This window comes from Nocardia asiatica NBRC 100129 (genome assembly GCF_000308415.1).
Lineage (GTDB): Bacteria > Actinomycetota > Actinomycetes > Mycobacteriales > Mycobacteriaceae > Nocardia > Nocardia asiatica.
The window spans coordinates 1-57,671 of record NZ_BAFS01000160.1 but is presented as its reverse complement, the minus strand read 5'-3'; the positions used below and the strand labels follow the sequence as shown (position 1 = coordinate 57,671).

Below are 57,671 nucleotides of genomic sequence, written 5' to 3'. Positions count from 1 at the left end.
TGGCGACCTATGCCAGGTCGGGCAGCATTCCGGATCTGACCGCGCCGAACATGGCGATCGGTGGGGCCGCGGCCCCGGGCTTCTTCGGCGCTTACGGCGAATGGATGGGCACGCCCGCGCCGGATTGGTCCGACGTGCGGTGGATCTGCGCGCAGTGGGACGGGCCGGTGCTGCTCAAGGGTGTCATGCGGGTCGACGACGCGCTGCGGGCGGTGGACGCCGGCGTGGCGGCGATCTCGGTGTCCAACCACGGCGGCAACAACCTGGACGGCACCCCGGCCGCGATCCGGGCGCTGCCGGTGCTGGCGGACGCGGTGGGCGCGCAGGTCGAGGTGCTGCTCGACGGCGGTATCCGGCGGGGCAGCGACGTGGTGAAGGCCGTGGCGCTGGGCGCGCGGGCGGTGCTGATCGGGCGCGCCTACCTGTGGGGGCTGGCCGCGAACGGCCAGGCCGGTGTGGAGAACGTGCTGGACATCCTGCGCGGCGGCATCGATTCGGCGCTGCTGGGTCTGCGCAAGACGCGCGTCACCGACCTGGACCGCTCGGACGTGGTGGTGCCCGCCGGATTCGAGCGAGCGCTCGGGGTGCCCGAAGCGGCCGGTGCGCCGAGTGCCCCCGCCGCTCACGCGGCCACACCCGCCTGAGCGGTCAGCTCTCGGCCGCCGCGCGCCGGTGATGCGCGAGCAGAGTGTCGTAGATGTCGGCCAAAGCCGCCAGCTGTTGACGATCGAGGAGGTCGATCATGTGCCTGCGCACGCTCTGCACGTGCGCGGGCGCGGCGTCGGTCAGCACGTCGGCGCCGCGCGGGGTGAGCTTGGCGGCGGTGCGGCGGGCGTCGTCGGGGATCGGCTCGCGTACGACCAGTTCCCGCTTCTCCATCCGGGTGATCTGGTGGGAGAGCCTGCTCTGCGACCACTCCAGCTTGGCCGCGAGGTCGGCGAAGGTGAGCCGGTGGTCGGGCGCTTCGGCCAGGTAGGCCAGCACCGAGTATTCGACGTAGGTGAGGTTGGACTCCCTGGTGGAATCCCGCCCGACCGCCGCGGCGATGAGGTCGCGGGTGCGCACGAAACCCAACCAGGCGCGCATCTCGACGTCATCGAGCCAATGGGGATCGGTCACGATAGCGCTCCAAACTCTGACGTGTCCCAAGATCGTCCCGCGTCGCGACGTGCGGCGCGAACGGTCTGCGCGCAGCCGGGCGCGGACGCCCGGGCGCTTTCTCACCTGACGACAGGTAGCATCACCGGGGTTGAACGTGCAACCTTTCCTGGCCAACTGTCCGAGATAGGGTTGCCTAACCGCGAGGGCGCGGGCGGCGGTGGCTAGGCTCGCTGTGCTCGTGACCAGCCCGGCCGTTCGTGGCGTTCGGGCCCACCCAAAGGAGTGCGACTGGTGACCGCGCCGGACTTCCGCTATTCAGATCTGCTGCCGATCGGCGCCGACGACACCCCTTACCGGCTGCTCACCACCGAGGGCGTCAGCACTTTCGAGCACAACGGGCGCAGGTTCCTGCAGGTCGAGCCCGAGGCGCTGCGGCTGCTGACCGAAACGGCGATGCACGACATCAGTCACTTCCTGCGCCCGGCGCATCTGGGCCAGCTGCGCAAGATCATCGATGACCCGGAATCCAGTGGCAACGATCGTTTCGTCGCGCTCGATCTGCTCAAGAACGTCAACATCTCCGCGGGTGGCATCCTGCCGATGTGCCAGGACACCGGCACCGCGATCGTCATGGGCAAGAAGTCCGAGGGCGTGCTCACCGGAGCCGACGACGCGGAGTGGATCAGCCGGGGCGTGTTCGACGCCTACACCAAGCTGAACCTGCGCTACTCGCAACTGGCCCCCCTCACCATGTGGGAGGAGAAGAACACCGGTTCCAACCTGCCCGCGCAGGTCGAGCTGTACTCCACCGCAGGCGATCCGGCGAACCCGTCCTACAAGTTCCTGTTCATGGCCAAGGGCGGCGGTTCGGCGAACAAGTCGTTCCTCTACCAGGAGACCAAGGCCATCCTGAACCCCACGCGGATGCTGGAGTTCCTGGACGAGAAGATCCGCTCGCTCGGCACCGCGGCCTGCCCGCCGTACCACCTCGCGGTCGTCATCGGCGGCACCAGCGCCGAGTTCGCGTTGAAGACGGCGAAATACGCTTCCGCGCACTACCTGGACAATCTGCCCACCGAGGGATCGTTGTCCGCGCACGCCTTCCGCGACCTGGAACTGGAGGAGGAGGTCTTCGAGTTGACCCAGTCCTTCGGCATCGGCGCGCAGTTCGGCGGCAAGTACTTCTGCCACGACGTGCGCGTCGTCCGCCTGCCCCGGCACGGCGCCAGCTGCCCGGTCGCCATCGCGGTGTCCTGCTCGGCGGACCGGCAGGCGCTGGCCAAGATCACCGCCGAAGGCGTGTTCCTCGAGCAGCTCGAGCGCGAGCCCGCGCAGTACCTGCCCGAGCAGACCGACGCCATCCTCGGTGGCGACGTGGTGCGCGTCGACCTGAACCGGCCGATGGACGAGATCCGCGCCGAATTGTCCAGATACCCGGTGAAGACCAGGCTTTCGCTGACCGGTCCGCTGGTCGTCGCGCGCGACATCGCGCACGCCAAGATCAAGGAACGTCTCGACGCGGGCGAGCCGATGCCGGACTATCTGCGTGACATGGCCGTCTATTACGCGGGTCCGGCCAAGACGCCGGAGGGTTACGCGTCCGGTTCGTTCGGCCCGACCACCGCGGGCCGGATGGACTCCTACGTCGACCAGTTCCAGGCTGCGGGCGGTTCGTTCGTCATGCTCGCCAAAGGCAACCGGTCCGCCCAGGTCACCAAGGCGTGCAAGGAACACGGCGGCTTCTACCTCGGTTCGATCGGCGGCCCTGCCGCCCGGCTGGCGCTGGACTGCATCAAGTCGGTCGAGGTGCTCGAATACCCCGAACTGGGCATGGAAGCCGTGTGGAAGATCGAGGTCGAGGATTTCCCGGCGTTCATCGTCGTCGACGACAAGGGCAACGACTTCTTCGCCGAAACGCAGAAGCCGATCGCACTGCGTGTGCGCACCCGCTCCAAAGAGCGCGTCTGAGCCTCCTCCCCTGACCCGCATGCGGCAGGCTGCGGACATGCCGATGTCCTGCCGATCACCGGGGCTTCGGCGTGGCCGCAGCGGGCACGCTTAGCGGAGTACACCGTTGATTCCGGCACCGATGCAGGTCGAGGAGAGCTATGAGCACGTCCAGACCAGTACCGACGGCGTTGTGTATCACCGAGTCGGCCGCCCTCCGGTTGGCCGACCGCGCTGCCCGGGAGGGCACCAGCTGTACCGCACTGCTCGATCGGCTGATCCACGAGGGCGTCGACCAGCTCGACCACCCCGGGATCGTCTTCCGGGGCCCGCTCGACGATCGCCGCGCCGCGCTCGCGGCGGATCCGGGATCTGGGAAGTCGTTGCGCGCCTGCGTGAATTGGACGGCCCGGTGGAACGCCGGATCGCCGTGCTGGGCGCGAAGGCGGATCTGACCACGAGCAAGATCCGGCTGGCGCTCGCCTACGCCCGAGCGCACGGCGTCGAGATCCTGGGGCGGATCGCGCGCAATAGGCAAGCGGCGGAGTATTTTCGCCGAGACGGTGTGCGGGTGTCCGCCGCGCGAGTGGAATCGAGTGCGCTCGAGGCTCCGCCGTCCGCGTGATACGGCCGGTATGTCCGATGCGGCCGATCTTCACATAGCTGGGGAGGGAATGTGAAATTCCCTACACCTGTGGATAGCTTACTCGATTCGCGGGCGGCTGTCGGCACGAGCCGATAGCCGCCCGCAGTGCGTGTGCGGCAAGGTACTGCTCGGCGCGGCTGCGCCGCAGCACGATTCGGACAGAAGCGCACGGAGCATCGCCACGTGGTCGAGCGGCGCGACCAAACGGCCGAGCCGGACGTACCCGGCCCCGATGAATACCGCTTTGATCGCAAATCGCCCGAAAGCCTCGAAGACAACCGGCAGTTCGGAAGTAGTAGCCGCCGCACCGTCATTGTGATCCACAACACTGGAATAGATTGTGGACAGCTGGTTTTCCATGCGGCACGAAATGTTTGCTGCATCACGACATCTGAGGGCATATCGGGCATACCAGATCGGCATTATCCCAAGCTGTGGAGTTGTCTGTGGAATTCGCTGGATGTTGTCCACATGTGGTGTGCGCGGCATGTGGAGCGAGGATGCGGGTGTGCGGGAGCAGTCGGAACCGCCGACAGCGTCCTCCTCGCCGGGCGGGTGTCTCGGCACGGTTTCGATCGGGGCATATCAGGCATAGGTGATCGCAGGCGATAGCATCGGCGCATGGTGCTCGAGAATGCTGGGCGGAGTCGGATGGTGGCGGCGCTATCGTTGGCGGTCCTGCCCGCGCTGGTCGCGACCGGTGTGCTGGCGGGGGAGGCGCGGGCGGACGCCGTGGTCATCGATCAGCGGGAATCGGTGGGCTCCGCGACGGGGACCGAGGGGCTCGACCCCGCGCTGGCGTTGGCCTACACCCTGGCTGAACGCGAGGCGCGTGCGCAGGGGGTGCCGCTGTCCATCACGTCCGGGTACCGCACGCCCGCCGAGCAGCAGGCGCTGTGGGAGGACGGCGTGGCGACCTACGGTCCGGACGACGCGCGTCGCTGGGTGCTGCCGCCGGAGGAGTCCACCCACGTCTCCGGGCAGGCGATCGACGTCGGTCCGCAGCAGGGTGCGCGCTGGCTCGAGGCCAACGGCCACCGCTGGGGGCTGTGCCGGACGTTCGAAAACGAATGGTGGCATTTCGAATTGGCCACCGCGCCCGGCGTGGAGTGCCCGCCGATGCGGCCCGACGCGAGTGTGCGCTGACCGCACCGGCCGACCGGGTGCGCGCTAGACCATGGGGTCGGGAATCGCGGTGATCAGCCCTCCGTCGACGAGCAGGTCCTGTCCGTTGACATAGGACGCCTCCCCGGATGCGAGGAAGGCGACGGCGTCGGCCACGTTCTCGGCGGTGCCGACGCGCCCCGCCGCCACGGTGGCGCTGATCGCGGCCTGCGCTTCGGCTGAGACGTTCGCGCGGAACGACGGGGTCGCGATGTAACCCGGGCTCACCGAATTGACCCGGATGCGCCGTGGCGCCAACTCGGCGGCGAGGCTGCGCGCCAGGTTGTGCACCGCCGCTTTGGTCGCCGAGTAGAGGGCCGCGCCCGGCACGCCGCGATGCAGTGCCCAGGAGGCGTTCACGACGATCGCCCCGTGATCCGCCACGAGGGGCAGCGTCTTCTGGACGGTGAAGAACACCCCTTTGAAATTGGTGTCCACCACGCGGTCGAACTCGGCTTCGGTGACGGTCTCGGTCGGTTGGAACGCCGCGATGCCCGCGTTCGCGAAAACCACGTCCAGCCGTCCGTGCCGCTGCGCCACGGCCGCGACGAGCGCGTCGAGATCGCTCAGGTCGGCCGCGTCGCCGGCCACCGCGAGCACACGGTCGGCGTGGCCCAGTTCCTCGGCCGCGGCAGCCAGGCGGCTTCGGTCGCGCCCGGTGATGACGACGTGCGCGCCCTCGGTGAGCAACCGTCGCGCGGTGGCCAAGCCCATGCCGCTGGATCCGCCGGTGATCAGTGCGATCTTGCCGTCGAAGCGGTCGCTGCCAGCGCCCACGAAAACCTCCCGATGCGTTCTAATTGTACGAATACTGTCGTACAGTTCGACTATACGTCAACGGTCGCGCTAGCCTGGTTCGCGTGATCGCGGCACATCCGGAGCGAGCGCAGATCCAGTTGACGAATGTGCTCACCGCCTTGGGCAATCCGCTGCGCCTGCGGGTGGTGCGGATTCTGGCCGACGGCGGCGAGCACACCTGCGGCTCGGTGCTGCCGGAGGTGGCCAAATCGAATCTGACCCACCACTGGCGGGTGCTGCGCGACGCCGGAGTCATCTGGCAGCGGCCCTCCGGGCGGGAACTGCTGCTGTCGTTGCGCCGCGACGACCTCGACGCCCGCTTCCCCGGCTTGCTGGACACCTTGCTCGACGCCGCCCGCCGCGAGCCGGCGGACTGAGCCCTGCCGCCGTCTTCCCGTGCGTCGGCGGCTAGGTCACCGGCGTCAGTTCCAGCCCGCCTTCGATCGTGTTCGGTATCCGCCGGCGATCGGGGGAACCGAGTGCCGCGGTCAGATCGGTTCCCTCGTGTTCGGCGAGCAGGTCGCCGCTGTCCCAGACCAGCAGTGTCGCGCTGACCGTGTTCTCCGCCGCCGCGTGCGCCAGGTCGTAGTGCGCGCATGCCGGGACGTGCGGATAGGTGATCCACAGGTCGTAGCCGGTCATGAACAGGTCGAGGTCGAATTGCACGCTCAGCCCGAGCAATTCGCTGCGGCCGTTGTCGTCCACGCCCGCGAACGCCTCATCCAGGGCCAGCAGGCGCGGGGCCTGCGGGTCGGCCGAATCCAGCATGACGTGAGCCGCGGCGAACAGCGGCAGGTGCAGCGACACCGACTGCTCGCCACCCGAGAGCGCGCTGTGCCTGGCGACGGTGAGTTTGTCCTCGCTGCCGTCGGCGGAGATCAAGGTGAACGAGAACACCCGCCAGGTGCGGTAATCCAAGGTGGCCGCGAGAATCTCGGGGTAGGAGCGCTCCGGGTGCGCGGCGCGCGCGGCCCGGATCTCGGCGGCGAAGTGCGCCCGGATCGCGGCCAGATCCTCCGCGGTCAGCGCCGAGGCATCCCGGTCGAGCAGCTTGCACATCGCACGCGCCGCGTCCGACAGGCTGTCGGCGAGCACCCAGTGCACGCCGATGGTGTTGCCGGAGGACATGCGCCGTTGCTTCATCTCCGCGCCCATCCTGGCGATGAGATCGCGGGCGTCGCCGGTGCGTTCGTGGATCTGCTGGGCAAGGCCGGTCAGCAGGGCGTCTTCCAGGATGCGCCGTTCGGCGTCGGTGAGAAGCAGTTCCTGGTCGCGGCGCGCGGCGTCGATGCGGGTGGCGAAGTCGGCCAGCGCGGAGACGCCGTGCTCGTCGTGCACCTGGACGACGGTGAGGCCGTCGGCGGCGTCCCATTGCAGCCGGTAATCGCGGCCGGATCCGGAGAGCGCGGCGTCGAATTCCTGTAGCGCACCGGTCACCGCGGTGCGCGTGGACTTGCGCGTCGCCTCGCTCGCGCGCACCGCCGACGTGGCCGCGGCGAGGCTGTCGAACAGCGCGGCCACTTCGTCCGGCAGCACCCGCGGTGGCGCGTCGGGGCCCGCGGCCGAGATCCGGTACAGCAGTTGCTCGGGTGTCGACCAGGCGGCGTCGCTGGTGGGCCAGCGTCCTTCGGCGGGCGCGCCGAGCAGCGTGAGCAGATCCGGCTGTGCGTACGGGGCAAGCGCTCGAACCTCCGCCAGCACCTCGGTGAGCGCGGTGGCGAGGGACTCGTGCGCGGTGCGGTAGGCGGCCTCGGCGTCACCGACCGCTTCGATGGCCGCGTTGGCGGCCTTGCGCGCGGCTTTCTGCTCGGCCTTGGTCGCGTCGATCCGCTGCCGGGCCCGCGCCAATTCGCGATCGATGTCGGCCGCGCCCGCGCCGAGCGCCTCGCTCAGGGTTTCGAGCTTGCGCACCTGTTCCTCGTAGCCGGACCGCGCGGCCTCCGCCTCTTCCGCGAATGCCTCGGCCAGGTCGGCGGCTTCGGTCAAACGGTCCTCGGCTTCGCGTTCCCGCTCTCGCTCCCGATCGTGGTCGCCGCGCAGCCGCAGCAGTCCCGTGCCGGTGTTCTCGAAGTGCCGGATGGCGGCGGCGAGGGCGTCGATCTCGCGAGCGGTGCGGGGCATGCGGTGTGCCGTTGCGGCCGCCCGCAGCTTCTTCTCCGCGGCCGACATCTCCGCGACCGCCTGGTCCAGATCGCGCTCGGCCTGGGCCGCGGCCTCCGCACGCGACCGCAGCACTCCCGCGGCCTCGGACACGGCGCGCAAAGCGGTGGTCACCGCGGTCGGACGGGCGAGCGCTCTGGCCGCGGCAGAGATTCGCGCGAGTGCGGCGGTGGCGTCGGCCTCCTGCTGTTCGGCGGCGCGCCGTTGCTCGTCCGCCGCTGCCAGGGCGGCGGTGAGCTCGGCCGCGCGGACCTCGCGGCGCCTGGCCCGTGCGGTGGCACCGATGAACTCGGCCTCGGCCTTGCGGTGCCTGCCGACCTGCACGCCTTGCCGGAACGCACCGTCCGCCGCGACGGTCACCTCGCCGCTCGACGCCTTCGGGTCCTCGTGCAAGGCGATGGAGGCGAGCACATCGGCGACGACCTGCCGGGGCACGGCCATGGTGTCCGAATCGTCCTCCACGACAAGGACGTCGGCGAGGGTAGGGCCGGTCGGCCGGTCCGGTGCGGGCAGCGGCACCAGGAATTGATCGGATTCGTAGTCCGGCGGCAGTGCACCCGCCGGACAGATCCAGCCGTCGAGCAGATTCGCGGCGTGCAAGGCGGCCTCGATGCCCGCCGCGGTCTCGGGCGTCACGTCGTCCGCGAAGCGCACCAGTCGCCACAGCGCCGCGCCGGGCCGGTCGCCGGTCCGGCCGGAGCGGCCCGCGAATACCGGTGGCGCGTCGTCGCGCTGAGCCGTGACCCGTTCGCGCTCGGCGGTCAATTCTGTGCCGCGCGCGGCGGCCGCGGCCGCACGGGCGCGCGCCTCTTGGCGCTGGGTGCGGATCTGCTCGAGCAGGGGTTCGGCGCGCTCGGCCAGCACCTCGGCGACCGTCGGCGCATCCGAACCGGCCTCGGCCAGCGCCGCGTTCAACGCTTCGAACAAGCCGGCGCGCACGGGGGTGTAGACCTCGCGGTGCTCGTCCCACCACGCCCGCAACGCGGCGGCGGCCTCGGAGCGGGTGAGCGCTACCGCCGCCTCGGCGTGCGCGACCTCCGCGGCGGCCGCGTCGCGCAGCTCCCCGGCGCGCTCGGCCAGCCGCTCGGCCCTGGTTCGTTCGGCGGCGGCGGAGTCCACCGATCCCACCGCCGCGCGCACCGCGCGCACGTCGGCGTCGCGCTCCTCGGCGTGCCCGCGCACCGCCGCGGTGAGCTGATCGGCGCGCGCCGATTCCGGCAGCGGCGTCCACGCGATCCCGGCCTCCGCCGCGGCGTCGCGCAGGTCGTCCTCGCCGCGGGCGAGCGCCGCGGCGGCGGTGCGCACCGCGGTTCGGGCGCGCTCGGCCTCCTGGGTGCGCTGGTCCAGGGTCTGGCGCGCCTTGAGCGCCTTGTCGGCGTGCACGCCGGCCGAGGTCTCCAGGCGGCGCACCGCGTCGGCCAGATCGTCCAGCTGCTGTTTGCCCTCGTAGGCGCTGGAACGCTGGAGATTCTCCCGGTCGGCGAGCGCCTGCTCGTAGGCGCGGTCGGCGTCCTCGGCCCTGGCTTCGGCCACGGCCCGCTCGGTCTCTCTGCGCTCGCGCAGAGCGGTGGCGGCGAACAGCGCGGTGCCCGCGTGGGTCACCGCGTCCAGTCGCGCGCGCACCTGGTCGACGTCCGTCTTCGCCTGCACCGCCAGGTATTTGCGGTACACCTCCACGAACGCCCTGGTCGCGGTGTCGGCGTGGACCAGACCCTCCAGGGTGCGCCCGACCTCCTCCATATCGCTGAACGATCGCGCGGCGTCCAGGATCAGCTGGTCGTCGAGCGGCCGCAGGCCGTCGGTGAGCGCCTGCGACAGGCCGCGCGGGTCGAGGTTCTTGGCCAGCTGCGGACGGCGCAGCGTGAGGATGAGGTTGATCAGCTGGTCGTAGCGCTGCGCGCCGAGACCGAACATGCGCGCGTCGATGGCATTGCGGTAGTCCACCGGCCGGTCGACGATCGAATCGGTGCCGATCTGCTCGGCGAGCTGTTTGCGGGTGAACGGCCGGTCGTCCGGGCCGATGAGGGAGAAGTCGACACCGACCCGGCCGTCGGCGACGAAGTACCAGCGGGTCACCTTGTCCGAGGACCGGGTAGCGCGCATGCCGATCCCGACGGTGACCGCTTCGGGATCGTCCCAGCGACCGCGAGCGAACTCCATCCACACATAGGAATAGGCCGAGTCCTGCTTGCGATAGAGCAGGTTCGACTTCATCGTGCGTTCCTCACCGGCGAACGGGTTGAGCCTGCGCGGCTCGATCCGTCCGTCCAGCACGAAGGGGAACAGCACCTCGAGCGCTTTGGTCTTGCCCGACCCGTTGGGCCCGCGCAGGACCAATCTGCCATCGGCGAAGCAGAACTCCTGGTCACGGTAGTCCCACAGGTTGACGATCCCGGCGCGGGTCGGGGTGAACCGCACTCCGCCGTGAATGAGCGACATCCCTCAGTTCCCTTCCGTCCCGGCGCCATAGGTGTCGGCCGCGGTGACGAACAATTCCGCGGCTCGCTTGGTGCGTACCGTGACGACCGCGCCACGGTAGCGGGCCAGCGCGGGCAGCACGAGCACTCCGTCGTCCACCACACGCACCAGCCGTAGCCGCTCCAGCAACGCCACCACCTCGGCGGTCAGGCGCGGAACGTCGGCCTGCCACTGCGCGGCGAACGTGGCGCCGTAGCGATCCGCCAGTGCCTGCACCGTTTCACCCAGCCAGGTCCGGTCGATCAGCGGATAGCCGGCGGTAGCCGGTTGCTGTGCGTCCTCCGGCGGATCGTCGGCGGACGGATCCAGCGCACGCGGCTCCGCCAGCGGTGCGAAGACCGTGGATTCGGGAATGGCCCGGTCGAGCTGATCGGCGAGAACCTCGCCCGGGTCCGGTGCGGCGGGGCGCCGGGGCAGCGGGTGGTCGATATCCAGGACACGGTCGGCGATCTCGCCCGCCAGCAGCAAGGCGACCTGCGCGAGGGTGCCGGTCCCGGGGAAACGGACGTCCGACAGCCGCCCGGAGGTATCGATCAGCGCCACCCCCTCGGCGCGGCGCTCGGCGCGCAGCCCCGTGAACAGCTCGACATCCGCGACGACCCGGTCCTGACCGAGCGCGGGGCGTTCTTCGGGCGCGAGATCCTCGGCGTACACCACCGGCTGTTCGACCAGTGCCCTGCGCACGCGGCGAGCGATCTCGGCGGTGGTCGGCGCGTGCGCCGGGGCGGCCGCGGGCTCTTCGGCGAGCAGCGCGCGCACCGTGTGCAGGTGTTGCAGCGCCCGCGGCGGGCGGAACAGCGCGAAGACCACCGGCCGGTCGATGTCGTAGAGCGCCTCACCGGCCTCCGGATCGCTGGCCCAGCCGCCCGCGTCGCCGTCGGCCAGGGTGAGCGCGCCGCGCACGGTCAGCCAGCCCACCGCGTCGACGAACGCGTCGCGGTCGGCGGCCCGGTCGGTGGCGAGGTCGAGGCCGTCCACCCGGCCCGCGTAGGCGGCGACCTGATCGGCCAGCTCCGACAGCGTGATCTGGTCCCCGGCCCGTCCCAGCGCGGCGAGCGCCAGGGCGAGATAGGCGTAGCGGCGGCGGTCGAAGACGCGCTCCGCGGGCGTGCGCGCGGGCCTGCCCGCGTCGAGGCGGTCGGGCACCGGGAACACCCGCGCGGTGGTCTCGGTGACTTCGAGCCGGTAGCCGAACAATTCGGCGAGATCCTCGCGCAGCTCGGTGGCCCAGCGGCGGATCAGCGGCAACGCGATGCGGTCCGGATAGGTGCGGGTCACCAGATGATTGGCCAGGACGACGCGTGCGGCGCGCTGGTAGTTGTCCAGCGCGAGCGTGTCGATCGTGCGTGCGTGCATCAGCCGCGCTCCCCGCGCGGGTGCGCCCGCGCCCTGCTCGTCGTCTCGATCTTCAGCGACCGGTTGTTCAGGCGCAGCAACCCCCGGGTGGTGCGCACGACGGTCGGGCCTTGGTGCTCGGACACCGTCAGGGTGACGCCGCTGTCGGTGCCGGTGGTGCCCGGCACCCGGCCGCGCACCGGAACCCACGCGGTGGACGCGGCGTCCAGCAACCGCAGCAGCACTTCGGTCTCCCGGTCGTCCAGGACCCGTTCGTGCACGTCGCCGGAGGCCAGCGACCGGGCGGCCTCCGCGCGCGCCCGCTGCGCGTCCAACTGCGCCTCCCGCAGCCGGCGGATGCCCGCGTCGTTGCGGTGGATGCGCGCGGGCGCTCCCGCCGACGGCGGGCGGCCGGTCTCGGCGAGCGTGCGGGAGATCTCCAACGGCGGTGCGTCCCACCAAGATCGAATCGCCGGGATCACGTCCGCGTCGGGGTGCTCCATCGCCAGGTGCCGCGGCTTGCCCAGCCCGAACACGACGTCGAACAGCGCGTGGGCGCTGTCCACCGTCGGCGCAGCGGTGAACCAGCCGGCCAGATGGCGCAGCGCCGATTCGCGGCTGACCCCGCCGCGCCGCGTCTCGGTGACTCGCCGCAGCAGCGAGAGCACCGCGGCGATCGCGCTCATGGTGGCCTCGCGCAGCCGCTCGGCTTCCGTCGTCGCCGCCGACTCCGTGCTGCCTGCCCCGACGAACCAGCTCCGCAGCCCGTCCCACCTGGCCTGCCAATCCGACCGGCGCTCCGCGAGACTCAGCAGCACACGTTCGTCACTGCGGGCGGCACGCGCGATGAGGTCCTCGGCTCCGGTCTCCTCGATCTCGGCGATCGCGGCCGCCAGCCGTGGCGTGAACCGGGCCAGGTCGAGGCTGAATTCCCGCATGTGCGCCAGCAGCGCGTCCTTGTGCGCGAGAAACGATTCGGGAGTGATCTCGGTGGTCCGGACCAGGTCGCCGAGTCCCAGGTAGAAGTGCGCCGCACGGGCGGCAAGATCCGAGAGCGCGGTGTCGAGGCGGCGCAAGGTGCGGTAGACGCGTTCGGCGTCGCCCGCTCGGTTGGCCTCGGCCAGCGTGTGCAGATCGGCCAGCAGCTCCGGCAGTACCAGGCGCGACAGCGAGGCATCGTCCAGACGGGCGCTCAGCACACCGGCGACCGCCCGGTATGCCTGAAATCCGGCCTGGGAGAACTGGTACACGTAGTGCCGGTTGCGATATTCGGCCAGTGTGGCGGCGCGGGTTCCGTCATAACTGCGCTCCAGCACGCCCCACTGATGGAGCTGGTCGAGCAGCGGACCGATCTCGGCCGCGGTGAGGCGTGGCGCCGCGGTCCCGGCGGCGGTGTCCGCGAAGCGGTCCGCGACGTCGTCCGCGTGCAGCAACACCACGTACGCCGCCCGCGCGCTGTCGAACGCGCGCAGCACCCAGAGGTAGTCGGCGCGCCGCTCGGCGGTGGCGAAGGAGAACAGCCGCAGCCGGTCGTCCCAGCGGGTATCGGCACAGCCGGCATCGGAGTCGGTCACCGGGAACAGGGTAGTAGCGGGTCGATCGCCGCTTGCACGACGTTCCGGTGTTCGGCGTGGCTGCGTCCGGTTCGTCACCGTTCGCCGCGGCTGCGGCGCGGATCGGCTCACTCGACGGACAACGAACGCAATTGCTCCAGGTACGCGCGGGTGCGCGGGTCGCCGGGGTAGAGCTCGATGATCTCCCGGGCGACTTCGCCCGCGATCCACATCAGCGACGGCAGCGAGCGCCTGCCGCCCGCGAACGCGCGCATGCCCTCGGCCACCGCCAGTTCCAGGTCGCGGTCGCGCACCGCCACCACGGCCAGCGTCAGGTGCGCCTCGGAGACGCGCATCGGGTTGCGCAGCGTGCCGTCCGGACGCGTCGCGTTGCGGATCACCTGGCGGGCGTAGGTCTCGGCGAGCCGATCCTCGCCCGCCACCCGGCAGCAGTCCATCGCGTAGAAGTCGAACTTGTTCGCGTCGATGACGAAATGGTTGTCCAAATTCGCCGGATGTTCGAGTCGCTCCAAGATAGCTCGACCGTCGTCGAGCGCGGCCTCCACCTCCCGCGGGTTGCCCAGCCTGGCCCACGCTTTGGCGCGCTGGGCGGCGAGCTGGACGCCGACGCGCAGGTTCTGGCTCATTTCCAGCGTCGGCTGCACGGCCTCGATGACGCCGCGGTAGTTGCCCTGGGTGAGCGCGAACCACGCGGTCATTTCCGCTGCCCACGCGGCGATCTCGGTGTTCTCCGCCTCCTGCCCGAGGGACTGGGCGGCGCGGCGGGTCGCCTCCGCGGCGGTGCGCCTGCCGAGGTCGTAGTCCACGCAGCCGACCAGTAGCGCGACCCATCCGGCGAGAACCAGGATTTCGCGGTGCTGCGCCAGGGTCAGGCGACCGTCCAGCAACGAGGTGATCCTGCGCAGCCACGCGGTGCCCTCGACGTGCAGGTCGTGCGGGTCGGCGTAGGAGTATTCGCAGCACAGGCGTTCCGCGGTGATCCGGATCGCCTCCAGCGTCACCGAGGACACATCGGACATGCGCAGTCTGCCGATGAACTCGAGCGTGTCCATGCCCGTCGCCGAGAGCAATTCGTCGTCCCGGTTCGGTCGAACCTTGGGAAAGAAGGCCGCGGTCACCGTGTCGAAGGTGGCGGCGATGATGGGCGCGTAGAAGTCGTCGGGGCGTGATTCGCCCGATTCCCAACGGCGCCAGTTGCGTAGGAGGGTACTGTCGGTCGGCAGGTTGTGCGAAGACTTTCCACGCATCACGCGAACAGCGTCGGCTTGCGACCACCCCCTCGCGTCACGCTCGGAGCGCATTCGGACAGCCCAGACGGGTCGATCGTCGGTAGCGGCCACGTCTGTAGTATCGCACCAGTTAACCTTCGGTGGCCCCAAGAGGGCAGACAGATGTCCGTGTGTTGACAGCTACATTCACCGCGCCGCGTTGTGCATGATCGAACTGGCGCCAAAAGTTAGCCAGGCCCTCATGCAAGAGCAACTGCAAGTACATTTGCTCTTGCACGAAGCGCAATCAGCCCGTAAAACGGGTGGATCCACATAAGAGAACAGCGATCCCAATCCAACGGAGGTTCGGGTGGAAGCGTTGATCTATGGATACTTGCGTGACGATCTGGCCGATGGCCACAGCAAGGAGCTCGAGGCGGCGATGAGCAGCCTCGCCCGAGAGGAAGGGCTGTGCTTCGCCGCAACGTTCCATGAATCGACCGGGGGTGACGGGACGGCTTTCGCCGAGTTGACGGCGGAACTCAAGCGCGCGGACGCGCATCACGTCGTGGTTCCGTCACTCGATCACTTTGCCGGTCAGACGATTCCGCGTGACATCTTGATCGCCAAGCTGGCTCAGGAGGCGGCGGCGCGGGTGTGGACCGTGGAGAGCTGACCGACGCGACCGAAATGCCCGGTACCGCACCGTTGTCCAGTCTCGCAAGCCGGTCGCCGTCCCCGTCGCGATCACACCCGCTGCCAGGGAAGCGAGCAGCCCCGCCATCCGGTGCTGTTCGAACAGCGGGTACACCTGCCAGTGCAGCAGATAGGCGAACAGCGAACTGTCGGCCAGCACTGCCGCGCAGATGGCGACCACGGCGGGGACTCGGACCGCGGAGAACCACACCAGGGCGAGCAAGCCCGCGATGACCAGCCTTTCCCGGTCCGGCACGCCGAAATATCCGGGCACTGCGACCAGTACGACGACACTGACCGTGATCCGCTGCCACAACGACGTCGCTTTCGCCGCCGCCCAGCCGAGCGCGAAGAGCCACACCGCCAGCGGGGAGAACGGGATGTCTTTCGCCGTATACAGACCGAACGCCTGGTATCGGAAGACGAGACTCAGCGCGACCAGCGCCATCGCGAACCAGAACGGCCCGGCGCGTTGCCACCGGTCCACCGCGGGGATCCGGATCAGCAGCGCGGCGGCCAGCATGAAATAGCCGAGCACCTCGATGAACCACAGGTGGCCGGCGGTGGCGCTGTCGTGCGGGCCGAGGATCTTATTCAGCAACAGGACATTTTGCCAGCTGTAGTGGTCGCTGAACGTCAGCGTCAGGGTGACCCAGAGCGCCGTCGGCGCCGCTATGTATCCCACCGCGCGGAGGGTGTGGCGGAAACGTTCGGCGGGTGGCGCCGCGGTCACGGCGAATCGGGCGAAATTGAAGCCCGCCACACCGAGCAATACGTGCGCCGCACCCCACACCTCGAACACCCTCGCGTGCGAGCCGACGATGAGCACGATGCCGATCGCGCGCAGCAGCGTTCCGGTGTCGAGCGTCCGTCCGAACCGGCGGTGCTGCGCGGGGATCCGTTCCAGGTCCGCCACCGGCGTTGTCGGCCAGTCGCCCGGGAGGCGGCCGAGCACACGCTCGAGCCGCGCCGCGGTGGTCACGTAGGTGAGCGAATTGCCGCCGAGATCGACGAACGTGCTGTCCGCCTGGACGCGCGCCGGGTCGATGCCGAGGGACGCGGCGTAGAGGGCGCGGATGTCGCGCGCCTGCGGAGGGGGACCGGCCAGCCGGCGGATAGCCGGATAGTCGGGTTTGCCATTAGGTAGCCGTGGCATTCGCTCGACTGAGCGGACGCGGAGGGCGGCGGCGGGCAGACCGGACAGGCGCGCGGCGATCGGGGTGGGATCCGCGCGCGGGCCCTCCACCGCGAGGACCAGGTGCGTGTCGTCGTCGGCGCAGCACGCGGTGAAACCGGCTTCCGCCAGGCCGGATTCGAGACGTTCCAGATCGATGCGCAGGCCGAAGATCTTGGCGAACCGGCTGCGCCTGCCCACCACCTGATAGAGGCCCTCCGGGGTGCGCCGGGCCAGATCGCCGGTGCGCAGGGCCGCTACCGTCGCGCCGAGCGCGAGATCCGCGGCGGACGTCGCGTACCCCATCATCACGTTGGCTCCGCGATAGACCAGCTCACACGGCCCGTCGTGGTCGTCCTCGACCGGTTCCAGGCTGAATTCACCGCCGGGAATCGGGATTCCGATGCAGTCGGGATGCGCGATCGCCAGATGGGCGGGCAGATACGCCATCCTGGCGGTCGCCTCGGTCTGGCCGTACATGACGACGAATTCCCAACCGCGATCCCGGCCGAGCTCGGCGTATTCGCGCACGCGCTCCGGAGCCAGCTTGCCACCCGCCTGGGTGACGTAACGCAGGTGCGGCAGTGTCATGTTCGCGAACCCGACGCGGTCGAGCAGATCGATGGTGTAGGGAACGGCGGCGAAAGACGTTGCCCGGCCTTCCCGGAACAGCCGCCAGAATTCCGTGTCCAGTACCGACCGGTCGGTGAGCATGAGGCTCGCTCCGCGCAACAGGTGACTGTGCACCACCGACAGTCCGTAGCAGTAGAACATCGGCAGGGTGGTGGCCGCGCAGTCGTCCGGGCCGATGGCCAAGTAGTCCGCGATGGCCGCGGCATTGGCCCGCAGATTCGTGGCCGAGAGCCGCACCAGTTTCGGCGACCCGGTGGAACCGGACGTGCTCAGCAGCAGGGCGAGCTCCGGATGCAGGCTGTGCGCCGAGATCTCCCGGACCACACGGGTGCGGCCGGCGTCGACGATGACATCCGGGTCGTAGACCTCCCGCAACTCCGCAGTGATCTCCCCGGTGAGCAATACCGCGCAACCGGCGCTCAGCGCGCCGAGATACGCGACGAGCGATGCCAGGTCGTTGCGCGCCGCGAGCGCGACGAGACGGCGGGCCGGGCCCAGTTCGCTCGCGTACGCCTCGACCAGCGCGGCAAGCCGAGCGTAGGTCACCCGCCGGGCCGGCGCGGGCACGGCGGCGCCGTCCGCTGGAGCAAGCTCCGGGCAATGGACGGCGATCCGGTCCTCGAAGCCGCGCAGGCACTCGACGATCGGATGGGCGGTCACCGGCGAAAGTGTAGGAGGCGGTCGATTCCCGGCCCGAAGGTGCCCCCTGGCGAACTTCCGGTGAACCCGGCGGCGCGGGGCCGCCGGTAGCGACGCCGCCGCCGCCCGCCGGATCAGAGACCGAAGCTGCCCGGGCCTCGTCTGCGCAGGTACTTCTCGAATTCGGCCGCGATGGCATCGCCATCGATCTTGGCCATCGCCTCGTTCACGTCCGCCGCGGCGTCGCCGCGCTCCTCCAGCGAGCGCACGTACTCGCTGATCTCCTCGTCGCCGACGGTCATCTCGTTGACCGTGGTCTCCCAGTCCTCGGCCTGCTTGGGCAGCTCACCCAGCGGCACCTCGATGTCGAGCACGTCCTCGACCCGGTGCAGCAGCGCGATGGTCGCCTTCGGGTTCGGCGGCTGGGAGACGTAGTGCGGTACGGCGGCCCAGAACGACACCGCCGGGACGCCCGCTTTCACGCACTGGTCCTGCAGCACGCCGGTGATCCCGGTGGGGCCTTCGTAGCGGGTCTGTTCCAGGTTGAACCGCTCGGCCGCCTCCTTGCTGTAGGCCGAGCCGGTCACCGGCACGGGCCTGGTGTGCGGAGTGTCGGCGAGCAACGCGCCCAGGATGACGACGGTCTGGACCCCCAGCTGCTCGATGAACTCGAGCAGGTCACCGCAGAAGCTGCGCCAGCGCATGTTCGGTTCGATACCGCGCAGCAGCACCACATCGCGGTCGCTGCCGGGCGGCGAGCAGACCGACAACATCGTCGACGGCCACTGGATTTCCCTGGTCACGCCGTCCACCTGGCGCACGGTCGGCCGGTTGACCTGATAGTCGTAGTAGTCCTCGGAGTCGAGTTCGGCCAACGGTTCGGCGTCCCAGATCAGTTCCAGATGCTCGACGGCGCCGCTGGCCGCGTCACCGGCGTCGTTCCACCCCTCGAAGGCGGCGACCAGTACCGGATCCCGCAGCGTCGGCAATTCCGGATCGGGAGTTTCACTGGCGTTCACTCGGTCAGCCTACGGCGTACGGCGAGATGGCGTGTCGTATGGCGGCCGGACCGGGTGGCGTGTTTCCGCCGACGTGAGGGTGCCGCGGCGGGGTGTGGTCCAGGACACCGAGCCGTGACGTGGTGGGCCGGAACGTCGGCCCCGCACACTACGCTGGAACGCATGTCTGCGTCCGTCCCCGCCGAGTTCGACACCACGCTACTCGACACGCTCCGCCGCCGTGTCGTCATCGGCGACGGTGCGATGGGCACCATGCTGCAAGCAGCCGAGCTGACCCTGGACGATTTCCGCGGTCTGGAGGGCTGCAACGAAATCCTCAACGACACCCGCCCCGACGTGCTGCGCGGCATCCACCGGGCCTATTTCGAAGCGGGCGCCGACGCGGTCGAGACCAACACCTTCGGCTGCAACCTGCCCAACCTCGCCGACTACGACATCGCAGACCGGATTCGCGATCTCTCCGAGCGCGGCACCCGGCTGGCCCGCGAGGTCGCCGACGAGATGGGCCCGTCCTCCGACGGTACGCCTCGATACGTGCTCGGTTCGATGGGTCCGGGCACGAAGCTGCCCACGCTGGGGCATGCCGCGTTCGCGGCGCTGCGCGACGCCTACACCGAGGCGGCGCTCGGCATGCTCGACGGCGGCGCCGACGCCATCCTGATCGAGACCTGCCAGGACCTGTTGCAGGTGAAGGCGGCGGTGACCGGCAGCAGGCGCGCGATGGCGCGGCTGGGCCGCCGGATCCCGATCATCACGCACGTCACCGTGGAGACCACGGGCACCATGCTGGTCGGCAGCGAGATCGGCGCGGCGCTCACCGCGCTGGAGCCGCTCGGCATCGACATGATCGGCCTGAACTGCGCGACCGGTCCGGACGAGATGAGCGAGCACCTGCGCCACCTGTCCAAGCACGCACAGGTGCCGGTCTCGGTGATGCCGAACGCGGGGCTGCCGGTGCTCGGCGCCGACGGGGCGGTGTACCCGCTCACCCCCGAGGAGCTGGCGGTCGCGCTGCGCGGGTTCGTCACCGAATTCGGTTTGGCCCTGGTCGGCGGTTGCTGCGGAACCACGCCCGAACACATCCGGCAGGTCACCGCCGCGGTGCGCGAGGTCGAGCCCACCCTGCCACCGATCGCCGAGCGCCGTGCGCCGGTGCACGAGCCGAGCGTGTCCAGCATGTACACCGCGGTGCCGTTCGAGCAGGACGCCTCGGTTCTGATGATCGGCGAGCGCACCAACGCCAACGGCTCCAAAGCGTTCCGCGAGGCCATGCTGGCCGGTGACTGGCAGAAGTGCCTCGACATCGCCAAGGACCAGACTCGCGACGGCGCGCACATGCTCGACCTCTGCGTCGACTACGTCGGCCGGGACGGCACCCGCGACATGGCGGAGCTGGCCGGCCGGCTGGCCACCGCCTCCACGCTGCCGATCATGCTCGACTCCACCGAGGCCCCGGTGCTGCAGGCCGGGCTGGAACACCTCGGCGGGCGGTGCGCGGTGAACTCGGTGAACTACGAGGACGGCGACGGCCCCGACTCGCGTTTCCAGCAGACCATGCGGCTGGTCGCCGAACACGGCGCCGCGGTGGTCGCGCTGACCATCGACGAGGAAGGCCAAGCCCGGACCGCGGCGAAGAAGGTGGAGATCGCCGAGCGGTTGATCGCCGACATCACCGGCAACTGGGGGTTGGCGGAGAGCGACATCATCATCGACACGCTCACCTTCACGCTGGGCACCGGCCAGGAGGAGTCCCGCCGCGACGGCCTGGAGACCATCGAGGCCATTCGCGAACTCAAGCGCCGCCACCCGCAGGTGCAGACCACGCTGGGGCTGTCCAACATCTCCTTCGGTCTCAACCCCGCGGCCCGGCAGGTGCTCAACTCGGTCTTCATGCACGAATGCGTGGAAGCCGGGTTGGATTCCGCCATCGTGCACGCCTCCAAGATCCTGCCGATCAGCCGGATTCCGGACGAGCAGCGCCAGGCCGCGCTGGATCTGGTGTACGACCGCCGCGCCGAGGACTACGACCCCCTGCAGAAATTGATGGCGCTGTTCGAAGGGGTGTCCACCTCGTCGTCCAAGGCGTCGCGGGCGGAGGAACTGGCCGCGCTGCCGCTGTTCGAGCGGCTGGAGCGGCGCATCGTCGACGGTGAACGCGCGGGTATGGAAGCCGACCTGGACGCGGCCATGAGCGAGGTGCCGCCGCTGCAGATCATCAACGAGACCCTGCTGGCGGGGATGAAGACGGTCGGCGAGCTGTTCGGGTCCGGTCAGATGCAGCTGCCGTTCGTGTTGCAGTCCGCCGAGGTGATGAAGGCCGCCGTCGCCTACCTCGAGCCGCACATGGAGGCCACCGACGACAGCGGCAAGGGCCGCATCGTGCTGGCCACGGTGAAGGGCGACGTGCACGACATCGGCAAGAACCTGGTGGACATCATCCTGTCCAACAACGGCTACGAAGTGGTGAACCTCGGCATCAAGCAGCCCATCTCGACCATCCTGGACGCGGCGGTGGACAAGAAAGCCGACGTCATCGGCATGTCCGGCCTGCTGGTGAAGTCGACCGTGGTGATGAAGGAGAACCTCGAGGAACTCAACGCCAAGGGCGTGGCCGAGCAGTTCCCCGTGCTGCTCGGCGGGGCGGCCCTCACCCGCTCGTACGTGGAGAACGACCTCACCACCGTCTACGAGGGCGACGTGCACTACGCGCGCGACGCGTTCGAGGGCCTGCGGCTGATGGACGACATCATGACCCGCAAGCGCGGCGGCGGGCTCGACCCGGACAGCCCGGAAGCCATCGCCGAGCGGGAGCGGGCCGCCGAGCGCAAAGCCCGCCACGAGCGTTCCAAGCGGATCGCCGAGCAGCGCCGGGCGGCCGAGGTGCCCGTGGTGGTGCCCGAGCGCTCCGACGTCGCCGCCGATCTGCCCGTGCCGGTGCCGCCGTTCTGGGGCACGCGGGTGGTGAAAGGTCTCGCCCTGCACGAATACTCGGGTCTGCTGGACGAGCGGGCGCTGTTCCTCGGCCAGTGGGGCCTGCGCGGTCAGCGCGGCGGCGAAGGGCCGAGCTACGAGGAGTTGGTGGAGACCGAAGGCAGGCCGCGCCTGCGCGCCTGGCTGGACCGATTGAGCACCGAAGGCGTGCTGCAGCACGCCGCGGTCGTCTACGGCTACTTCCCGGCGGTGTCCGAAGGCGACGATGTCGTCGTGCTCACCGAACCGGACCCCGGCGCGGCGCAACGGTATCGGTTCACCTTCCCCCGTCAGCAGCGCGATCGTTTCCTGTGCATCGCCGACTTCATCCGGTCGCGGGAGCGCGCCGCCGCGACCGGGCAGGTCGACGTCCTGCCGTTCCAGCTGGTCACGATGGGGCAGCCGATCGCCGATTTCGCCAACGAGCTGTTCGCGGGCGACAGTTACCGCGATTACCTCGAGGTGCACGGCATCGGCGTCCAGCTCACCGAGGCGCTCGCCGAGTACTGGCACCGGCGCATCCGCGAGGAACTCGTCCTGGACGGCCACGCGGTCGCCGACTCCGACCCGGCCGACGTGCTGGAGTACTTCAAGCTCGGCTATCGCGGCGCGCGCTACTCCTTCGGTTACGGGGCCTGCCCCGACTTGGAGGACCGCGCCAAACTGGTCGACCTGCTCGAGGCCGATCGCATCGGCGTCGTGCTGTCGGAGGAGCTGCAGCTGCATCCGGAACAGTCCACCGACGCGTTCGTCCTGCTGCATCCGGAGGCCAAGTACTTCAACGCGTGATCGTTCAGCGCCCGCCCCGAGGCGTCGAGGCCGAGCGATGATCGACGCCGCACTGCGATCCGGGTGAAAGGCCCCGGCTTCGAGGGCCTTTGCTACCTGCCCGGATGTCCTGTCCCTATGGGAAAGGAGCGCGCTTCGGCGCGTCACAGTGCGCCACGGCGGCGGTTTACCTGGGCGATCGCCGGTCCCCGCCCTGGGAGGTGGATGTCTGTCGGGTGGATGTGCCATTGTCGAAGGCGTTGTAACTGCATCCGGAGCAGTCGGCGGATGCGTTCGCGTCCCTGCTCAGCGGTGCAAAGCAACTCGGCGCGTGAGCTTTCGGAGTCTTTCCGGGCTTGCGCGTGGATGCGAAACGGCTAGGCGCGCGTAGGAGAGGCACACCACCATGACGGCGGATCGATTGATCGCGGGACGGTACCGGCTCACGGATCAGATCGGCACCGGCGCCATGGGCGTGGTCTGGCGGGCGACCGATGTCCGGTTGCAGCGCACCGTGGCGGTCAAACAGGTGCTGCTCGGCCCCGGGCTGTCCGGCTCGGCTGCGCTGGAGGCGAAACGACGGGCCATGCGAGAGGGCCGGATCGCGGCGCGGCTGCACCATCCGAACGCCATCACCGTGTTCGACGTGGCCGAGGAGGACGGCCAGCCCTGGTTGGTCATGGAGTACATGGACGCGCCCAGCCTGGCGGCCAAACTGTCGGGCAACCGCACGCTGCCCCCGATCGAAGTCGCCGAGATCGGTGCGCAGGCGGCCGCCGCCCTCACCGCAGCGCACGACGCGGGGATCATGCACCGGGACGTGAAACCGGCGAACCTGCTGGTCGCCGACGACGGCACAGTCAAGATCACCGATTTCGGCATTTCCCGCGCGGTCGGCGACGTGACGGTCACCGCCACCGGCTTCCTCGCCGGGACACCGGCCTATCTGTCGCCCGAGGTGGCGCGCGGCGAGGATCCGGAACCGGCTTCCGATGTCTTCGCCCTCGGTTCGACGCTGTACGCGGCGGTGCAGGGCGCCCCGCCGTTCGGCGAAGGCGACAATCCGCTCGCCTTGCTGCACGCGGTCGCGCGGGCCGAGATTCCGCCACCCGAGTCCGCGGGCTCGCTAGGGCCGGTGCTGATGTATCTGCTCGCGCCCGCCGTCGCGGACCGCCCGACCATGCGGGAGGCGAAAGCGGCCCTCGAAGCCGTTGCGGCGGGCCGGGATCCAGCACTGCCCGCGCCGGTGACCACCGTGATTCCCGCGCCCGCCACGGCTGCCGCGGCAACGACCGTCCTGCCGAACCGAGCCACTGCGGTGGCGCCGGAGCAGACGGACGACACCGGGGTCACCGCGGTCGTGCCCTTCGCCGCGCCGGGTCCGTCCCCAGCGCAGACGGTTACGCCACCGCCGGTGCCGAGGCGGGCCGGGGCGGCGGTGACGTTGCCGGCCGCGCTGAGGGGTCGGCAGCGCGGCCGACTGGTCGCCGTGGAAGCCGCCGCGGTGGTCGTGGTGCTGATCCTGGTCGGCATCGTCGCGACGCTTGCCACCGTGGACGGGGAGGGTGGCACGGCGCCGAGTTCGTCGGCCGGGCCCCCGGCCGCCGTGGCGCCCGAGAACGGGCCGCCACCGGCCGACGCGGCCGGTCCGGAGCCGCGACAGGCCCCGGCGCAAGCTCCCGCCCAAGCCCCGGCACCGACGTCCGCATCGCCCGCGCCCGCCTCGGTTCCCGGGCCCGCGACCACTTCCGCGGGCGCCCCGCCGCCACCGCCCGCTCCGGGAACCACCCCACCGGCGCAGACGACGAATCCGGCACCGAGCAGCACCCCGTCGCCGCCCAGTTCCACCCTTCAGCCCACCACGTCGAGTCCCGCTCCGACCACCACCGGGCCCACCGCCACCGCGACGACCACCCCGTCCGGGCCGCCGACGCCCGACCGGATCGCTTCGTTCATCCAGGGCTACTACGGCATGCTGCCCGCCAACGTGTCCGGCGCCTGGTCCCAGCTGGCCCCGGGATACCAGGCGAAGACCGGATACGAGTCCTACGTCGACTTCTGGGGCACGATTCGTTCGGTGAGCGTGGGCTCGGTCACGCAGAACGGTGCGAATCGGGCAACGGTCGCGCTGACCTATACCCTGAGAAACGGCACGACGACCTCCGAGAACCGATGGATCGAGGTTGTCGGCGACAGTGCGAAACTGCAGATCGCCGCGTCAGGCACCTAGGCGGGTCGTCTTGCGGGCGGGGCGGGCTTCGCTCGGCGGGACGGTTCGACGACCGACTTCGCCGGGTGCGTGGCGGATGGCCCGAGGTATACCGACGACATGGACGAGAGCTGGGAGACGTACCGAACGTGACAGCACGACTGGCCGGAGTGCTCTGGGACATGGACGGCACGCTGCTGGACTCGGAGAAACTCTGGGACGTCGCGGTGCGCGAACTGGCACGCGAGCACGGACACGAGATGACCGACGAGATCCGGCACGCGCTGATCGGGGCGTCGGGTCCGAACGCCCTGCGAATCATGTTCACCGGCTTGGGCATCGAGCCGACACCGGATTCGCTGCGGGCGGCGGGGCAGTTCCTGGAACGGCGGGTGACCGAGCTGATGACGGGCCCGATCCCGTGGCGGCCGGGTGCGAAGGACGCGCTGGCCATGGTTCGCGCCGCCGGTCTGTCCAGCGCGCTCGTCACCAATACCAAGCGGTCGCTCACGGAGTTCGGGCTCGACACCCTCGGTCGTGACTTCTTCGACGTCTCGGTCTGCGGCGACGAGGTGGCGCACGGCAAGCCGGAGCCGCACGTCTACCTGCGGGCCGCCGAGCTGCTCGGGCTCGATCCGGAACTCTGTGTCGCCGTGGAGGACTCGCCCACCGGGGCCCGTGCGGCGCAGGCGGCGGGCTGCGCGCTCGTGGTGGTCCCGTGCGAGATCCCGGTTCCGTCTGCACCGGGCCGGGTGTTCCGGGAATCGCTGATCGGGCTCACCGTCGCGGACCTCGAACACGCTGTGCGCGTGCGCGGTTGATCCGGTCGCGGGTGCGCCGGCGCGCGACACTCCCGACTCCCGTACACCGAGAGTTACTGTCCCGCAACGAGAGTGCGCGCAGATAGTAGGTGTGACCGTGATCACCGGCAATCTCGCCGAATCCCGGGCGTGTCGGCGAGTGCTCCACCAAAATGACGCCATGGCAGCGGTGGGCGTACTCGACGAAATCGTAGATTCCGCACGGTATCCGCTGGCGGATCCGGACGGGCCGACGCTGCGGGAGGCGGTTCGGCGCGCGCGTGCGGAACTGGCAGACACCGGTTGCACCGTGCTGCGCGGGTTCATCCGCCCGGAGCTGACCGAGACGTTGCGCTGGCAGGGGGAGTCGATGGCCCCGCACGCCCATTACGAGGTCGAGCAGGTCAACGCCTACAACATTCCGCTCGACGCCGAACTGCCGGAGGACCATCCCGGCCGGATCGTGCTGGAGCGGGGTAACGCCTTCGTGCCCCGCGACCGCATCCCCGCCGACGCGCTGATCCACCGTCTCTACACCGACGAGCTGTTCCAGCGGTTCGTCGCGGACTGCTTCGGTCTGTCCGAACTGCACGAGTTCGCCGACCCCCTCGCCGGACTCTGCCTCAACGTCGTCGCGCCGGGCATGTCCCATCCCTGGCATTTCGACACCAACGAATTCACCGTCTCCATGCTGACCCAGCCCGCCGAGGACGGTGGCGTCTTCGAGTACTGCCCCAACATCCGCACACCCCAGGCGGAACACCTCGAGGACGTCCGCTCCGTGCTGACCGGCACCGGCGAGCGTTTCGTCCAGCGGCTCGAATTGCGCCCGGGTGACCTGCAGCTGTTCCAGGGTCGCTTCTCGTTGCACCGCGTCTCACCCGTCGCCGGTGCACGTCAGCGCCATTCGGCCATCTTCGCCTACACCGATCGTCCCGGGATGGTCGGCACGGTGGAACGCACCCGGCAGCTGTTCGGCCGCGTGCTCCCCGACCATCTAGCCGCCGCGGCCGACGCTGTCCGGGGCGATCGACTGCTCGACTGAGCCGAACGGCTCGACTGACCGCGCTCGACCCGAGAGGACCGACAGTGCCAGTGCCGTTACACACGACCGGGAAAGCGTCTTTCGACGATATCTACGACCGCCCCGATCCGCGCGCGTACTACGCGCGCATGTCCGATCTGGACTACCGCATTCCGGAACTGGCCAAACCGTTGTTCCAACAGCAGATTCGGGAATTCCGCGCCTCCGCCCGAGTGGCCGTGCCGACCGTTCTCGACATCGGCTGCTCCTACGGCGTGAACGCCGCGCTGCTGCGTTTCGACACCACCATCGGCGAACTGTCCGAGCACTACGCCGTCGCCGACCTCGATCGAGCCGGTCTGATCCGGCGCGACCGGGCCCGCGTGGCGGCGCGGTCCGCGGCCGAGGACGTCCGCTTCCTCGGCATGGATGCCGCCCGCCCCGCCCTCGACTACGCGCGCGAGGCCGGGCTCCTGCACGACGTGGTGCACGCCGACCTGGAGTCCGGCGAACCGAACGACGAGCAGCGCGCCCTGCTGGCGACCGCCGATCTGGTCGTCTCCACCGGCTGCATCGGCTACGTCACCGAGAAGACCTTGACTCGCGTGGCCACCGCGCACCCGCGCAGGCGGCCGTGGATGGCACACTTCGTATTGCGCATGTTCGACTTCGCACCGATCGAGGCGGAACTCGCCGCGCTCGGCTACCGGACCGAGCAGGCGCCGGGGTTGTACGAGCAGCGCAGGTTCGCCTCAGCGGCCGAGCAGGCGCAGGTGCTGAACACCCTGTCCGCCAACGGGATCGACACCACCGGCCGGGAAGACCAAGGGTGGCTGTATGCCAACCTGTACGTATCCAGGCCGTTGCCGAAACATCACGCCGACACCGAGGACAAGCATTGACCGAACGCACCTTCGCCGCCGACGACCACCTACCCCGGGTGCCCCTGCCGACGCTGGAGGACAGCTGTGGCCGATTCCTGCAGTGGTGCCGGCCGCTGCTGACCGCCGACGAACTCGCCGCCACCGAGGCTGCGGTCGAGGACCTGCTGCGCCCCGACGGGCCGGGCCGAACGCTGCACGCGGCGCTCGCGGAATACGACGCGACGCCCGGTGTGGGCAGCTGGCTGGACCTGTTCTGGCCGTCGCGATACCTGGGCAGGCGGGACCGCATCGCCCTGAACGCGAATTTCTTCTTCCTGTTCCGGGACGACACGCCCCTGGCGGCCTCCACCGCCGCCACTCAGGTGGACCGCGCGGCGGGCCTCATCTCCGCCGCCGTCGACTACAAGCTGGCCCTCGACCAGGAGGCCGTCCCGGCGGTGACCCAGCGCGGGCAGAAGTTGTCGATGTGGCAGAACAAGTACCTGTTCTCCGAGACCAGGATCCCGGGCGTGGAGCAGGACACCGTGCGCGTGCCCTACAGCGCGGAATGGCCGGGCCACTCGCAGGCACGGCACATCGTCGTGTTCTTCCGCGGCAGCACGTTCCGGATGGACGTCCTCGGCCCGGACGGGGCGCCGCACTCGCCGGAGGATCTCGCCGACGGGCTGCGCGCGGTGCTGAAGGCGGGTACCCGCCCGTCCCGCACCGACTCCGCCGTCGGCCATCTCACCACCAAGGCCCGCGCGGAATGGGCGGTCAGCAGGCAGCGGCTGCTGGCCGAGCCGGCGAACGTGGCGGCGCTGGACGCGATCGAGACCGCGCTGTTCGCCGTCTGCCTGGAGGACTTCGCTCCGCGTGACGAACTGCACGCCTGCGATCAGCTGCTGCACGGCGACAGCGCGAACCGGTGGTTCGACAAGTCGGTGTCGTTCATCGTCTTCGCCGACGGGCAGGCGGGCATCAACGTGGAGCACTGCGGGCTCGACGGCACCACCATCCTGTCGTTCGTGGACACTCTGCTGGAGACTTCGGCGCCCGAACACGCCGGCCGTTCCGGCGCGCAGGCGCAGGGGCTGCCCGTGGTCGAGCCCATCGAGTTCGTGCTGGACGCGGCGCAGCGCAGCGACATCGCCGCGGCGGGGGCCGACTTCGCCCGGTACGCCGCGGAGAACGCGACCCAGACGGTATCCTTCCCGGACTTCGGCACCACCAAGGCCAAGCAGCTGGGCATCTCGCCGGACGCCTTCGCGCAGTTGAGCTACCAGCTGGCCCACCGGCGCAGCAAGGGGCTCACCGGCGCCACTTACGAATCGATCGCGACCAGGCAATACCGCAACGGCCGCACCGAGGCCATGCGAGTGGTCACCCCGGAGATGATCGCTTTCGTGGACACGATGCAGGACCCGGACGCGGGCGCCGCGGCGAAGCTCGCCGCGGCGCGTACGGCGGCGGCCGCGCACGTGGAACGAGCCAAGCAGTGCCAGTCCGGCGCCGCGCCCGAGCAGCACCTGTGGGAGTTGCAGTGGATCCAGCGCCGTCGCGGTGCGGAACTGGGCGTCACCGACCCGATCCCGCTCTACGACAGCCCCGGCTGGACGATCATGCGCGACGACTACCTGAGCACCAGCTCGGCGCCGTCGGTGAACATCCGCTACTTCGGTTTCGGTTCCACCAGCTCCCGGTGCATCGGCATCGCCTACGTCCTGCTGCCGGACCGCTGGAACCTCTACCTCGCCACGCCGAAGCCGGTGGCCGACCAGATGCACGCCTTCGCCGACCACCTCCGCACGGCGGTCGCCGACCTGCAGGCGTTGCTCGCCGGGGACCCCGCCGGAAACTAGGCCCGTACCGCCCGGTTCTTCCGCCCTGCCCAGGGCGGGGAGCCGGGCGGTGGCCGTTCCCAGCCTTCGTGGGCCGGAGCGACAGACCCGCATCGGGGTCTGAAACAATGGCTCATCGTGAAGAACTTCGAAACCCTGTTCGCCGAGCTGCAGGATCGTGCGGTCAACCGCCCCGAGGGGTCCGGAACCGTTGCCGCGCTGGACGCGGGCGTGCACACCCAGGGTAAGAAGGTGCTCGAGGAGGCGGGCGAGGTGTGGCTGGCCGCCGAACACGAGAGCGACGAGTCGCTCGCCGAGGAGATCTCCCAGCTGCTGTATTGGGTGCAGGTGCTGATGGTGGGTCGTGGGCTGAAGCTCGAGGACGTGTACCGACATCTGTGACGGCCGTCCGACACCCTTCTCTCCTCTCGAAAGGACTCTCTCCCATGCTGCGCGTCGCAGTCCCCAACAAAGGCGCCCTGTCCGAATCCGCGGTTTCGATCCTCTCGGAAGCCGGTTACCGCAAGCGCACCGATTCGCGTGACCTGACCGTGCTGGATCCGGCCAACCAGGTGGAGTTCTTCTTCCTGCGGCCCAAGGACATCGCGATCTACGTCGGTTCCGGCGAACTCGACCTGGGGATCACCGGGCGTGATCTCGCGCTGGATTCCGGCGCGCCGGTCCAGGAACGTCTCGCCCTCGGTTTCGGCCGCTCCACCTTCCGCTATGCCGCCCCGGCCGGGCGGGAGTGGAAGGTCGAGGACCTCCACGACAAGCGCATCGCCACCTCCTACCCGAACCTGGTGCGCAACGATCTGCGCCGCCGCGGCATCGAGGCCGAGGTGATCCGCCTGGACGGCGCGGTGGAGATCTCCATCCAGCTCGGCGTCGCCGACGCGATCGCCGACGTCGTCGGCTCGGGGCGCACGCTGCGTCAGCACAATCTGGTGGCGTTCGGTGAATCGCTGTGCGACTCCGAGGGCGTGCTCGTCGAGCGCAAGGACGCCGACCAGGGCGATCGGGCGCGCAACCAGCTCGTCGCCCGGATCCAAGGCGTGGTCTTCGCCCAGCAGTACGTCATGCTGGACTACGACTGCCCCAAGGACCTGCTCGACCGGGCTTTCGTCATCACCCCCGGGCTGGAGTCGCCCACCGTGGCGCCGCTGGCCGACACCGGCTGGGTGGCCGTGCGTGCGCTCGTTCCACGCAAGCAGAGCAACGAGCTGATGGACCAGCTGGCCGATCTGGGCGCGAAAGCGATCCTGGCCACCGACATCCGCTCCTGCCGCGCATTCTGAACGCCCGAATCGCCCGCTTCGCCTGATTCGCTCAGGCTGAGCGCAATCGGTGTGCACTGTGACCGGGTGTCGCTACCGTGCGGTCTCTCGATGAGGAAACGCAAGGAGCCCCCGTGTCACAGTCGCCACCCGAGTAGCAGTCGGGCAGCACATTCACCTGGAACGAGGACTGGCTGGCGGCGATCGCCGGGCTGATCCTGCTCGCGCTGATTCCGCTCAGCGTGATTCCCGACTGGCGGCCGGTCGTGGTGTTCGGATCCGCGGCCGTGGTGAATCTCGTTGTGGTGTTAGGACCTTCGGTGTTGCTGTTCCACGTTTTCACCGTCTGAGGCATGGCTGGACCGTGCCGAGGCACAGCGCGTCCATCGGCCACGAGAGAATACCGTCGTCGGACGGCTGAACTCGGCTTCGCGTGGCCGGAGGCACGGAACGGCGGATCGTCGCGCGACCACGGTCCGCGGATCGTCCGCGCGACCACGGTGCGCTGATCGTCCTACTCGGCATACGGCGCGGGGGCGCAGTGGTGAGCGCCCGGCGTTCGATCAGTCGGACACCGCTTCGGCCAGGATCTCCTCCGGGGACTCCGCCCCGCCGACCGGCCAGCCGGGGTAAGGGGGCGGCGTGCCGCCGAAGGCCGGGCACAGCGGCTTGTAATCGCAGTACGAGCACAGCCAGCCTGGGTTGGGCTGGAACTCGCCGGTGCGGCCCGCCTCCTGGATGGCCGTCCACAGCGCCGAGAGGGTGCGCTCGAAGCGCAGCAACTCCTGCTCGTCGGGGGCGTAGGTGAGAATCTGCTCCTCGGCCAGGTAGAGCAGCCGTAGCTGGGCGGGTACGAGACCTCGGGTGCGCAGCACCACCAGCGCGTAGAACTTCAGCTGGAACAGCGCCTTGGTCTCCTGCGTCGGCCCCGGCGCGCGACCGGTCTTGTAGTCCACGACGCGCAGGGCGCCCGTGGGCGCGACGTCGATGCGGTCGACGAAGCCGCGCAGCAGTGCGCCGTCGGCCAGTTCGACCTCCACCCGCGCCTCGCGCGACTCCGGTTCGAACCGGGTCGGATCCTCCAGCCGGTAGTAGCGCCGCACCAGTGCGCGCACCTCGCCGAGGAACGCGTCGAGCCGCTCGTCGGTGATCAGTTCGGCGACCTCGGGCCGCTCGGCACGCACCCGCGCCCAAGCCGACGGCGCCAGCGCCTCCGCGCGCTCGGGCACCCGCTCGGCCGCGGGCAGCCCGTAGAGGTCCTCCAGCACCGCGTGCACCACCGTGCCGCGCACCGCGTGCACCGAGGGCTGCTCGGGGATTCGATCGATCGCCCGGAACCGGTATTTCAGCGGACACTGCTTGAAATCCATTGCCCGGGAGGGCGACAGCGCGGGCCGGGCGCGGCTCGGCGTCGCCTCGGGCTCGGACGTCCGCGCGTCGTCGGCAGGGGGCGTGGACACGGGCGAGCACATACCTGGCAGGCTATCCCGCGGCACCGACACGCCGGTGCCCGACAGCACGGATTCCAACCAGCGGAACGGAGATTCATGACGGCCAGACGGACCGGGCCATTCACCCTCGGTGACCGGGTGCAGCTGACCGATGCCAAAGGGCGCCTGTACACGGTGGTCTTGGAGCCGGGCAAGGAGTTCCACACCCATCGCGGCGGGATCAAGCACGACAGCCTGATCGGCGCGGACGAGGGCAGCGTGGTGCACTCCACCAACGGCACGCCGTATCTCGCGTTGCGTCCGCTGCTGATCGACTACGTGCTGTCCATGCCGCGCGGCGCCGCGGTGATCTACCCGAAGGACGCCGCGCAGATCGTGCACGAAGGCGACATGTTCCCCGGCGCGCGCGTGCTCGAAGCGGGCGCGGGGTCCGGTGCGCTCACCTGCTCGCTGCTGCGCGCGGTGGGGCCGCAGGGGCAGGTGGTGTCCTACGAGATCCGCGCCGATCACGCCGAGCACGCGGTCCGCAACGTGGAGACGTTCTTCGGCGAAAGACCGGCCAACTGGTCGCTGACCGTCGGTGATGTGGCCGACTACGCCGCCGAGCCGGTCGACCGCGCGGTGCTGGACATGCTCGCCCCGTGGGACGCGCTGCCCGCGGTGTCCAAGGCGCTCGTGCCGGGCGGCGTGCTGATCGTCTATGTGGCCACCGTCACCCAGCTGTCCAAGGTGGTCGAAGCGCTGCGCGAGCAGGAGTGCTGGACCGAGCCGCGCTCCTGGGAGTCGCTGGTGCGGCCGTGGCACGTGGTCGGCCTGGCTGTGCGTCCGGAGCATCGCATGCAGGGTCACACCGCCTTCCTGGTCAGCGCCCGCAGGCTCGCCGAGGGCACCGTCACGCCCAAGCCGCAGCGCAGGCCCTCGAAGGGCTGAGTGCGGCCGGGGCGATGGCGCGGGAACTCTCGGCGAGCGGTGCGCCGGACTCAGACGGGCACGCAGGGCGCCTGGGCGAGACCGAGCAGCAGGCAGCCGCTGGCGTCCGACAACTTCCAGGAACTGTCGGCCTTCTCCCAGGTCAGCGGCATGGCGGGCGCCGTGCCGTGCGAGGAGGTGATGGCCACCTGGGCGTTCGCGGTGTTGCCCTGGGTGGTGACGTCGGCGACGGTGAAGGTGAGCGTGTAGCCCTGCAGGCCCGCGTTCATCTGGTCGATGTTCGCGGTGCGCTTGTCACCGTTGACGATCAGCTTGGACTTCTCCGCGGTGGGTACCTTCGGATCGGCGAGCTTCACCAGCACCGCCTGCAAGGTCTCGGCGCTCGGCGCGCCGGCCGCATGGTCGCCGTGACCGTGGGTATCCGAGGCGGCGGAGCTGGTGGTGGCCGAGGTCGCCGCGCTGGTGGAGTCGTCGTCGGAGCCGCACGCCGCCAACGCGCCGGACAAGGCCAGCGCCGCCGCGGCGGTGGCGAAGGAAACGCGCAGGGTTCTGGCGGGAAGGAGCATGGTCGGCAACCTTTCGGCTCGGTCGGCGAGCGGGCTCGCCAGGGTCGGGTTAGGGCAGGCTAACATGGACGCTCGGCCGCCGGTCGCGGCCCAAGATGTGATCACGAAGAAACCATGTCGGAAAGCGAGAACGGGTCGCGCCCGGTAGCGTTGATAGACCGGGACTGGGAGGAGCAGCACATGAGCCCCATCGAGAATTCGGATTCGGCGGCCTGGAGAGAGCTCGAGGCGGTACGCGCCGAGGCGGCTGCACTCCGAAGGCAACTCGCCGACTCGCCAGATCGCACACGGGAATTGGAAGCCCGCATCGATTCGCTGACCATTCGCAACACGAAGCTGATGGACACCCTCAAGGAAGCGCGCCAGCAACTGGTCGCGCTGCGCGAGGAGGTCGATCGGCTGGGTCAGCCGCCGAGCGGATACGGCATTCTGATCGGTGTGTACGACGATCAGACGGTCGACGTGTTCACTTCGGGTCGCAAGATGCGGTTGACGTGTTCGCCGAACATCGAGACCTCGACGCTCGAGTACGGTCAGACCGTCCGCCTCAACGAGGCGCTCACGGTCGTCGAGGCCGGGCACTACGACGCGGTCGGCGAGATCGGCACCCTCCGGGAGATCCTCGACGACGGACGCCGCGCCCTGGTCGTCGGCCATGCCGACGAGGAGCGCGTGGTGTGGCTGGCCGGTCCGCTGGCCAAGGTCGCCGAGATGGACGACCTGGACGATCCCGATTCCCCCATCCGCAAGCTGCGGCCGGGCGACTCGCTCTTGGTGGACACAAAGGCCGGTTTCGCCTTCGAGCGCATTCCCAAGGCCGAGGTGGAGGACCTCGTGCTGGAAGAGGTGCCCGATGTCGACTACAGCGACATCGGTGGTCTCGGCAGGCAGATCGAGCAGATCCGCGACGCCGTGGAGCTGCCGTTCCTGCACAAGGATCTCTTCCGCGAGTACGCGCTGCGTCCGCCGAAGGGTGTGCTGCTCTACGGTCCCCCCGGCTGCGGTAAGACGCTCATCGCCAAGGCGGTGGCCAACTCGCTGGCCAAGAAGATCGCCGAGGCGCGCGGTGAGGACGCCAAGGAAGCCAAGTCGTACTTCCTGAACATCAAGGGCCCCGAGCTGCTGAACAAGTTCGTGGGCGAGACCGAGCGCCACATCCGGATCATCTTCCAGCGCGCCCGCGAGAAGGCCTCCGAGGGCACGCCGGTGATCGTGTTCTTCGATGAGATGGACTCGATCTTCCGCACTCGCGGTTCGGGCGTCTCCTCGGACGTGGAGACCACGGTGGTGCCGCAGTTGCTGTCGGAGATCGACGGCGTCGAGGGCTTGGAGAACGTCATCGTGATCGGCGCCTCCAACCGGGAGGACATGATCGACCCGGCGATCCTGCGGCCGGGCCGTCTGGACGTGAAGATCAAGATCGAGCGTCCGGACGCGGAGTCGGCGCAGGACATCTTCTCGAAGTACCTCACCGAGCACCTGCCGTTGCACGACGACGATCTTGCGGAGTTCGGCGGCGACAAGAACCTGTGCATCAACGCCATGATCGAGCGGGTCGTCGACCGGATGTACGCCGAGAGCGAGGACAACCGCTTCTTGGAGGTCACCTACGCCAACGGCGACAAAGAGGTCCTGTACTTCAAGGACTTCAACTCCGGCGCCATGATCCAGAACATCGTGGACCGCTCCAAGAAGTACGCAATCAAGGCGGTGCTCGACACCGGCAGCCCCGGCCTGCGCATCCAGCATCTCTACGATTCGATCGTGGACGAGTTCTCTGAGAACGAGGACCTGCCCAACACCACGAATCCGGACGACTGGGCCCGCATCTCGGGTAAGAAGGGCGAGCGGATCGTCTACATCCGCACGCTGGTCACCGGCAAGAACGCCAGCGCCAGCCGCGCCATCGACACCGAGTCGAACACCGGTCAGTACCTGTAGGTCCACCGGAACACGAAGGCCGCGCCTCCTGGGAGGCGCGGCCTTTGTCGTTCGAGGAGCGTCGCGGTGCCGCTCGAGCGGGGGTTTCGTCCACGCGTGCTAAAATTTGACCATGCGGCCAGAAATTGAGACGGTCGGTCAACGGAGATCGTTCATCGAGGAGGCGCGTCGGCGCCAGATCATCGCCGCGGCGGTGGAGGTGATCGCCGAACTCGGGTACGCCAACGCCTCGCTGGCGCGGATCGCCGAACACGCGGGGATCTCCAAAGGCGTCATCTCCTACCACTTCGAGGGCAAAGACGATTTGATGACGCAGCTGGTGGTGCAGCTGTACGTCTCAGCCGCAGAGTACATCGCGCCCCGGGTGGGCGCGGCAGTCGGCGCACGGGAAAGCCTGCTGGCCTACCTCGAATCGAATCTGGGGTTCATCGAAGCGAATACCACGTACGTGGCCGCGCTGGTGGAAGTCGTGACGAACCTGCGCGACGCGGAGGGTAAGCCGAAATTCGCCTCCGCCGAAGGGGAACGCGACATCATCGCGCCGTTGGTCGACATCCTGGCCGGAGGGCAGCGCACCGGGGAATTCGGCGAATTCGACGCGCTGCTGATGGCCAAGTCGATCCGGGGCGCCATCGACGGTGCTGCCGCACGCGCAGTACGGGAGCCGGATTTCGCGATGAACGCCTACGCGGCGCATCTGTGCGGAGTGTTCGACACGGCGACGCGGAAGGCGGGCGGGGATGACTGAAGTAGCCGATGCCGCACGCAGGCAAGCGAGCTCCGGCGACCCGCTGCCGCCGTTCGCCCTCGGCGGTGTGGGCACGGTGGCGGCGCTGGGCGCGCTGGCGCTGCTGGTCTCGATCGGACGTTACGGATTCTTCGGCGACGAGCTGTATTTCGTCGCCGCGGGGCGCAGGCTCGCGGTCAGTTACGCCGACCAAGGGCCGCTGCTGCCGGCACTGGCGCGGACGATGGATCTGCTGGCCCCGGATTCACTGGTGGCGCTGCGTCTTCCGGCCGTGCTGGTCACCGTGGCGGCCGTGGTGGTGGCCTCGCAGATCGCCAGGGAGTTCGGCGGCGGCCGAGTGGCCCAGGTGCTGACCGCTGCCGCCTACGCCACCTCGCCGTTCCTGTTGGTGCAGGGCGGCATACTGGCCACCAACACGATCGACACGGCGCTGTGGGTGGTGGTGAGCTGGCTGGTGGTCCGCTGGGTCCGCACGCGCCACGACGGCCTGCTGCTGGCCTCCGGTCTGGTCACCGCTGCGGATATGCAGGTCAAGTGGTTGATCCCGTTCTTCTGGGTGGCGCTCGCGATCGGGGTGGCGATCTACGGGCCACGTGAGCTGCTGCGCCGCCCTGCCCTGTGGTGGGGCGCCGCGATCGTCGCGGTCACCACCGCCCCCAGCCTGGTGTGGCAGGCGGCGCACGGCTGGCCGCAGTTGCGTCTGGGTGGTGTGGTCGCCGCGGAGCAGGCCACCATCGGCGGTCGCGTTACCTGGCTGCCGCTGGCTCTCGCCAGCGCCGGGTTGCTCGGCGGCATATTGCTGGTCTACGGGGCCTGGACGTTGTTGCGGGCGGAGAATTGGCGGCCCTACCGGTTTCTCGGACTACTGCCGCTGGTGCTCGTCGTCGTGTTCGTCGCGACCAACGGCCGCCCCTACTACGCCGCGGGCTGCTATGCGGTGCTGATCGCGGCGGGCGCGGTGCGCTGGGCGGAGCGGCCGCGGCGCTCGCGCGTGCTGATCACCGTGCCGGTGCTGGCGCTGTCCGCCGTACTGCTGGTGTTCTCGCTGCCGCTGCGTCCGGAGGCGGACATCGAATCGGTCGACACCCAGGCCGAGGCGGGCTTGGCGATCGCGGTGTACGGGCGCTTCGGTTGGCCGGAACTCGCGGCCGCCACGACGGCCGCCTACCGTGAGCTGCCGCCGCCGCAGCAAGCGTCGGCCGTGGTGATCACCGATTCCTATTGGCAGGCGAGCGCGCTGGATCTCGATCGCGCGACCTACGGCTTGCCCGCCGTGTACAGCCCGAATCGCGGTTTCGGCTACTTCGGCACCCCGCCGGACACGGCCACCACGGTGCTGTGGGTGGGCGGTAGCGAAGCCGATGTGCGCGCACGCTGCGCCGATGTCGCCGCGATCGGCCGCGTCGACGCCCGGCTCGGATTCCCCGGCGTCACCCGCGACGTCACCATCTGGCGCTGCGCGCAACCTCGCGCGCCCTGGTCACAGGCCTGGCCGGGCATGCTGCGGCTGAACTGATCCGCATCACCACCAGCCGAGGATCGGCGACAGGCGCCTGCCGAGTTCCGGCGCCAGCGACCGCGAATAGCTGGCGGTGAGGTGATGCTCGTCGTGATAGATCAGGATGTTGCCCTCGGTGACCGCGCACACCACGGGTCCGCACAACGCGTCCGACAAGTCCACCGGGAACACGTTGGGGAACGAGGCGGCGAATTCCAGAGCGGGGTTTACCTCGTCCAGCGCGGTCGCGCGCGGCATCCCGCAGCTGATCCGGTCGCCCTGCTGAGCGAGGCAATCGATGGCGCGATACCGCACACCGTCGCGGCGCAGCCAAGGTGTGTCGCGGATGGCGAGCACGTTGAGTCCCCGGTCGGCCAGTTGGGTCCAGACGTCCAGATAGTCCGCCGGCGTCTCGTCACCGGCGCCGTCACGTGGTCGGGTCGCCGTGGTGAAGACCCACTCCGGTCGTGCCACGCCGAGACGGTCGATCACCTCCACCGACCAATCCCGGCAGTCCGGGATCGCTTCGCCTTTGTACATCGCCTCGGCGGCCACGGTCAGCGGGCAGCCCATCTTCAGGTAGACCTGCACCCGGAAGGCGTGCTCGCGGCCGAGCAGGTCGAGGGCGGGCACCCAGTGCTCGGCATGCGAGCTGCCCGCCACGGCGACGGTGCGCTGCGCGTCGGGATCGCCATAAGTGCAGGTGATGACGTCGCGGGTGTCCCAATCGGCGATGCAGCCGTCGCGTGACGGGTAGGCGGCGTCGGCGGGCGCTTCGTACACGGTCGGACGCATCGGCGCCTCCGGCGTGCTCGCACCACTGGCCAGCGCCTCCGCCCCCGGATAGGGGTCCGGGTCCAGGAAGGCGACCGCCCGCGGCGGATTCGCTCTGGTCGCGACCTGCTCGCCGACCGCGACCGCGAACACCGTGACGCCGAGCGCCGCGATGAACCGGCCGGTGCGAACGCTGCGGACGGGAGTGTCCTGCGCCGAGCGGTCCGACCGCATCCGCAGTGGCTCCTCCACGAACCGGTTGGTCAGGAAGGCGAGCACCAGCGACGCCCCGACGACCGCGAGGCCGCCGACGAGCCCTGCGGTCGCGGCTCCGGTCCGCGCCAGCACGAAGATCAGGATCGGCCAGTGCCACAGATACAGCCCATAGGACAATTCACCCAGACGCACCACGGCCGCCGCGCCCAGCAGCCGATTGGGCAGCGGTAGCTCGGCGGCGGTCAGGTTGCTGCCCGCCACGATCAACGCCGCTGCGGCGCCTACCGGGACCAGCGCCGCCGGCCCTGGGAACCGGTCGGCGCCGTCGATCAGCCAACCGCAGGCGAGCACGGCGGCCGAACCGAGGACGGCCGCCACCACCCGCACCAGGCGGGGCGGCGCCAGCCAAGGCGCGAGGGTGGCCAGCAGCGCGCCGGCCAGAAGTTCCCAGGCGCGCGCGAAACTGTCGTAGTAATTCCAGCCTTGGTGCACGGTGGTGCCGTGCGCGGCATAGGCGAACGAGGCGACCGTTCCGGTGGCGAGGACGGCCGCCAGGACGGGGCGCAGCGCTGCCGGACCCGCGAATCGCCGGCACAGGTGCGCCGCCGTCGCCACACCGAACAAGGCGAGCAGGTAGAACTGCGTCTGCACCGCCATCGACCACAGGTGCTGTAGCGGGCTCACCGACGGATCGGCGGCGAGGTAATCCGACCACGACAGTGCCAGATACCAGTTCTGGTAGTACAGCAACGACGCCAGCGTCTGCGCCGCCATCTCGCCCCACTGGGTGAACGGGCGCAGCAGCACGGTGGCCGTGACCACGGCGGCCAGCACCGTCACGAGGGCGGGCAGCAGCCTGCGGGCGAGCCGGACAGCGGTGTGCGCGAAGCGGACCATGCCGGTGGACTCCACGCCGCGCAGCAGCGAGCCGGTGAAGAAGAAACCGGACAGCACCAGGAACACGTCCACCCCGCCGGAGACCCGGCCGAACCAGATATGGAACGCCACGACCAGCGCTATCACCACGCCACGCAGGCCGTCCAGATCGTGCCGGTACCCGCCGCCCGGCAGCTGCGGCGCGGCCGCCGCGGTGGCGGCCGCACCTGGCCGAAGCAATCGGTTCACCGCTCGCGCGACCGTCACCGGACTCGCACCGCGCGGTGGCCGCACCGGAAGTGGACGGCTCGGCCACGAGGCGATGTACGGGACACGTCATTTCTCTTACCACGGGGGGTGAAGCGCGGTCCAACTCACCTGGCCTGGGCGGGGCGGCGCAGCCGAGCGATACGGACAATTCGGTCACCTGTCCATCGGCTGTAATGCCAGGGTCGATAGGGTGGAGTCGTGAACGTTGAGGTGACACCCCTGCCGGGTATCGGTGTGCGCAAAGATTTTCCGCTGACCAATACACGACGCCGGATCGGAGTGATCGATCACCGCGACGGCACGATGGATCTCATCATGAGCAAACCCGACGACCCGGACGAGACCGAACAGGTGCCGCTGTCCGGGAAGGAGGCCGCCGTGCTGGCCAGCTTGCTCGGCGCGCCCCAGTTGGTGGAACAGCTGCGTGAGGAGCATCGCGAGTTCACCGGCCTGACCACCCGGCAGCTGTCCATCGCGGACCGGTCGCGCTTCGACGGACGCAGGCTGGGCGAGACCCAGATGCGCACCCGGACGAAGGCGTCCATCGTCGCCGTGGTGCGCAGCGGGCAGCCCATTCCCTCGCCGGGGCCCGACTGGACCTTCACCGCCGGTGACGTGCTCGTCGTCGTCGGCACCGTGGAGGGCCTCGAGGCCGCCGCCAAGATCCTGTCAGACGGCTGAGCGGCATGGTGGCACACGAGACCGCGCTCGCGCTGATCCAGCTGGGCGCGGTATTTTTCGGCCTCGGCCTGCTCGGGCGCATCGCCGCGCGCATCGGCATGTCGCCCATCCCGCTGTACCTGGTCGGCGGCCTGGTGTTCGGGACCGGTGGCCTGGTCGAATTGCGGCAGGTCGACGACTTCATCCATCTCGCCAGCGAGATCGGCGTCGTCCTGCTGCTGTTGCTGCTCGGCCTGGAATACAGTGCCTCGGAACTCGTCACGGGGATGCGCCGGTCGTGGGCGGCGGGCGTCTTGGACCTCGTGCTCAACGCGACTCCGGGCGTGCTGGTCGCGTTCGCGCTCGGTTGGGGTTTCACCGGCGCCATCGCGATGGCCGGGGTGACCTACATCTCGTCCTCCGGCATCGTCGCGAAGGTGCTCAACGATCTGGGCAGGCTCGGTAACCGCGAGACGCCGGTGGTGCTGTCCATCCTGGTGTTCGAAGACCTCGTGATGGCCGGATACCTGCCGGTGCTGACGGCGGTGCTGGCCGGGATGGGCTTGCTCGCCGGGATGAAGACGCTGGCGATCGCGTTGGCCGCGGTGACCGTCGTGCTCGTCGTCGCGCTGCGCTACGGCCGCTACGTCTCCGCGATCGTCGACAGCGAGGACCGGGAGATCTTCCTGCTGAAACTGCTCGGCTCCGCGCTGCTGGTCGCGGGCGTGGCCTCCGCGGTGCAGGTGTCCGCGGCGGTCGGCGCGTTCCTGCTCGGCATCGCGATCTCGGATTCGACCGCGCACAACGCCACCAAGATCCTGGAGCCGCTGCGCGATCTGTTCGCCGCCCTGTTCTTCGTGCTGTTCGGCCTGAGCACCGACCCGGCGAGCATTCCGCCGGTACTGGGCTGGGCGTGCCTGCTGGCGCTGGTCACCACGGTCAGCAAGATCGCCACCGGATGGTGGGCGGCCAAACGGGCCGGCGCGGGCCGCATGGGCCGGGCGCGGGCGGGCACCGCGCTGGTCGCCCACGGCGAGTTCTCGATCGTCATCGCGGGCCTCGCCGTCGCCGCGGGCGCGGTGCCCGCCGAATTCGCCGCGCTGGCCACCACCTACGTGCTGCTGATGGCGGTACTCGGGCCGATCGCGAGCCGGTTCGTCGAGCCGGTCATGGCGCTGGTCCTTCGGCGGCGCACCGGGGTGTCCTGACCGAATCGTCCAGGACCTCCGGCGCGCGGGCGATTGACCGGGCTCCGGACCGAGCCGGCTGACGCCCATGGCGGCGACCGATCGTCGCCACCATGGGCGGTCGGATTCAGTTGCGCACGACGGCGACGGAATCGAGCACCACGTCGACGGCGGGCGCACCGTCACCCGAGCCGTCCTGCACGCCGGCGGCGGCGATGGACGAGAGGACCTCCATGCCCGCGGTGACCCGCCCGAACGGGGTGTAGTTCGGCGGCAGCGGCGCGTCGCGGTAGACCAGGAAGAACTGGCTGCCGTTGGTGCCCGGCCCGGCGTTCGCCATGGCGACCGTGCCGGCCGGGTAGGTGGCTCCCGCCAGGTTCTCGTCGGGGAAGAAGTAGCCGGGGCCGCCCATACCGGTCGCGGTGGGGTCGCCGCACTGCAGGACGAAGATGCCCTCGGTGGTCATCCGGTGGCACTTCGTGTGATCGAAGAACCGCTCACCGGCCAGGAACGCGAACGAGTTGACCGTGCGCGGCGCGCGGGCCGCGTCCAAGGCGATGGTCACGGTGCCGCAAGAGGTGGCCAGCGTCGCCGTGTATCCGGCGTTGGTGTCGATGGTCATGCCGGGTTCGGCGGGCCACTGCTTGCCGTTCGGCTGTCCCGCGGCCGGCGCGGCGCAGCGGGCCGGCCCCTGCTCCCGAGCCGGTGCCGGGGTCGCCGAGACGACTCCCGTCGCGGACGCCACCAGCGTCACGCCGACGGCCAGGACCCCGAGGATCCGCAGCGATCGCCACGATAGACCCCGGCGCCCCGCGCGCCGGCCGTTGACGAGTTCTCGCGCTTGCACTTCGCTGCTCACCGCTGAAAATCTCCTTCGCTGGAATCGTGCACCGGACGATGCAGCGCGAATCATTCCATCTCCCCTCGCGTGGCGGGGTGGTACGGCTCGATTGCCCGGTGTGCGCAGATCGCGATGGCCGCAGATCGGCCACAAAATGTTCCCGGCAACTTGTTGGACAACAGGATTTGTTCCTGGTGACGTATAACGAAGCATGGGAATCGTTCGAGCGGCGCTGGTCCAAACGAACTGGACCGGTGACAAAGAGTCGATGATCGAGGCGCACGAGGACTACGCGCGCCGGGCCGCCGCGCGGGGGGCGTCGGTGCTCTGCTTCCAGGAGTTGTTCTACGGGCCGTACTTCTGTCAGCAGCAGGACACGCGGTTCCACGAGTACGCCGAATCGGTCCCGGGTCCGACGACCGAGCGGTTCGCGGAGTTGGCGCGGGAATTGGGCGTGGTGCTGATCCTGCCCGTCTACGAGCAGGAACAGCCGGGCCTGCGGTACAACACGGCGGCGGTGATCGACGCCGACGGCAGCTATCTCGGCAAGTACCGCAAGCACCACCTCCCGCACGTCCACGGATTCTGGGAGAAGTTCTACTTCCGGCCGGGCAATCTCGGCTGGCCGGTGTTCGACACCGCCGTCGGCAAGGTGGGCGTCTATATCTGCTACGACCGCCACTTCCCGGAAGGGTGGCGCGCGCTCGGCCTGGCGGGCGCCGAGATCGTGTTCAACCCGTCCGCCACCTCCCGGGGCCTGTCCGGGTACCTCTGGAAGCTGGAACAACCGGCAGCCGCGGTGGCCAACGAATTCTTCGTCGGCGCCATCAACCGGGTCGGTGTCGAGGAGTACGGCGACGACGACTTCTACGGCACCAGCTATTTCGTCGACCCGGAGGGCAAGTTCGTCGGCGACGTCGCCTCCGACCTAGACCCCGAGCTGATCGTCCGCGATCTGGACCTGGATTTGATCAAGGTGGTGCGCGACCGCTGGGCTTTCTACCGCGATCGCCGCCCGGACGCCTACGGGCCGCTGACGGCCCCCTGAGAGCGGGGAGAACGAGATGGCGCGCACTTTCATCCACGGCGGCACGGTGGTCTGCGCCACCGGCTCGCAACCGCTCGATGTGCTCGTCGACGGCGAGACCGTCGCCGCTGTCCTGCGGCCCGGCTGCACCGCATTGGGAGCGGACCTCGCTGCCTCCGCCGATCGGGTGTTCGACGCGACCGGCCGATACGTGATCCCCGGCGGCGTGGACGGCCACACCCACATGCAGATGCCCTTCGGCGGGACGGAAGCCTCCGACACTTTCGAGACCGGCACCCGTGCCGCCGCGTGGGGCGGCACGACCACGATCGTCGACTTCGCGGTCCAGAAGCCGGGGGAGCGGGTCCAGGACACTCTCGCCGCCTGGCGCCGGAAGGCGGACGGACAGTGCGCGATCGACTACGGCTTCCATCAGATCATCGGCGAGGTGAACGACGAATCGCTGAAGGGGATGAGCGAATCGGTGGCCGAAGGGGTCACCAGTTTCAAACTCTTCATGGCCTACCCGGGTGTCTTCTACTCCGACGACGGCCGAATCCTGCGCGCCATGCAGTCCGCGGCGGAGCTGGGCGCACTGGTGATGATGCACGCGGAGAACGGAATCGCCATCGACGTGCTGGTCGAGCAGGCGCTCGCGCGCGGGGACACCGCGCCGTACTTCCACGGCACGACCAGGCCGTGGCAGCTGGAGGAGGAAGCGACCCACCGCGCGATCATGCTGGCCGAGCTGACCGGCGCGCCGCTGTATGTCGTGCACGTCTCGGCCGAGCAGGCGCTGGCGCAGATCGCCGCGGCCCGTGGCGCCGGGCGCAACGTCTTCGGCGAGACCTGCCCGCAGTACCTGTACCTCTCGCTCGAGGACCAGCTCGGCGCACCGGGTTTCGAGGGCGCCAAATGGGTCTGCTCCACACCGCTGCGCGCGAGGGCCGAAGGGCATCAGGAGCAGCTCTGGCGTTACCTGCGCACCGGTGATGTCACGGCCGTCGGCACCGACCACTGTCCGTTCTGCATGAAAGACCAGAAGGAGCGGGGACGAGGCGACTTCAGCAAGATCCCCAACGGCATCGGCGGTGTCGAGCACCGGATGGATCTGATGTTCCAGGGCGTCCGGTCCGGCCGTATCTCGCTGGAACGCTGGGTCGAGGTCTGCTGCACCATGCCTGCCCGGATGTTCGGGATGTATCCGCGCAAGGGCGTGCTCAGCCCGGGAGCGGACGCCGACATCGTGATCTACGACCCGCGCGGTCACACCAGCATCGGAATCGGCAAGACCCACCACATGAACATGGATTATTCGGCCTACGAGGGATTCGAGATCGAGGGGCACGTGGACACGGTGCTGTCCCGCGGCCGGGTGATCGTCGACGGCGGCGTCTATCTCGGCGCCGCCGGGCACGGCCGATTCGTCGCCCGTGAATTGTCACAGAACCTGATCTGACGCCCCATCCCATCCTCGAACGGAGAGCGCCGCATGGACATCGGTCTGGTGCTGCAATGCACGCCCCCGGCCTCGCGGGTGATCGAACTGGCCCGGCTGGCGGAGACGTACGGGTTCTCCCACGTCTGGACGTTCGACTCGCATCTGCTCTGGCAGGAGCCCTACGTCATCTACAGCCAGATCCTGGCCGCCACCCGCAAGGTGATGGTCGGTCCGATGGTGACCAATCCGGCCACTCGGGACTGGACGGTGACCGCGTCGGCGTTCGCCACGCTCAACGAGATGTTCGGCAACCGCACGCTGTGCGGCATCGGCCGCGGCGATTCTGCCGTGCGCACCCAGGGCCGGAAACCGGCCACACTGGCCACGCTGCGGCAATCGGTGGAGGTGATCCGGGAACTGGGCAACGGGCGCAGCGCCCGGGTGGGCGACACCGTGGTGCGATTGCCGTGGGCGGCCGACTCGCGGCTGGAGGTGTGGGTGGCGGGTTACGGGCCACGCGCGCTGGACCTGACCGGTGCGGTCGCGGACGGGTTCATCCTGCAATTGGCCGACCCGGACATCACGGCCTGGACCATCGCGCGGGTGCGCGCGGCGGCCGAACGCGCGGGCCGGGACCCGGCGGCGGTCCGGATGTGCGTCGCCGCGCCGGCCTACGTCACCGACGGGACGGCCGAGGCGCTGGCGCACGCACGGCAACAGTGCCGATGGTTCGGCGGGATGGTCGGCAATCACGTCGCGGAGATCGTGGCGAAATACGGGAAGGGAAGCGATATCCCGGCCGCGCTCACCGATTACGTCGAAGGCAGGCGGGGCTACGACTACAACCAGCACGGACGCGCGGGAAACGTGCACGCCGAGTTCGTGCCCGACGCCATCGTGGACCGCTTCTGCCTGCTGGGCACCGCCGACGAGCACCTGTCCCGGTTGCGCGAGCTGGCCGACCTCGGCGTGGACCAATTCGCCGTCTACCTCCAGCACGACGCGAAGACCGCGACGCTGCAGGCGTACGGTGAATCGGTGCTGCCGAGTCTCGATTCCCTCGTGGCCGCCACCCAGTCCGTCGAAGGGGGCGCCTGACATGGCCGACCACGTCTTCTACCCATGGAGCGCCCAGGCCGATTTACACCCCGCGCCGATCACCGGCGCGTTCGGCTCGTACTTCTGGGACGACACCGGCAAGCGCTACCTCGACTTCTCCTCCCAGCTGGTCAACGTGAACATCGGTCACCAGCACCCGGACATCGTGGCCGCGATCGTCGCACAGGCGCAGCGGCTGGCGACGATCTCGCCGACGGTTGCCAACGACGTGCGCAGCGAGCTGGCGCGGTTGATCGTCGAGCGGGCTCCCGGCGAGCTGAACCGGATCCTGTTCACCACCGGCGGTGCGGAAGCCGTCGAGCACGCGGTACGCCTGGCGCGCAGCTACACCGGACGCAGCAAGATGCTCGCCGCCTACCGCTCCTACCACGGCGGAACGGGCGTCGCGATCGGCCTGACGGGTGAACCGCGCCGCTGGGGTGCGGAGCCGACCAACGTCGACGTCGTCCGCTTCTTCGGGCCCTACCCGTACCGATCCCCGTGGGGCACGGCCGGTCCGGAGGAAGAGACGGCTGCCGCGCTGGCGCATCTGCGGCAAGTGATCGAACTGGAGGGTCCCCAGCACATCGCCGGGCTGATCCTGGAGACGGTGGTCGGCACCAACGGCGTGCTCGTCCCGCCGCCCGGCTACCTCGCGGGCGTGCGCGCGCTGTGCGACGAGTTCGGCATCGTCTACATCGCCGACGAGGTGATGGTCGGGTTCGGCCGGGTGGGCGAATGGTTCGCGGTGCAGGCGTTCGGGGTGGAGCCGGACATCATCACCTTCGCCAAGGGGGTGAACTCCGGCTATGTCCCGCTCGGCGGCGTCCTGATGGCGGAGCGGATCGCGCAGCGCTACGACCACGTGGCGTATCCCGGCGGGCTCACCTACGCGGGCCACCCACTGGCGTGCGCGGCGGGCGTCGCCTCGATAGCGGTGTTCGAGCGCGAGGGGATCCTGGACCACGTGCGCTCGGTGGGGGCCGACGTGCTCGGAAAAGGATTGCGGGAGCTGGCCGATCGGCATCCGAGCGTCGGCGAGGTCCGTGGCCTCGGCTTCTTCTGGGCCCTGGAGTTGGTTCGCGACCGCCGCAGCAGGGAGCCGCTGATCCCGTTCGCGGCGGCGGGCCCGGACGCCGAGCCGATGGCCGCGGTCACCGCGGCGGCGAAGGCGCGCGGGCTGTGGCCGTTCAACGCGGGCAACCGCTTCCAGATCGCGCCGCCGCTGACCACGACCGCCGACGAACTGCGGATCGGCCTGGAGATCGTCGACGACGTGCTCGAGATAGCGGACGGCTACGTCCGGGCGAGCTGACCAGGCCGCTCAGTGCGGCGTCAGTTCCACCACGACGCCGCCCTGCTGCCAGGTCTGGTAGATGTCGGCTTTCGACGGCGAACCGTCCGCGGTGAACCCGATGCCGTTGAACTTGGCGTTCTGCTTGTTGTCCCGCGCGATGATCTCGTAGAGCCGCAGCACGTCGGCCTCGGAGGTGTGCACGACCGGGTCGAACGTGCGCGGCGCGCCGCCGAACGAGGCCCGCACGGGATCGCCCGCCCGCAGGTTCTTCACCCACGGCCGCAGCGCGGTGCCGATCAGCAGTGCGTCGCCGTGCCGGGTGTAGGCCAGCGGCACGTCGTACGTCGCGCCCGATTTGCGTCCGACGACGTGCAGGATCATCAGCCGCTTGCCGACGACACCGGAAAGGCCGGGGACGCGCAACAGCGTGCGCACGAGCCTGTTCATCATGGCCTGGTACGAGGGGATGGGGACGGGACCGGAGGTTGTCGGTGTGCCGTAAGGGTTTTCGGGCGACGCGTGTTCACTCATGCACCCAGTATCGAAGCACGCGCCGCCCGGTGCGGTGCGACGTCCGAGATCCGCCAGCCCGCCGCGGTGAACGCTCTCGGTACCCTGCCTGCATGACTTCCGGGCAAGCAGAGATCTGGCACAACCCACGGTGCTCCAAGAGCCGCAACGCCACGGCATTCCTGGACGAGGCGGGCATCGGCTACACCGTGCGGAAGTATCTGGACCAGCCGCCCACCGCCGCCGAACTGCGCGAGGTGCTGCGACGGCTGGGCGCCGAACCATGGGACATCACCCGCACCGGCGAGCAGATCGCCGCGGACCTCGGCATGGCGAGTTGGGGGCGGACCGCCGCCGACCGGGACCGCTGGATCGAAGCGCTGGTCGAACACCCGCGGCTGATCCAGCGACCGATCGTGCTGACCGCCGACGGCGCGGCCGTGGTGGCCCGCGACGACGCCACGCTGCGCGACCTGCTCTGACGGCACCGCCCCGCTCGCCGGGACGGCGGACAACCGGCGGCTGATGACACGGTACGCGACCACGGCCGTACCGGTGGTGTTCCTACCCGCTCCACGATGCGGAACGCGGCGGTAGGGTCGGCGAACATGAAGGTACAACTGCGCCACAATCCCGCTTCCACCATCGCGCGGTGCTTCCTCGCCGGCGGCGAGCCGATGCGGGTCGAGAGCGGCGCGATGGTGGCCCATTCCGCGGGAGTCACGTTGCAGGCCAAAGCCGAAGGCGGCATCCTGGCCGGGTTGAAACGGTCGGTGCTGGCCGGGGAATCGTTCTTCGTGTCGACTTTCACCGCGCCGCCGCAGGGCGGGTGGGTCGACGTGGCGCCCGCGCTGCCCGGCGACATGCTCAACCTGCAGATCACCCCGGACCGGCCGTTCTTCATCAGCCGCGGGGGTTGGATCGCGAATTCGCACGGCGTGCAGGTGGAGAGCAAATGGGGCGGTTTCGCCAATCTGTTCGGCGGCGAAGGCGGATTCGGTCTGCGCGCGCACGGTGAGGGCGAGATCGTGGTGGGCGTGTTCGGCGCGATCGATGTGATCGATCTGCAGCCGGAGGAGCCGATCACGATCGACACCGGCCATGTGGTCGCCTACGACCTGGCGATGAATTTCACCATCCGCCGGGCGGTTTCGGGCCGATCCATCCAGTCGTTGAAGTCCGGTGAGGGATTCGTCTTCGACTTCACCGGCCCCGGCCGGGTGCTGTTGCAGACCCGCAATCCCGGCGCGTTCGCCGCGTGGGCCGGATCGGCCGTCTCGTCGAGCTGATCACGGCCTGCCGTGGTCCGGGGGAGAGGCGCCGGCCAGCAGGTCGGAGATCAACAGACGCGTGTCGGGGACGAAGGGCCACTCCGGATCGGCCAGCTGCGCGCGCAACCGCGCGTCGGTCCACCACCATCCCGCGGCGATCTCGGCGGGTTGGTGGCGGATCGGCCCGTCGTAGCGCAATTCATACGCGAACAGGTGGCAGCGCATCGGCCGACCGTCCCATTCGCCGTCCCACGAGACCGCGGCCAGCGGTTCGGTGGACAGTTCGGCAGGGTCCGGCGTGACGCCCAATTCCTCGGCCAATTCGCGCAGGGCAGTGTCGCGCGGCGCCTCGCCGGGCGCCACGACGCCGCCGGCCAGACAATCGTGCATGCCCGCGAAAACGAGCTTGGTGTCGGTGCGGCGGTGCACGTACACCCGGTCGCCGTCAACGGAGCGCAGCAGCACTCCGGCGCTGGCATGCCACAATCCGTCGCGGTAGACCGTGGCCCGCTCGGCGGCGCCGACCAGGTTGCCGCTGCCGTCGTAGACCGCGATCGGTTCGGAACCCGGATCCACGGCGTGCTGCTCGTGCTGCGGCGGAGCGGACATCGGTCCAGAGTAACGTGCACACCGCAGGCCACAGGGAGAGAGGACCGCCGCCCATGGTGCTTCCGCACGCACTGGCGAATTTCAACCGGCATGTCACCAACCCGACCGCGGGCCTGGTCGCGGGACGGGCGCCCGGCTTCGGCATCGTGCTGCACAAGGGCCGGAAGTCGGGGCGCTCCTACCGCACTCCGGTCATGGTCTTCGAGCGCGACGGCGCCTACCGGATCGCGCTGACGTACGGCCGCGACGTCGACTGGGTCAAGAACATCCGCGCGGCAGGTGGTTTCGCGCTGGAGACCCGCGGGCGCGTCATCGAACTGACCGATCCGGTCGTGCGGCACGACCCGTCGGTGGCATGGGCGCCGTCCGGTGTCCGGCAGGTACTGAAGACGATCTCGGCGGAGTATTATGTCGAGTCCCATCCGGCGGTCTGACCGCCGTCGGCCTGGAATTACTGCGCGCACCTAGCCGAGTCGCTCGGTGGCCCGGTGGAAGTGATGCTGACCTTCTTCAGCACTCGCTCACACATCCTTGGCGTCGCCCTGCCGAGGTCGCCCGGGTGTACTCCGGCTCGGCGTCACGTAGCACCGAGACGCCTGCTCCTCGGTCTGCTACGGGGTGAGATGTGCGGGCCGAGGGGATCGGGTGGCGTCGCTGACGCACGCGCGGGGTTTGCGGTGCAGGGCCAGCTGCCCGAGCTGCCGAGGAATCTATTCTGAGCAACGAATAGTGTTCAGGGCCAATGCGTTTCAACCGGAGCAAGTAGGCTGTGCGCTGCGTGGACGTCGAGTTGCCGGCGGTGGCCGGGGCGGCGTGGAAATCGAGCACCGCACGCGGCGGTGCGGACACAAGGGGGGTCGATGCTCGATCCGCGGGTTGTCGCGGTCGTCATCCGTCGCAAAGAGGACTGGGTCGCGGCGGACAAGACCCTGGAGATCACCGAATACGAATCGCGATCGGACCGGGTCCGGGTGCGGTTCCGCGGTTCCAAGGGCTACCCGTTCGGATGGGAGCGAGTGACGATTCTCGATCGTCCTGTGCCGGTGTCACTGGGGCGGCAGGCGCAGTTGTTCGTCGACGGATCCCCGAAGGACGCGACCGAGGCCTATCTGTTCACCGGACCGCCGGAGGCCGGATCGTGGTGGCATGTGCGCAGTAAGGGCGAATGGAACACCTACAGCGCGAATCGTGTGGAGGTGCTGCCGAATGCTGCCTTCACCCCCCGCTCGCAGGATGTACTGACGTACTGGCGGATGGTGGCGGAGAGACTGAACGGTGATTCCGGCATCCTGCTCCGAAATCACCAGAGTCTGAGCTTCGTTCACCCGGAAAGCGCGTTGACCCGGATTCTCGAGCAGGCGTCGAACGAGCCCCTACCGGACGACGAGATGCCGTTGGCGGTGTACCCGTTCCCCACCAACATCAGCCAGAGTGACGCGGTGCGGAATGCGTTGCGGTATCCGATCTCGGTGATCGACGGCCCGCCCGGCACCGGGAAGACGCAGACGATCCTCAACATCATCGCTTCAGTCATCTGCCGGCCCGACGCGACTGTGGGGGTGGTGTCGTTCAGCAACTCCGCCGTCGACAACGTCTTCGAGAAGCTGACCAAGGAAGGCTTCGGGATGGTGGCGGCCAATCTAGGGCGCGCCGAAAAGCGGATGGAGTTCTTCGGCAGCCAAGGGCCACGCAACGCGGCGGTCGATGCGATGCTGCGCGCCGGCGCCACACCCGCCGCGAACGCCGCGGACGAACTCGGAAAGGTGAACCGGCGCCTGGCCGCGCTGCTGGAACAGGATCTTCTGCGCGCTCAGCTGCACCACGAACTGCACGCGTACCGGCTGGAGCAACAGCATTTCCGGTCGTTCTTCGACCGCCACGAAGTACCGGACGCCGAGAACCTGCCACTGCTGCGCCGCTACAGCGCGGGCAAACTGCTCGATTTCATCGCCGACACCGATCCGCGCTGGATCCGCGACAGCGGCTGGGGACGGATGGTGGACACCCTGAACCGCTACTTCAAGTACCGGGCGCTGCGCCACGTCGACGCGGGTGACATCGACGTCGTGCTGCGAATTCAGCGCCTGTATTACGAGAAGAAGATCGCCGAACTCGAGCGGCGGGCCGAGCAGCTGAGCAGATCACTGGAGCGCAGAAATTTCGGCACGCTATCGGCCGAACAGGCGCGGCTGTCCCAGCAGCTGCTCCGCGACGCGCTGCGCACCCGGTACGGCTCGCTGTCCCGGACGATCTACACCCCACGGTATCGGCAGCAATTCGGGCAGTTCACCCACGACTACCCGGTGATCCTGAGTACCTGCCATTCGCTCCAGAACAGCATCGGACGCTCGGCCCTGCTGGATTACCTGATCATCGATGAAGCCTCACAGGTGGATCTGGTGACAGTGAGCCCGGCACTGGCGTGTGCACGGAACCTCATCGTGGTCGGCGACCTGGCACAGCTGCCGCCGGTTACGCAGAACCTCGCCGATCCTCCTCCAGCACCCGATCCGGTCTTCGACTACCGGCGCAGCGTCCTGTCCTCGATCATCGAACGGTACGACGATCGGTCGCACCGGGTGATGCTGCGTGAGCACTATCGGTGCGATCCGGACATCATCGAGTTCTGCAACCGGAAGTTCTACGGTGGCAAGCTGATTCCGTATACGCGTAGCACACCGGGCGTCGCCCCGATGACAGTAGTGCGAACCGTTTCTGGCAACCACATGCGCCGGATCTACGGCGACGACGACCCGAAGTCGACGGGACGGAGCAATCAGCGGGAGATCGATGTGATCCTGCACGAGGTCCTGCCGTGGATATCCGCCGATATCCCGCCGCACGAGGTCGGAGTCACCACTCCGTATCGCCGTCAGGCCGACAAGGCGACCGATGCCCTGATCGAGGCCATCGAGTCCGACACCGTGCACCGATTCCAAGGGAGGGAGAAGGACGCAGTCGTCATGACCACGGTGCTGGACGACACGCCCAGCAGCCGGGCAGCTTTGCGGTTCGCCGACGATCCCCAATTGATCAATGTGGCGGTATCCCGGGCGATGCGCTTGTTCGTCCTGGTCACCCATCCTTCTGGGCTGCCGGAGAGTCGGCACCTGCGCGATCTGATCGGCTACATCCGATACCGGGACCCGGACAACGCAGTCGTCGACAGCGATGTGGTGTCGATCTTCGACCTGCTGTACACCGACTACACGCAGCGGCGGCGCGCGCACCCGCATATCGGGTGGGGGCGTACCGCGTGGCCTTCGGAGGACATCGCCCTCACGATGCTGGAGGAGGTGCTCGCCGAACCCCGCTACGGCCACCTCGCGACACACCCGCAGGTCTACCTGCAAAACGTATTCCCGCGCAGCCTGGACCGGCTCGACGAGCGGCAGCGCGAGTTCGTCCGGAACCGAGCGTCATTCGACTTCGTCATCTACAACCGGATCACCAACGAGAACATCGGCGCCATCGAAGTCGACGGCTTCAGCACCCATGAAGCAATCCCGGAGCAGCTCGCCCGCGACGCGTTGAAGAACGAGATATGCCGCCGCTATAACTTCGAGCTGCTGCGCCTGCCGACCACCGGGAGCGGCGAGGCCGCGGAGGTCCGTAGGTTCCTCGACCGACTGCCTTGAGATACGGAAGCTAAGATCGCCCCGGCCACGACTGGCAGCGCCTTCGAATCGCCGCAATCCGCTGCGTGCGGTCCGCTTTGCCATCTCGCAGGTTGGCCTCAGGCCTCCCTGCCTGACCGTCGCGGCGTAGAGGGGCGTGCACGATTCCGCGGATTCTGGCCCCGGTCACGAGGCGCCGAGCTATTACCTCCGCGGAGCCCGTGTCGGCCGGTCCGGACGCTATGCGCGCTGCGCTCGCTCGAAGGCTGCGACGATCGCCGGTCGGTTCCGGTCGCAGATATCGTTTTCCGGGCTCGAAGGCTGCGCGGTCAGGGACGCATCGGATGGGACGATGTTGATTCCGATGTTGCCGTTGGCGCTTTCGGCGAAAGCCGTGCACGCCTTGCCCTCCCAGGTATTCAGAGTGACGCGGCGGCCGACGGCGTCGGTGAACGCGCGTGACTGTGCGTCTTCCCCCCACGCCGGGATCGGTTCGCGCATCCAGCTCACCGAGATCAGTCCCTCTGTTTCCGAGCCCCAGTCGCAGGATTCCGCGACTACCTGGCCGTGCTTTTCGTCGATCGTTCGTTGCGGAGCCAGCCCTTGTTTGCCGACGGCGTGGAAGATTTCGTCCGGGGTCAGCAGGGTGCACACATCCAGGCCCGATATCGGGCTCACGCTCGGTGCGGCAGCGGTGGTGGAGATCGACGTGCCGGCTGTGGTGGTCGTCGGTGCGGCATCGCGATCCGCGCCGGAGCATCCGGTGATGGCCAGGATGGCCGCGGCCCACGCGATCACTGCGAGCTGTGTGCGGGCAAATCTAGACAAGCCAGCTCCTTTGCGTGCTGGGGTGGTCATCGAAGTCGTCCGGCCAATCGCTGGGCCCAACCGTATCGGGCTCCCGCACTCGGCGGCGGCCCGGGCTCTGCGTCGTTTGGTCCGGGCGGGGCGGCGGCGGGCTGGCCGGGGGCGCGCTCGGGGCCATGGTCGCTGGGGGATCGGGCTCGCTCACGGCCCACGGCCACACGTAGTGCGGCGATGATTTCAACGCCACCACCTCGGGCGGCAGGTCCGGCCCCAGATGCTTTTCGATTTCTGGCCACGTGCAGTATCCGTCGTTGACCTGGGCGGCGTACTGGCGCAGCTGCGGTGAGGCGTCGGGAGCCGAGGCCAGCCAGGTCATGAAGTTCTCTTCGACCTGGATCGGTCGCACGATGTCGTCCAGGGACACATTCTCGAGCTGGATTGTCGCGGTGGACAGGTCCGTGGCCGAAGCCATGAACGCTCGCAACGGTGTTTCGACCTCGGGGTCGATATCGGGGTCGATCATCCGTTCTCCCAGGGGTTGGCGCCGACGTCGTAGCCCTGCTGGGGCGCCGTCTGCTGTGTTTCGGCGCCAGCGGCGATTCGCGCGACGTCGGAGCTGACGATCCCCGCCTGTTGCGCGTTGACAGCGGTCTGGGTAAGCGGGGAGAGGGTTTCGTTGAGCCGCGCGAACTTGCCAGGTTCGCCGCTCTTACTGCCGGTGATGCTGGACAGCAGGTTCTTGGCGGAGGTGACCAGATTCTTGATCTTCTCCAGGAGCGGTTTGATGGTGTTCCAGACGCTGAGCACGATGTTGGCCAAGCTGGCAACCTGATAGGCGGTTCCGACAACCGGCACCTTCTTCAGCGCCACCTTGACCACACTCTTGCCGTCGGAGATGTCGACCTCGGCCTCCAGCATCTCTTTCAGCTTGTTGGCGATGGCCAGGCACGCGTCGGTGACCTGCTGGACCAGTGTGGTCATCACGAAGTCGACCGTTCGGCCGACCGGTCCCCACCATTCCAGGGCTGCGCTGAGGTTTCGGCTGTGGTCCTCGAAGGAGATCGCCGCCTTGCCGTCCCAGTGGGCGCTGAGTTTGTTGACGCCCCACGACAGGTTCTTGGAGCTGTCCTCGAGCGCAGCTCCAGCGATCCGGTAAGTCGCTCCAATCCTTTTGAGTTCGTTCCAGTTGCCGCTCAGAGGCTCGAAGAGCTGGTTGAGGGGGCTCCACTCGTTGTTGGTGGCCTGCCGGATGCCCTGATTGAAGTCGCCCAGCCAACCACTCTTCTCTTCGATCTTGCGAACCAGGTCCTCTTCGATGGTGTCCGGAGGTCCGAGCGAGATCATCGTTGGAGCGGTGTAGACCACCGAGTTCGCATACGCGGCGGTGACGCCCTGCTCCGGGGCGTTCGCGCCGGTCGGGGCAGTCGTGGGGTATTCGAGGGTTGCCCGGTTCAGTGCCTCGTAGTTCTTCTGATCCTGCTCGTGGTACATCCAGGCCGCACGGTTGAGATTCGTGCCCGAAACCGTGGTGATCGAGGCGAACTCGGCGAACCGCTGCACTGTGAAATCTACCAGTTCACCGCAGGCGGGCACGATCTCGGAGATGATCTGCCCCATAGGCTTGTCGGATGGGCTGGCATGGGTGTTGACGTAGGCGGAGGCATTGCGCAGGTCGGTTCCGATCGTCCCCATGAGGGTCGACATGCCCGCGATCTCGGCCGGTGCCGCTTCGAATACTTCGGTCAATGTCACATCTCTTTACTCGGTGTACAGACCGCCAACAGCGGCCCTTGAAGCGGAAATCAGTTGTCTTGGAGACAAGCTGGCGAGGCGGCCCCCCTCAGCCGACCGGATGTGTGAAGAGTGAAGCTAACACGTTGCGGCCCGGATGCTTTGGAATCGAAGATACCGCCGAGAGCGTTCGGGCAGTTCAACCGAGAAGCTGCACGGCTGCTCCGATCGTGCCCAGGACACCGTTGAACCACTGCTTGACCAGTCCCCACAGGCTCGGGTAGGCACCGTCGGCCTGCCGCAGTCGCAGCCCGAACATCGCCTTGCCCGCTGTAGTCCGGAACAGCCGCTGCAACAGCGTGCGGTGGACGAACGAGGCGGCGATACCGGCTGCCACGCCAGCCACGATAGGCGAGACGGCAGCGTCCGGGGATCGCCCCGTCACGTACCAGACCGCCGCGCCCACGGCGATGTGTAGCAGCATGTCGAGAACGAACGCGGCGGCGAGCACCGCGAAGCCGACCCGCGTCGACTCACGACCGGGTGGCCGTCGGCCCGTCATCAACTCGTTGTCGGCGCCAGCCGTAGCAGGATGCTCCGAGGAGTTCCGAACTGGCGGGGAGTCCTCGAGCGGTGATCTGCGGCGAACCGTCGTCTCTTCAGTCATGGTCTCCGTAATATCGGTGTCCTCGGTGTTCATGCGATCGAGATCCCCTGCTGTACTGGCCATTGCAGCGTAGTAGGTGAGTCCCGAGACGGCTCGAAGCACACACACATGGACAGACTCCAGGCAGCGGAGGACTCGAAGAAGGATTTCCGGTCGCGGAGCCAGTCCCACCACGCGTCGACACTCTGGTCGCAGCCCCTCCAGTTGAACCGGCGGTCGAAGCGAGGAATGAGTCGTGGCCGAGAGATGGTCATGCAGGATTGGACGCAACTCACCTCGATCCGGTTCCCCTCTTGCTGGGCGCAACGCCACTTCAGGCGACCATCAACTCGTAGAGCCGGTCCGGCGCGAGCCAGTCCTGTGACGGCTCGATCAGCCTGCGGTGGCGGCCGTCCCCCCGAGAAGCTCCGACCTGCGCCCGCTCCAGGTGACGACCACCTGATCCCGCGCGCGACTGGCCGCGACGTAGAGCAGTGACCGTTCCCGCAGTCGAGCCTCGTTCAGTTCTTCCTCTGGCACACCGTGCAGACCGGCTTTCGCCGGCACGTGGGCTTCATCGATGCCGGTCAGGATCACCCGGGAGAATTCCATCCCCTTGGAACGGTGCATCGTCAAGATCTGGACGTGTCCGGGTATCGCCTGATTCTCGTCGAGTGCGCGGGCGCTGATGCCGCGCTCGGCGAGGGCGCGAACCAATTGACTGCGGTCGCCGACACCACGGGTGAGCACCGCGATGGTGGAGGGTTCGACCGACGGGTCGGACAACCATTCGTTGATCTGATCGGCGACGGCTTGCAGCTCCTCGGTGACGGAAGCGCATTGGCGCAGAATCGGTTTGGGGCCGGTGCGCGCGGACCTCACCTTGTCGCCGCTGGTTGTTGCATTACGGCGGCAGGGCGGCCGCAGCGGATTGCGGTACACCACAACCGAAGAACGTTGAGCGAGTCGGGCTAGCGTGAGCCGACAGTCGGGCGGAGGGTTACGCCTCCGGCACCGGATCACCGGTGCCGCTCAGCACCGAGGGAGGCAGCCCGAAGGTCCGGCGGCAAGTGCGGACGAGATCCGCGCCATCGGAGAAACCCGCCGCGCACGCAGCGGCCGCGAGATCGTCCCCGGCCAGCGCGCGATTCCGCGCGATGTGCAGCCGCAGCCAGAGGATGTAGCGGCGCAACGGAATCCCCATCTGCTCGGAGAACAGGTGCGACAGCCGGGGCGCCGGAATACCCACTTGCCGCGCGACGTCCGAGCCACGCACCGATCCCGTGCGCACCAGAGCGGGTAGCAAGTGCAGGGCCGCGGTGACCATCGGGTGCC

At 68.9% G+C, this 57,671-nt stretch carries 49 protein-coding genes and 1 pseudogene (1 of these 50 running past the window's edge); 29 read left to right on the top strand and 21 right to left on the bottom strand.

Annotated features, from left to right (window positions below):
• Positions 1-644 carry part of the coding region annotated (gene mftD / locus ON27_RS15160; RefSeq protein ID WP_043726513.1) for a pre-mycofactocin synthase MftD on the top strand (this coding region is incomplete at its 5' end). 490 nt of the annotated region lie to the left of the window's left edge, so 644 of the 1,134 annotated nt are shown.
• A gap of 4 nt (positions 645-648) precedes the next feature.
• Here mftD and ON27_RS15155 read toward each other — a convergent pair.
• Positions 649-1,119, bottom strand: a complete 471-nt coding sequence (locus ON27_RS15155; RefSeq protein WP_043726510.1) for a MarR family winged helix-turn-helix transcriptional regulator — start codon at positions 1,117-1,119, stop codon at positions 649-651.
• A gap of 273 nt (positions 1,120-1,392) precedes the next feature.
• Here ON27_RS15155 and ON27_RS15150 point away from each other — a divergent pair, with 273 nt between their 5' ends.
• The 3 genes from ON27_RS15150 to ON27_RS44330 all read left to right on the top strand — a co-directional run bounded on the left by ON27_RS15150 (position 1,393) and on the right by ON27_RS44330 (position 3,673).
• Entirely contained in the window at positions 1,393-3,069 is a 1,677-nt protein-coding gene (locus ON27_RS15150; protein WP_051046621.1) for a fumarate hydratase, read from the top strand.
• A 140-nt stretch (positions 3,070-3,209) separates the two neighbouring features.
• On the top strand, positions 3,210-3,503 hold the full coding sequence (locus tag ON27_RS15145; RefSeq protein WP_218002997.1) for a hypothetical protein: 294 nt from the start codon (positions 3,210-3,212) through the stop codon (positions 3,501-3,503).
• Positions 3,461-3,673, top strand: coding sequence for a hypothetical protein (locus ON27_RS44330; protein ID WP_218002996.1), 213 nt, complete (start codon positions 3,461-3,463; stop codon positions 3,671-3,673). Before ON27_RS15145 ends, ON27_RS44330 begins: the two co-directional genes overlap by 43 nt.
• 78 nt (positions 3,674-3,751) lie before the next feature.
• On the opposite strand, the gene ON27_RS15140 is transcribed toward ON27_RS44330, so the two are convergent.
• Positions 3,752-4,054: a hypothetical protein gene (locus tag ON27_RS15140; protein ID WP_043726505.1), complete on the bottom strand. Its 303-nt coding sequence runs from the start codon at positions 4,052-4,054 to the stop codon at positions 3,752-3,754.
• 291 nt (positions 4,055-4,345) lie between these two features.
• Here ON27_RS15140 and ON27_RS15135 point away from each other — a divergent pair, with 291 nt between their 5' ends.
• Entirely contained in the window at positions 4,346-4,840 is a 495-nt protein-coding gene (locus ON27_RS15135) for a M15 family metallopeptidase (RefSeq protein ID WP_043726503.1), read from the top strand.
• Between the two features lie 24 nt (positions 4,841-4,864).
• Here the strand turns inward: ON27_RS15135 and ON27_RS15130 are convergent, their stop codons facing one another.
• Positions 4,865-5,635: an SDR family NAD(P)-dependent oxidoreductase gene (locus tag ON27_RS15130; RefSeq protein WP_043726500.1), complete on the bottom strand. Its 771-nt coding sequence runs from the start codon at positions 5,633-5,635 to the stop codon at positions 4,865-4,867.
• An 83-nt stretch (positions 5,636-5,718) separates the two neighbouring features.
• Here ON27_RS15130 and ON27_RS15125 point away from each other — a divergent pair, with 83 nt between their 5' ends.
• Positions 5,719-6,033, top strand: a complete 315-nt coding sequence (locus ON27_RS15125; protein ID WP_043726498.1) for an ArsR/SmtB family transcription factor — start codon at positions 5,719-5,721, stop codon at positions 6,031-6,033.
• 31 nt (positions 6,034-6,064) lie between these two features.
• Here ON27_RS15125 and ON27_RS15120 read toward each other — a convergent pair whose 3' ends face one another.
• The 4 genes from ON27_RS15120 to ON27_RS15105 form a co-directional block, all read right to left on the bottom strand.
• On the bottom strand, positions 6,065-10,255 hold the full coding sequence (locus ON27_RS15120; protein ID WP_043726495.1) for a TIGR02680 family protein: 4,191 nt from the start codon (positions 10,253-10,255) through the stop codon (positions 6,065-6,067).
• 3 nt (positions 10,256-10,258) lie between these two features.
• Positions 10,259-11,650 (bottom strand): TIGR02678 family protein, encoded by a 1,392-nt coding sequence (locus tag ON27_RS15115; protein WP_043726492.1) that lies wholly within the window; start codon positions 11,648-11,650, stop codon positions 10,259-10,261.
• Complete coding sequence (locus ON27_RS15110; RefSeq protein WP_051046616.1) at positions 11,650-13,155, bottom strand: TIGR02677 family protein; 1,506 nt, start codon at positions 13,153-13,155, stop codon at positions 11,650-11,652. Before ON27_RS15110 ends, ON27_RS15115 begins: the two co-directional genes overlap by 1 nt.
• Before the next feature lie 155 nt (positions 13,156-13,310).
• Positions 13,311-14,450, bottom strand: coding sequence for a hypothetical protein (locus ON27_RS15105; RefSeq protein WP_043726544.1), 1,140 nt, complete (start codon positions 14,448-14,450; stop codon positions 13,311-13,313).
• 331 nt (positions 14,451-14,781) lie between these two features.
• Between ON27_RS15105 and ON27_RS41260 the strand changes: the two genes are divergently transcribed.
• Entirely contained in the window at positions 14,782-15,087 is a 306-nt protein-coding gene (locus ON27_RS41260) for a hypothetical protein (RefSeq protein ID WP_083887588.1), read from the top strand.
• Here the strand turns inward: ON27_RS41260 and ON27_RS15100 are convergent.
• Together ON27_RS15100 and ON27_RS15095 are read right to left on the bottom strand one after the other, a co-directional pair.
• On the bottom strand, positions 14,989-17,574 hold the full coding sequence (locus ON27_RS15100; protein WP_051046611.1) for an AMP-binding protein: 2,586 nt from the start codon (positions 17,572-17,574) through the stop codon (positions 14,989-14,991). The genes ON27_RS41260 and ON27_RS15100 overlap by 99 nt on opposite strands.
• Before the next feature lie 113 nt (positions 17,575-17,687).
• Positions 17,688-18,572, bottom strand: coding sequence for a PAC2 family protein (locus tag ON27_RS15095; RefSeq protein WP_043726490.1), 885 nt, complete (start codon positions 18,570-18,572; stop codon positions 17,688-17,690).
• A 162-nt stretch (positions 18,573-18,734) separates the two neighbouring features.
• Here ON27_RS15095 and metH point away from each other — a divergent pair, with 162 nt between their 5' ends.
• The 8 genes from metH to hisG all read left to right on the top strand — a co-directional run bounded on the left by metH (position 18,735) and on the right by hisG (position 30,345).
• A complete protein-coding gene (metH, locus tag ON27_RS15090; RefSeq protein WP_043726488.1) occupies positions 18,735-22,331 on the top strand; it encodes a methionine synthase in 3,597 nt (1,198 codons plus the stop codon).
• A 385-nt stretch (positions 22,332-22,716) separates the two neighbouring features.
• Entirely contained in the window at positions 22,717-24,540 is a 1,824-nt protein-coding gene (locus ON27_RS15085; protein ID WP_043726485.1) for a serine/threonine-protein kinase, read from the top strand.
• A gap of 128 nt (positions 24,541-24,668) precedes the next feature.
• On the top strand, positions 24,669-25,340 hold the full coding sequence (locus tag ON27_RS15080; protein ID WP_043726483.1) for an HAD-IA family hydrolase: 672 nt from the start codon (positions 24,669-24,671) through the stop codon (positions 25,338-25,340).
• A 160-nt stretch (positions 25,341-25,500) separates the two neighbouring features.
• Positions 25,501-26,364: a HalD/BesD family halogenase gene (locus ON27_RS15075; RefSeq protein ID WP_043726540.1), complete on the top strand. Its 864-nt coding sequence runs from the start codon at positions 25,501-25,503 to the stop codon at positions 26,362-26,364.
• A gap of 44 nt (positions 26,365-26,408) precedes the next feature.
• Positions 26,409-27,245 (top strand): class I SAM-dependent methyltransferase, encoded by an 837-nt coding sequence (locus ON27_RS15070; RefSeq protein ID WP_174377845.1) that lies wholly within the window; start codon positions 26,409-26,411, stop codon positions 27,243-27,245.
• A complete protein-coding gene (locus tag ON27_RS15065) occupies positions 27,242-29,068 on the top strand; it encodes a choline/carnitine O-acyltransferase (protein WP_043726478.1) in 1,827 nt (608 codons plus the stop codon). Before ON27_RS15070 ends, ON27_RS15065 begins: the two co-directional genes overlap by 4 nt.
• Before the next feature lie 99 nt (positions 29,069-29,167).
• Complete coding sequence (locus tag ON27_RS15060) at positions 29,168-29,449, top strand: phosphoribosyl-ATP diphosphatase (RefSeq protein WP_174186546.1); 282 nt, start codon at positions 29,168-29,170, stop codon at positions 29,447-29,449.
• 44 nt (positions 29,450-29,493) lie between these two features.
• A complete protein-coding gene (hisG, locus tag ON27_RS15055) occupies positions 29,494-30,345 on the top strand; it encodes an ATP phosphoribosyltransferase (RefSeq protein WP_043726473.1) in 852 nt (283 codons plus the stop codon).
• A 542-nt stretch (positions 30,346-30,887) separates the two neighbouring features.
• Here hisG and ON27_RS15050 read toward each other — a convergent pair.
• Complete coding sequence (locus ON27_RS15050; protein WP_051046607.1) at positions 30,888-31,796, bottom strand: RecB family exonuclease; 909 nt, start codon at positions 31,794-31,796, stop codon at positions 30,888-30,890.
• A 75-nt stretch (positions 31,797-31,871) separates the two neighbouring features.
• On the opposite strand from ON27_RS15050, the gene ON27_RS15045 reads away from it, so the two are divergent.
• Complete coding sequence (locus ON27_RS15045; RefSeq protein WP_043726471.1) at positions 31,872-32,705, top strand: tRNA (adenine-N1)-methyltransferase; 834 nt, start codon at positions 31,872-31,874, stop codon at positions 32,703-32,705.
• A gap of 50 nt (positions 32,706-32,755) precedes the next feature.
• Here the strand turns inward: ON27_RS15045 and ON27_RS15040 are convergent, their stop codons facing one another.
• The gene (locus tag ON27_RS15040) at positions 32,756-33,271 is read right to left on the bottom strand and encodes a WKL family lipoprotein (protein ID WP_051046606.1); all 516 of its coding nucleotides are present in this window, start codon (positions 33,269-33,271) and stop codon (positions 32,756-32,758) included.
• Positions 33,272-33,451: 180 nt separating this feature from the next.
• Here ON27_RS15040 and arc point away from each other — a divergent pair, with 180 nt between their 5' ends.
• The 3 genes from arc to ON27_RS15025 all read left to right on the top strand — a co-directional run bounded on the left by arc (position 33,452) and on the right by ON27_RS15025 (position 37,476).
• A complete protein-coding gene (gene arc / locus ON27_RS15035) occupies positions 33,452-35,212 on the top strand; it encodes a proteasome ATPase (RefSeq protein WP_043726468.1) in 1,761 nt (586 codons plus the stop codon).
• Between the two features lie 112 nt (positions 35,213-35,324).
• Positions 35,325-35,960 carry a TetR/AcrR family transcriptional regulator gene (locus ON27_RS15030; RefSeq protein WP_043726467.1) on the top strand — a complete coding sequence of 212 codons (636 nt, stop codon included), beginning with the start codon at positions 35,325-35,327 and terminating at the stop codon, positions 35,958-35,960.
• On the top strand, positions 35,953-37,476 hold the full coding sequence (locus tag ON27_RS15025) for an ArnT family glycosyltransferase (protein WP_043726466.1): 1,524 nt from the start codon (positions 35,953-35,955) through the stop codon (positions 37,474-37,476). The genes ON27_RS15030 and ON27_RS15025 overlap by 8 nt, the downstream gene beginning before the upstream one ends.
• Before the next feature lie 6 nt (positions 37,477-37,482).
• Here the strand turns inward: ON27_RS15025 and ON27_RS15020 are convergent, their stop codons facing one another.
• Complete coding sequence (locus ON27_RS15020) at positions 37,483-39,591, bottom strand: acyltransferase family protein (RefSeq protein ID WP_373282766.1); 2,109 nt, start codon at positions 39,589-39,591, stop codon at positions 37,483-37,485.
• A gap of 201 nt (positions 39,592-39,792) precedes the next feature.
• On the opposite strand from ON27_RS15020, the gene ON27_RS15015 reads away from it, so the two are divergent.
• Entirely contained in the window at positions 39,793-40,275 is a 483-nt protein-coding gene (locus ON27_RS15015) for a cation:proton antiporter regulatory subunit (RefSeq protein WP_043726465.1), read from the top strand.
• A 5-nt stretch (positions 40,276-40,280) separates the two neighbouring features.
• A complete protein-coding gene (locus ON27_RS15010; protein ID WP_043726464.1) occupies positions 40,281-41,462 on the top strand; it encodes a cation:proton antiporter in 1,182 nt (393 codons plus the stop codon).
• Between the two features lie 106 nt (positions 41,463-41,568).
• Here ON27_RS15010 and ON27_RS15005 read toward each other — a convergent pair whose 3' ends face one another.
• Positions 41,569-42,300, bottom strand: a complete 732-nt coding sequence (locus ON27_RS15005; RefSeq protein WP_245559956.1) for a peptidylprolyl isomerase — start codon at positions 42,298-42,300, stop codon at positions 41,569-41,571.
• Between the two features lie 193 nt (positions 42,301-42,493).
• Between ON27_RS15005 and ON27_RS15000 the strand changes: the two genes are divergently transcribed.
• From ON27_RS15000 to ON27_RS14985, 4 genes are read left to right on the top strand one after another with little or no spacing between them, the layout of a single operon-like run.
• Positions 42,494-43,330 (top strand): nitrilase-related carbon-nitrogen hydrolase, encoded by an 837-nt coding sequence (locus ON27_RS15000; RefSeq protein WP_043726463.1) that lies wholly within the window; start codon positions 42,494-42,496, stop codon positions 43,328-43,330.
• A gap of 16 nt (positions 43,331-43,346) precedes the next feature.
• Positions 43,347-44,768, top strand: coding sequence for a dihydropyrimidinase (gene hydA, locus ON27_RS14995; RefSeq protein WP_043726462.1), 1,422 nt, complete (start codon positions 43,347-43,349; stop codon positions 44,766-44,768).
• Between the two features lie 33 nt (positions 44,769-44,801).
• A complete protein-coding gene (locus ON27_RS14990; protein ID WP_043726455.1) occupies positions 44,802-45,848 on the top strand; it encodes a TIGR03842 family LLM class F420-dependent oxidoreductase in 1,047 nt (348 codons plus the stop codon).
• 1 nt (position 45,849) lies between these two features.
• Positions 45,850-47,163, top strand: coding sequence for an aspartate aminotransferase family protein (locus ON27_RS14985; protein WP_043726453.1), 1,314 nt, complete (start codon positions 45,850-45,852; stop codon positions 47,161-47,163).
• Between the two features lie 9 nt (positions 47,164-47,172).
• On the opposite strand, the gene ON27_RS42395 is transcribed toward ON27_RS14985, so the two are convergent.
• A complete protein-coding gene (locus tag ON27_RS42395; protein WP_157227194.1) occupies positions 47,173-47,676 on the bottom strand; it encodes a nitroreductase/quinone reductase family protein in 504 nt (167 codons plus the stop codon).
• Positions 47,677-47,768: 92 nt separating this feature from the next.
• On the opposite strand from ON27_RS42395, the gene ON27_RS14975 reads away from it, so the two are divergent.
• Complete coding sequence (locus ON27_RS14975) at positions 47,769-48,137, top strand: arsenate reductase family protein (protein ID WP_043726451.1); 369 nt, start codon at positions 47,769-47,771, stop codon at positions 48,135-48,137.
• 126 nt (positions 48,138-48,263) lie between these two features.
• Positions 48,264-48,944, top strand: coding sequence for a TIGR00266 family protein (locus tag ON27_RS14970; RefSeq protein WP_043726523.1), 681 nt, complete (start codon positions 48,264-48,266; stop codon positions 48,942-48,944).
• Here the strand turns inward: ON27_RS14970 and ON27_RS14965 are convergent, their stop codons facing one another.
• Entirely contained in the window at positions 48,945-49,535 is a 591-nt protein-coding gene (locus tag ON27_RS14965) for an NUDIX hydrolase (protein WP_051046604.1), read from the bottom strand.
• Positions 49,536-49,588: 53 nt separating this feature from the next.
• Here ON27_RS14965 and ON27_RS14960 point away from each other — a divergent pair, with 53 nt between their 5' ends.
• Complete coding sequence (locus ON27_RS14960) at positions 49,589-49,969, top strand: nitroreductase family deazaflavin-dependent oxidoreductase (RefSeq protein WP_043726448.1); 381 nt, start codon at positions 49,589-49,591, stop codon at positions 49,967-49,969.
• 426 nt (positions 49,970-50,395) lie between these two features.
• The gene (locus ON27_RS14955) at positions 50,396-53,173 is read left to right on the top strand and encodes a DEAD/DEAH box helicase (RefSeq protein ID WP_043726445.1); all 2,778 of its coding nucleotides are present in this window, start codon (positions 50,396-50,398) and stop codon (positions 53,171-53,173) included.
• A gap of 219 nt (positions 53,174-53,392) precedes the next feature.
• Here the strand turns inward: ON27_RS14955 and ON27_RS14950 are convergent, their stop codons facing one another.
• The 6 genes and pseudogenes from ON27_RS14950 to ON27_RS14925 form a co-directional block, all read right to left on the bottom strand.
• Positions 53,393-53,950 (bottom strand): DUF3558 family protein, encoded by a 558-nt coding sequence (locus ON27_RS14950; RefSeq protein WP_043726442.1) that lies wholly within the window; start codon positions 53,948-53,950, stop codon positions 53,393-53,395.
• A 22-nt stretch (positions 53,951-53,972) separates the two neighbouring features.
• Positions 53,973-54,482 carry a hypothetical protein gene (locus tag ON27_RS14945; protein ID WP_043726440.1) on the bottom strand — a complete coding sequence of 170 codons (510 nt, stop codon included), beginning with the start codon at positions 54,480-54,482 and terminating at the stop codon, positions 53,973-53,975.
• Positions 54,479-55,705: a hypothetical protein gene (locus ON27_RS14940; protein ID WP_169334508.1), complete on the bottom strand. Its 1,227-nt coding sequence runs from the start codon at positions 55,703-55,705 to the stop codon at positions 54,479-54,481. The genes ON27_RS14945 and ON27_RS14940 overlap by 4 nt, the downstream gene beginning before the upstream one ends.
• A gap of 184 nt (positions 55,706-55,889) precedes the next feature.
• Entirely contained in the window at positions 55,890-56,420 is a 531-nt protein-coding gene (locus ON27_RS41255; RefSeq protein ID WP_083887584.1) for an RDD family protein, read from the bottom strand.
• Between the two features lie 309 nt (positions 56,421-56,729).
• Positions 56,730-57,215, bottom strand: a pseudogene (locus ON27_RS14930) (3'-5' exonuclease); the annotation flags it as partial.
• Between the two features lie 121 nt (positions 57,216-57,336).
• The coding region (locus ON27_RS14925; protein ID WP_043726432.1) for a helix-turn-helix domain-containing protein at positions 57,337-57,671 on the bottom strand (335 nt) is incomplete at its 5' end.

What these genes read in the sequence shown, in the direction of transcription:
- ON27_RS15145 (WP_218002997.1), top strand. Translation starts at nt 3,210, where the DNA reads ATGAGCACGTCCAGACCAGTACCGACGGCGTTGTGTATCACCGAGTCG.
- ON27_RS15140 (WP_043726505.1), bottom strand. Translation starts at nt 4,054, where the DNA reads ATGGAAAACCAGCTGTCCACAATCTATTCCAGTGTTGTGGATCACAAT.
- ON27_RS15135 (WP_043726503.1), top strand. Translation starts at nt 4,346, where the DNA reads ATGGTGGCGGCGCTATCGTTGGCGGTCCTGCCCGCGCTGGTCGCGACC.
- ON27_RS15120 (WP_043726495.1), bottom strand. Translation starts at nt 10,255, where the DNA reads ATGTCGCTCATTCACGGCGGAGTGCGGTTCACCCCGACCCGCGCCGGG.
- ON27_RS15115 (WP_043726492.1), bottom strand. Translation starts at nt 11,650, where the DNA reads ATGCACGCACGCACGATCGACACGCTCGCGCTGGACAACTACCAGCGC.
- ON27_RS15105 (WP_043726544.1), bottom strand. Translation starts at nt 14,450, where the DNA reads ATGCGTGGAAAGTCTTCGCACAACCTGCCGACCGACAGTACCCTCCTA.
- metH (WP_043726488.1), top strand. Translation starts at nt 18,735, where the DNA reads ATGTCTGCGTCCGTCCCCGCCGAGTTCGACACCACGCTACTCGACACG.
- ON27_RS15085 (WP_043726485.1), top strand. Translation starts at nt 22,717, where the DNA reads ATGACGGCGGATCGATTGATCGCGGGACGGTACCGGCTCACGGATCAG.
- ON27_RS15075 (WP_043726540.1), top strand. Translation starts at nt 25,501, where the DNA reads ATGGCAGCGGTGGGCGTACTCGACGAAATCGTAGATTCCGCACGGTAT.
- hisG (WP_043726473.1), top strand. Translation starts at nt 29,494, where the DNA reads ATGCTGCGCGTCGCAGTCCCCAACAAAGGCGCCCTGTCCGAATCCGCG.
- ON27_RS15050 (WP_051046607.1), bottom strand. Translation starts at nt 31,796, where the DNA reads ATGTGCTCGCCCGTGTCCACGCCCCCTGCCGACGACGCGCGGACGTCC.
- ON27_RS15045 (WP_043726471.1), top strand. Translation starts at nt 31,872, where the DNA reads ATGACGGCCAGACGGACCGGGCCATTCACCCTCGGTGACCGGGTGCAG.
- ON27_RS15040 (WP_051046606.1), bottom strand. Translation starts at nt 33,271, where the DNA reads ATGCTCCTTCCCGCCAGAACCCTGCGCGTTTCCTTCGCCACCGCCGCG.
- arc (WP_043726468.1), top strand. Translation starts at nt 33,452, where the DNA reads ATGAGCCCCATCGAGAATTCGGATTCGGCGGCCTGGAGAGAGCTCGAG.
- ON27_RS15030 (WP_043726467.1), top strand. Translation starts at nt 35,325, where the DNA reads ATGCGGCCAGAAATTGAGACGGTCGGTCAACGGAGATCGTTCATCGAG.
- ON27_RS15025 (WP_043726466.1), top strand. Translation starts at nt 35,953, where the DNA reads ATGACTGAAGTAGCCGATGCCGCACGCAGGCAAGCGAGCTCCGGCGAC.
- ON27_RS15010 (WP_043726464.1), top strand. Translation starts at nt 40,281, where the DNA reads ATGGTGGCACACGAGACCGCGCTCGCGCTGATCCAGCTGGGCGCGGTA.
- ON27_RS15000 (WP_043726463.1), top strand. Translation starts at nt 42,494, where the DNA reads ATGGGAATCGTTCGAGCGGCGCTGGTCCAAACGAACTGGACCGGTGAC.
- hydA (WP_043726462.1), top strand. Translation starts at nt 43,347, where the DNA reads ATGGCGCGCACTTTCATCCACGGCGGCACGGTGGTCTGCGCCACCGGC.
- ON27_RS14990 (WP_043726455.1), top strand. Translation starts at nt 44,802, where the DNA reads ATGGACATCGGTCTGGTGCTGCAATGCACGCCCCCGGCCTCGCGGGTG.
- ON27_RS14985 (WP_043726453.1), top strand. Translation starts at nt 45,850, where the DNA reads ATGGCCGACCACGTCTTCTACCCATGGAGCGCCCAGGCCGATTTACAC.
- ON27_RS42395 (WP_157227194.1), bottom strand. Translation starts at nt 47,676, where the DNA reads ATGAGTGAACACGCGTCGCCCGAAAACCCTTACGGCACACCGACAACC.
- ON27_RS14975 (WP_043726451.1), top strand. Translation starts at nt 47,769, where the DNA reads ATGACTTCCGGGCAAGCAGAGATCTGGCACAACCCACGGTGCTCCAAG.
- ON27_RS14970 (WP_043726523.1), top strand. Translation starts at nt 48,264, where the DNA reads ATGAAGGTACAACTGCGCCACAATCCCGCTTCCACCATCGCGCGGTGC.
- ON27_RS14965 (WP_051046604.1), bottom strand. Translation starts at nt 49,535, where the DNA reads ATGTCCGCTCCGCCGCAGCACGAGCAGCACGCCGTGGATCCGGGTTCC.
- ON27_RS14960 (WP_043726448.1), top strand. Translation starts at nt 49,589, where the DNA reads ATGGTGCTTCCGCACGCACTGGCGAATTTCAACCGGCATGTCACCAAC.
- ON27_RS14955 (WP_043726445.1), top strand. Translation starts at nt 50,396, where the DNA reads ATGCTCGATCCGCGGGTTGTCGCGGTCGTCATCCGTCGCAAAGAGGAC.
- ON27_RS14945 (WP_043726440.1), bottom strand. Translation starts at nt 54,482, where the DNA reads ATGATCGACCCCGATATCGACCCCGAGGTCGAAACACCGTTGCGAGCG.
- ON27_RS41255 (WP_083887584.1), bottom strand. Translation starts at nt 56,420, where the DNA reads ATGGCCAGTACAGCAGGGGATCTCGATCGCATGAACACCGAGGACACC.